The sequence below is a fragment of the Micromonospora reichwaldensis genome (assembly GCF_031845925.1).
GTDB lineage: Bacteria > Actinomycetota > Actinomycetes > Mycobacteriales > Micromonosporaceae > Micromonospora > Micromonospora reichwaldensis.
The window spans coordinates 1-57671 of sequence record NZ_JAVRFL010000024.1; the positions used below are offsets into that span (position 1 = coordinate 1).

Annotated in this window: 49 protein-coding genes (1 of these 49 running past the window's edge); 17 read left to right on the forward strand and 32 right to left on the reverse strand. The window is 74.6% G+C overall.

All coding sequences use genetic code 11. The features are described from left to right. Positions 1 to 18: 18 nt before the first annotated feature. From RM555_RS20005 to RM555_RS20050, 10 genes are all read right to left on the reverse strand, one after another. Positions 19 to 2550, reverse strand: a complete 2532-nt coding sequence (locus tag RM555_RS20005) for an ATP-dependent Clp protease ATP-binding subunit (RefSeq protein WP_311413243.1) — start codon at positions 2548 to 2550, stop codon at positions 19 to 21. 461 nt (positions 2551 to 3011) lie between these two features. Beyond that, complete coding sequence (locus RM555_RS20010; protein WP_165947879.1) at positions 3012 to 3362, reverse strand: histone-like nucleoid-structuring protein Lsr2; 351 nt, start codon at positions 3360 to 3362, stop codon at positions 3012 to 3014. A gap of 109 nt (positions 3363 to 3471) precedes the next feature. Beyond that, positions 3472 to 4980, reverse strand: a complete 1509-nt coding sequence (gene lysS / locus RM555_RS20015) for a lysine--tRNA ligase (RefSeq protein WP_311413179.1) — start codon at positions 4978 to 4980, stop codon at positions 3472 to 3474. 129 nt (positions 4981 to 5109) lie between these two features. Next, entirely contained in the window at positions 5110 to 5868 is a 759-nt protein-coding gene (locus RM555_RS20020; protein WP_132238666.1) for a type III pantothenate kinase, read from the reverse strand. A gap of 32 nt (positions 5869 to 5900) precedes the next feature. Further along, positions 5901 to 6797 carry a carboxylating nicotinate-nucleotide diphosphorylase gene (gene nadC / locus RM555_RS20025; protein ID WP_311413180.1) on the reverse strand — a complete coding sequence of 299 codons (897 nt, stop codon included), beginning with the start codon at positions 6795 to 6797 and terminating at the stop codon, positions 5901 to 5903. Continuing rightward, positions 6794 to 8488: an L-aspartate oxidase gene (locus RM555_RS20030; protein ID WP_311413181.1), complete on the reverse strand. Its 1695-nt coding sequence runs from the start codon at positions 8486 to 8488 to the stop codon at positions 6794 to 6796. The genes nadC and RM555_RS20030 overlap by 4 nt, the downstream gene beginning before the upstream one ends. 129 nt (positions 8489 to 8617) lie before the next feature. Beyond that, positions 8618 to 9499 carry a septum formation family protein gene (locus RM555_RS20035; protein WP_311413244.1) on the reverse strand — a complete coding sequence of 294 codons (882 nt, stop codon included), beginning with the start codon at positions 9497 to 9499 and terminating at the stop codon, positions 8618 to 8620. 192 nt (positions 9500 to 9691) lie between these two features. Next, entirely contained in the window at positions 9692 to 10117 is a 426-nt protein-coding gene (panD, locus tag RM555_RS20040; protein WP_132238660.1) for an aspartate 1-decarboxylase, read from the reverse strand. 34 nt (positions 10118 to 10151) lie between these two features. Next, the gene (gene panC, locus RM555_RS20045) at positions 10152 to 11000 is read right to left on the reverse strand and encodes a pantoate--beta-alanine ligase (RefSeq protein ID WP_311413245.1); all 849 of its coding nucleotides are present in this window, start codon (positions 10998 to 11000) and stop codon (positions 10152 to 10154) included. Positions 11001 to 11029: 29 nt separating this feature from the next. After that, complete coding sequence (locus RM555_RS20050) at positions 11030 to 11983, reverse strand: Rossmann-like and DUF2520 domain-containing protein (protein WP_311413182.1); 954 nt, start codon at positions 11981 to 11983, stop codon at positions 11030 to 11032. Positions 11984 to 12208: 225 nt separating this feature from the next. Between RM555_RS20050 and RM555_RS20055 the strand changes: the two genes are divergently transcribed. Continuing rightward, positions 12209 to 13384: an SAM-dependent methyltransferase gene (locus RM555_RS20055; RefSeq protein WP_311413246.1), complete on the forward strand. Its 1176-nt coding sequence runs from the start codon at positions 12209 to 12211 to the stop codon at positions 13382 to 13384. Positions 13385 to 13388: 4 nt separating this feature from the next. Then, on the forward strand, positions 13389 to 14549 hold the full coding sequence (locus tag RM555_RS20060; protein ID WP_132238654.1) for an NADH-quinone oxidoreductase subunit D: 1161 nt from the start codon (positions 13389 to 13391) through the stop codon (positions 14547 to 14549). Positions 14550 to 14619: 70 nt separating this feature from the next. Here the strand turns inward: RM555_RS20060 and RM555_RS20065 are convergent, their stop codons facing one another. The 4 genes from RM555_RS20065 to RM555_RS20080 form a co-directional block, all read right to left on the reverse strand. Continuing rightward, positions 14620 to 16332, reverse strand: a complete 1713-nt coding sequence (locus RM555_RS20065) for a hypothetical protein (RefSeq protein ID WP_311413183.1) — start codon at positions 16330 to 16332, stop codon at positions 14620 to 14622. Positions 16333 to 16486: 154 nt separating this feature from the next. Beyond that, positions 16487 to 17491, reverse strand: a complete 1005-nt coding sequence (locus tag RM555_RS20070; RefSeq protein ID WP_151456517.1) for a glycine betaine ABC transporter substrate-binding protein — start codon at positions 17489 to 17491, stop codon at positions 16487 to 16489. Positions 17492 to 17834: 343 nt separating this feature from the next. Then, positions 17835 to 18557 (reverse strand): ABC transporter permease, encoded by a 723-nt coding sequence (locus RM555_RS20075; RefSeq protein ID WP_121401579.1) that lies wholly within the window; start codon positions 18555 to 18557, stop codon positions 17835 to 17837. A gap of 115 nt (positions 18558 to 18672) precedes the next feature. Further along, the gene (locus RM555_RS20080; protein ID WP_311413184.1) at positions 18673 to 19356 is read right to left on the reverse strand and encodes an ABC transporter permease; all 684 of its coding nucleotides are present in this window, start codon (positions 19354 to 19356) and stop codon (positions 18673 to 18675) included. A 2-nt stretch (positions 19357 to 19358) separates the two neighbouring features. On the opposite strand from RM555_RS20080, the gene RM555_RS20085 reads away from it, so the two are divergent. Beyond that, the gene (locus RM555_RS20085; protein WP_311413185.1) at positions 19359 to 20360 is read left to right on the forward strand and encodes an ABC transporter ATP-binding protein; all 1002 of its coding nucleotides are present in this window, start codon (positions 19359 to 19361) and stop codon (positions 20358 to 20360) included. A 12-nt stretch (positions 20361 to 20372) separates the two neighbouring features. On the opposite strand, the gene RM555_RS20090 is transcribed toward RM555_RS20085, so the two are convergent. The 7 genes from RM555_RS20090 to folP form a co-directional block, all read right to left on the reverse strand. Further along, complete coding sequence (locus RM555_RS20090) at positions 20373 to 20870, reverse strand: hypothetical protein (protein ID WP_311413186.1); 498 nt, start codon at positions 20868 to 20870, stop codon at positions 20373 to 20375. Between the two features lie 60 nt (positions 20871 to 20930). After that, a complete protein-coding gene (locus RM555_RS20095; RefSeq protein ID WP_132238640.1) occupies positions 20931 to 21245 on the reverse strand; it encodes a hypothetical protein in 315 nt (104 codons plus the stop codon). 54 nt (positions 21246 to 21299) lie between these two features. Next, positions 21300 to 22514, reverse strand: a complete 1215-nt coding sequence (locus RM555_RS20100) for an ABC transporter permease (protein ID WP_311413187.1) — start codon at positions 22512 to 22514, stop codon at positions 21300 to 21302. Positions 22515 to 22635: 121 nt separating this feature from the next. Beyond that, the gene (locus RM555_RS20105; RefSeq protein ID WP_132238636.1) at positions 22636 to 23178 is read right to left on the reverse strand and encodes a DUF3180 domain-containing protein; all 543 of its coding nucleotides are present in this window, start codon (positions 23176 to 23178) and stop codon (positions 22636 to 22638) included. Between the two features lie 19 nt (positions 23179 to 23197). Beyond that, positions 23198 to 23725, reverse strand: coding sequence for a 2-amino-4-hydroxy-6-hydroxymethyldihydropteridine diphosphokinase (gene folK / locus RM555_RS20110; protein ID WP_311413188.1), 528 nt, complete (start codon positions 23723 to 23725; stop codon positions 23198 to 23200). Further along, a complete protein-coding gene (gene folB, locus RM555_RS20115; protein WP_151456509.1) occupies positions 23722 to 24087 on the reverse strand; it encodes a dihydroneopterin aldolase in 366 nt (121 codons plus the stop codon). Before folB ends, folK begins: the two co-directional genes overlap by 4 nt. Then, positions 24084 to 25004: a dihydropteroate synthase gene (gene folP / locus RM555_RS20120; RefSeq protein WP_311413189.1), complete on the reverse strand. Its 921-nt coding sequence runs from the start codon at positions 25002 to 25004 to the stop codon at positions 24084 to 24086. The genes folB and folP overlap by 4 nt, the downstream gene beginning before the upstream one ends. A 343-nt stretch (positions 25005 to 25347) precedes the next feature. Between folP and RM555_RS20125 the strand changes: the two genes are divergently transcribed. The 7 genes from RM555_RS20125 to RM555_RS20155 are packed head-to-tail and all read left to right on the forward strand — an operon-like array spanning position 25348 to position 33707. Next, entirely contained in the window at positions 25348 to 25662 is a 315-nt protein-coding gene (locus RM555_RS20125) for a hypothetical protein (protein WP_311413190.1), read from the forward strand. A 13-nt stretch (positions 25663 to 25675) separates the two neighbouring features. After that, positions 25676 to 26038: a hypothetical protein gene (locus RM555_RS20130; RefSeq protein ID WP_089003089.1), complete on the forward strand. Its 363-nt coding sequence runs from the start codon at positions 25676 to 25678 to the stop codon at positions 26036 to 26038. 49 nt (positions 26039 to 26087) lie between these two features. Beyond that, complete coding sequence (locus tag RM555_RS20135) at positions 26088 to 29405, forward strand: ATP-binding protein (RefSeq protein WP_311413191.1); 3318 nt, start codon at positions 26088 to 26090, stop codon at positions 29403 to 29405. A gap of 1 nt (position 29406) precedes the next feature. Further along, positions 29407 to 31374, forward strand: coding sequence for an MFS transporter (locus RM555_RS20140; RefSeq protein WP_311413192.1), 1968 nt, complete (start codon positions 29407 to 29409; stop codon positions 31372 to 31374). Next, complete coding sequence (locus tag RM555_RS20145; RefSeq protein WP_311413193.1) at positions 31371 to 31928, forward strand: hypothetical protein; 558 nt, start codon at positions 31371 to 31373, stop codon at positions 31926 to 31928. Before RM555_RS20140 ends, RM555_RS20145 begins: the two co-directional genes overlap by 4 nt. Then, on the forward strand, positions 31925 to 33091 hold the full coding sequence (locus RM555_RS20150; protein WP_311413194.1) for a M23 family metallopeptidase: 1167 nt from the start codon (positions 31925 to 31927) through the stop codon (positions 33089 to 33091). Before RM555_RS20145 ends, RM555_RS20150 begins: the two co-directional genes overlap by 4 nt. Positions 33092 to 33104: 13 nt before the next feature. Beyond that, entirely contained in the window at positions 33105 to 33707 is a 603-nt protein-coding gene (locus tag RM555_RS20155) for a hypothetical protein (protein ID WP_311413195.1), read from the forward strand. A gap of 3 nt (positions 33708 to 33710) precedes the next feature. Here RM555_RS20155 and RM555_RS20160 read toward each other — a convergent pair whose 3' ends face one another. Next, positions 33711 to 34274 (reverse strand): hypothetical protein, encoded by a 564-nt coding sequence (locus RM555_RS20160; RefSeq protein ID WP_311413247.1) that lies wholly within the window; start codon positions 34272 to 34274, stop codon positions 33711 to 33713. A gap of 195 nt (positions 34275 to 34469) precedes the next feature. Between RM555_RS20160 and RM555_RS20165 the strand changes: the two genes are divergently transcribed. Together RM555_RS20165 and RM555_RS20170 are read left to right on the forward strand one after the other, a co-directional pair. Next, complete coding sequence (locus RM555_RS20165) at positions 34470 to 37019, forward strand: FtsK/SpoIIIE domain-containing protein (RefSeq protein WP_311413196.1); 2550 nt, start codon at positions 34470 to 34472, stop codon at positions 37017 to 37019. Continuing rightward, a complete protein-coding gene (locus RM555_RS20170; RefSeq protein WP_311413197.1) occupies positions 37016 to 37780 on the forward strand; it encodes a hypothetical protein in 765 nt (254 codons plus the stop codon). The genes RM555_RS20165 and RM555_RS20170 overlap by 4 nt, the downstream gene beginning before the upstream one ends. Positions 37781 to 37984: 204 nt before the next feature. On the opposite strand, the gene folE is transcribed toward RM555_RS20170, so the two are convergent. The 4 genes from folE to RM555_RS20190 form a co-directional block, all read right to left on the reverse strand. Then, on the reverse strand, positions 37985 to 38650 hold the full coding sequence (gene folE, locus RM555_RS20175; protein ID WP_311413248.1) for a GTP cyclohydrolase I FolE: 666 nt from the start codon (positions 38648 to 38650) through the stop codon (positions 37985 to 37987). A 38-nt stretch (positions 38651 to 38688) separates the two neighbouring features. Continuing rightward, positions 38689 to 40713 (reverse strand): ATP-dependent zinc metalloprotease FtsH, encoded by a 2025-nt coding sequence (ftsH, locus tag RM555_RS20180; RefSeq protein ID WP_132238612.1) that lies wholly within the window; start codon positions 40711 to 40713, stop codon positions 38689 to 38691. 494 nt (positions 40714 to 41207) lie between these two features. Next, complete coding sequence (gene hpt, locus RM555_RS20185) at positions 41208 to 41783, reverse strand: hypoxanthine phosphoribosyltransferase (RefSeq protein WP_151455493.1); 576 nt, start codon at positions 41781 to 41783, stop codon at positions 41208 to 41210. A gap of 102 nt (positions 41784 to 41885) precedes the next feature. Further along, a complete protein-coding gene (locus tag RM555_RS20190; RefSeq protein WP_311413198.1) occupies positions 41886 to 42023 on the reverse strand; it encodes a hypothetical protein in 138 nt (45 codons plus the stop codon). A 150-nt stretch (positions 42024 to 42173) separates the two neighbouring features. On the opposite strand from RM555_RS20190, the gene RM555_RS20195 reads away from it, so the two are divergent. After that, positions 42174 to 43130 (forward strand): GlxA family transcriptional regulator, encoded by a 957-nt coding sequence (locus tag RM555_RS20195; protein WP_311413199.1) that lies wholly within the window; start codon positions 42174 to 42176, stop codon positions 43128 to 43130. Positions 43131 to 43184: 54 nt separating this feature from the next. On the opposite strand, the gene RM555_RS20200 is transcribed toward RM555_RS20195, so the two are convergent. The 4 genes from RM555_RS20200 to dacB all read right to left on the reverse strand — a co-directional run bounded on the left by RM555_RS20200 (position 43185) and on the right by dacB (position 48606). Then, positions 43185 to 44825, reverse strand: coding sequence for a gamma-glutamyltransferase family protein (locus RM555_RS20200; protein WP_311413200.1), 1641 nt, complete (start codon positions 44823 to 44825; stop codon positions 43185 to 43187). Between the two features lie 103 nt (positions 44826 to 44928). After that, complete coding sequence (gene tilS, locus RM555_RS20205) at positions 44929 to 45921, reverse strand: tRNA lysidine(34) synthetase TilS (RefSeq protein WP_311413201.1); 993 nt, start codon at positions 45919 to 45921, stop codon at positions 44929 to 44931. Positions 45922 to 45931: 10 nt separating this feature from the next. Next, the gene (locus tag RM555_RS20210) at positions 45932 to 47002 is read right to left on the reverse strand and encodes a zinc-dependent metalloprotease (RefSeq protein ID WP_311413202.1); all 1071 of its coding nucleotides are present in this window, start codon (positions 47000 to 47002) and stop codon (positions 45932 to 45934) included. 155 nt (positions 47003 to 47157) lie between these two features. Then, entirely contained in the window at positions 47158 to 48606 is a 1449-nt protein-coding gene (dacB, locus tag RM555_RS20215; protein ID WP_311413249.1) for a D-alanyl-D-alanine carboxypeptidase/D-alanyl-D-alanine endopeptidase, read from the reverse strand. 609 nt (positions 48607 to 49215) lie between these two features. Here dacB and RM555_RS20220 point away from each other — a divergent pair. Then, entirely contained in the window at positions 49216 to 49722 is a 507-nt protein-coding gene (locus RM555_RS20220; protein ID WP_091634882.1) for an inorganic diphosphatase, read from the forward strand. 35 nt (positions 49723 to 49757) lie between these two features. Here the strand turns inward: RM555_RS20220 and eccD are convergent, their stop codons facing one another. Beyond that, positions 49758 to 51158: a type VII secretion integral membrane protein EccD gene (gene eccD / locus RM555_RS20225; RefSeq protein ID WP_311413203.1), complete on the reverse strand. Its 1401-nt coding sequence runs from the start codon at positions 51156 to 51158 to the stop codon at positions 49758 to 49760. Positions 51159 to 51259: 101 nt separating this feature from the next. Between eccD and eccCa the strand changes: the two genes are divergently transcribed. From eccCa to RM555_RS20240, 3 genes are all read left to right on the forward strand, one after another. Then, complete coding sequence (gene eccCa, locus RM555_RS20230) at positions 51260 to 55228, forward strand: type VII secretion protein EccCa (protein ID WP_311413204.1); 3969 nt, start codon at positions 51260 to 51262, stop codon at positions 55226 to 55228. An 86-nt stretch (positions 55229 to 55314) separates the two neighbouring features. Continuing rightward, complete coding sequence (mycP, locus tag RM555_RS20235) at positions 55315 to 56709, forward strand: type VII secretion-associated serine protease mycosin (protein ID WP_396888814.1); 1395 nt, start codon at positions 55315 to 55317, stop codon at positions 56707 to 56709. Positions 56710 to 56834: 125 nt separating this feature from the next. Next, entirely contained in the window at positions 56835 to 57608 is a 774-nt protein-coding gene (locus RM555_RS20240) for a phosphatase PAP2 family protein (protein ID WP_311413205.1), read from the forward strand. A 4-nt stretch (positions 57609 to 57612) separates the two neighbouring features. Here RM555_RS20240 and RM555_RS20245 read toward each other — a convergent pair whose 3' ends face one another. Next, a protein-coding gene (locus RM555_RS20245) for a MarP family serine protease (RefSeq protein WP_311413206.1) crosses the window boundary here: on the reverse strand, positions 57613 to 57671 show its end. 1120 nt of this gene lie beyond the right edge of the window; only the last 59 of its 1179 coding nucleotides appear in the window; its start codon lies off the right edge, out of view; it ends in the stop codon at positions 57613 to 57615.

Below are 57671 nucleotides of genomic sequence, written 5' to 3' on the forward strand. Positions count from 1 at the left end.
CGTGCTGCTGTTCCGGCCCTACTCGTCCGCGCCTGCGGCGGCGGTGCCACCGAGGTCGGCCGGGACGGCGTCCGGCACGGTGGCCGGCCGGTCCGCGCCCGTGAAGATGAGCTTGGACTTGTCGATGTCCTCCGGATCGCCCTCGCAGTCCACCACCACGATCTGACCCGGGGTCAGCTCGTTGAAGAGGATCCGCTCGGACAGGTTGTCCTCGATGTCGCGCTGGATCGTGCGACGCAGCGGACGCGCACCGAGCACCGGGTCGAAGCCCTTCTTCGCCAGGTACTTCTTGGCGTTGTCGGTCAGCTCCAGACCCATGTCCTTGTTCCGCAGCTGGCCCTCGATCCGCTGGATCATGATGTCGACGATCGACAGGATCTCCAGCTGGCGCAGCTGGTGGAAGACGATGGTGTCGTCGATCCGGTTGAGGAACTCAGGCCGGAAGTGCTGCTTGAGCTCGTCGTTGACCTTCTGCTTCATCCGGTCGTAGTTGGACTCGGAGTCCTCCGACGCCTGGAAACCGAGCGAGACCGCCTTGGCGACGTCGCGGGTGCCCAGGTTGGTGGTCAGGATGATGACCGTGTTCTTGAAGTCCACGATCCGGCCCTGACCGTCGGTGAGCCGACCGTCCTCCAGGATCTGGAGCAGCGTGTTGAACACGTCCGGGTGGGCCTTCTCGATCTCGTCGAAGAGGACCACCGAGAACGGCCGACGCCGCACCTTCTCGGTCAGCTGGCCGCCCTCGTCGTAGCCGACGTAGCCGGGAGGGGCACCCACCAGCCGGGAGACCGTGTAGCGGTCGTGGAACTCGGACATGTCCAGCTGGATGAGGGCGTCCTCGCTGCCGAACAGGAACTCGGCGAGCGCCTTGGAGAGCTCGGTCTTACCGACACCGGACGGGCCGGCGAAGATGAACGAGCCCGACGGACGCTTCGGGTCCTTCAGGCCGGCCCGGGTACGCCGGATCGCCTTCGAGACCGCCTTGACCGCGTCCTCCTGGCCGATGACGCGCTTGTGCAGCTCGTCCTCCATGCGCAGCAGGCGCGAGGTCTCCTCCTCGGTCAGCTTGTAGACCGGGATGCCGGTCCAGTTGCCGAGCACCTCGGCGATCTGCTCGTCGTCGACCTCGCTGACGACGTCCAGGTCACCGGCCTTCCACTCCTTCTCCCGCTGGGCCTTCTGGCCGAGGAGCTGCTTCTCCTTGTCACGCAGCTGGGCGGCGCGCTCGAAGTCCTGCGCGTCGATCGCGGACTCCTTGTCGCGACGCACCTGGGCGATGCGCTCGTCGAAGTCGCGCAGGTCCGGCGGCGCGGTCATCCGGCGGATCCGCATCCGGGCGCCGGCCTCGTCGATCAGGTCGATCGCCTTGTCCGGCAGGAAGCGGTCGGAGATGTACCGGTCGGCCAGCGTCGCGGCGGCCACCAGAGCCGCGTCGGTGATGCTGACGCGGTGGTGCGCCTCGTAGCGGTCGCGCAGGCCCTTGAGGATCTCGATGGTGTGGGCCAGCGACGGCTCACCCACCTGGATCGGCTGGAAGCGGCGCTCGAGGGCGGCGTCCTTCTCCAGGTGCTTGCGGTATTCGTCGAGCGTGGTCGCGCCGATGGTCTGCAGCTCGCCACGGGCCAGCATCGGCTTGAGGATGCTCGCCGCGTCGATCGCGCCCTCGGCGGCACCCGCGCCGACCAGGGTGTGGATCTCGTCGATGAAGAGGATGATGTCGCCGCGGGTGCGGATCTCCTTGAGCACCTTCTTGAGGCGCTCCTCGAAGTCACCGCGGTAGCGGGAACCGGCGACCAGGGCACCGAGGTCGAGCGTGTAGAGCTGCTTGTCCTTCAGCGTCTCGGGCACCTCGCCCTTGATGATCTTCTGGGACAGCCCCTCCACCACGGCGGTCTTGCCGACGCCGGGCTCACCGATCAGGACCGGGTTGTTCTTGGTGCGGCGGGAGAGCACCTGCATGACCCGCTCGATTTCCTTCTCGCGCCCGATGACCGGGTCGAGCTTGCCCTCGCGGGCGGCCTGGGTCAGGTTGCGGCCGAACTGGTCCAGCACGAGGCTGGTGGACGGCGCAGCCTCGCCCGGCGTGGTGCCCGCCGCGGCCGGCTCCTTGCCCTGGTAGCCGGAGAGCAGCTGGATCACCTGCTGGCGGACCCGGTTGAGGTCGGCGCCGAGCTTGACCAGCACCTGGGCGGCGACGCCCTCACCCTCGCGGATCAGACCGAGCAGGATGTGCTCCGTGCCGATGTAGTTGTGGCCGAGCTGCAGCGCCTCGCGCAGCGACAGCTCCAGCACCTTCTTGGCCCGCGGCGTGAACGGGATGTGCCCGCTCGGCGCCTGCTGACCCTGGCCGATGATCTCCTCGACCTGCTGCCGCACACCCTCCAGGGAGATGCCGAGGCTCTCCAGAGCCTTGGCGGCGACGCCCTCACCCTCGTGGATCAGGCCCAGCAGGATGTGTTCCGTACCGATGTAGTTGTGGTTGAGCATCCGGGCCTCTTCCTGGGCCAGGACGACAACCCGTCGCGCTCGGTCGGTGAACCGCTCGAACATGCCCTCGTGCTCCTCACGTGCCGTGCGCACTCGATCTTGATGGTCAAGAAGTCGTGGCGGGGCCGGTGCGCGGACGACCGGGACGGGCGTCCGTGCCTCCTTACTCTATCGCCGCGGACCGACTCCGCTGAGGTCGTGTGTCCCCGTCGGAAGCCGTGTACGCGTCGTTTTGCACAACCGTCCGCGCTCAGGGGGTGTTCCGGTACCCCTGCCTGTACGCGCAGAGCGAAATTCGACCCCGGTCGTGGACCCGTCGTGCGGGTCGCGCCGGTGCCGACGCGGCCCGGATCCGGGCCGTCCGGGAGTCGTCCACAGGCTGTGGACAGACTCTCCACCGGCTGTGGACAACGACCGTCGGGACGGAATTCTTCCCGCTCGGACGCGACCCCGGGCGGATACGGCGACGCCGGCCCGGAGTCGTGCTCCGGCCCGGCGTCGGTGTCGCCCGTCGGCGGTCCCGGTCAGTGACCGGCCTTCGCGTGGTATTCGTCGACGATCTCCTGGGGGATCCGGCCCCGGTCGGAGATGTCCTTGCCGGCCTTCTTGGCCCAGGCGCGGATCGCCTTGTTCTGCTCCCGGTCGGCGGTGGCGCCACCCCGGCCGCGCGCGGCCCGGCCGCCGACGACGACGCCGCCCCTACCCACCTTGGTGCCGTGGGCGATGTACGAGGCGAATACGTCGCGCAATTTCTCGGCGTTCGAGCTAGACAGGTCGATCTCGTACTGAACGCCGTCGAGCGCGAACTTGACCGTCTCGTCAGCGTCCCCGCCGTCCAGGTCATCGACCAGCTTATGAATGATCTGCTTGGCCACGTCCCACATTCCTTTCGAGCAGGGTGCTCCTGCAAACTGTAAGCACGATAACCCGCGCGACGCTTGTCGCGTCAATAGGATGCGGTAACGACCCGGTGGAGATGTGCGGCTACTCCGGGCGAACCAGGGGGAAGAGGATGGTTTCCCGAATTCCCAGGCCGGTGAGCGCCATCAAGAGCCGGTCGATTCCCATTCCCATACCCCCGGCCGGCGGCATTCCGTACTCCATCGCCCGGAGAAAGTCCTCGTCCAGCCGCATGGCCTCGTCGTCGCCGCGGGCGCCGAGCTGGGCCTGGGCCACCAGCCGCTCCCGCTGCACCACCGGGTCCACCAGCTCGGAGTACGCGGTCCCCAGCTCGAAACCGAGCACGTAGAGGTCCCACTTCTCGGCCAGCCCGGGCTCGCTGCGGTGCGCCCGGGTCAGCGGGCTCGTCTCCTCCGGGTAGTCGCGGACGAAGGTGGGCGCCTGGAGGCTCGGCACCACCAGCTCCTCGAACAGTTCCTCGGCCAGCTTGCCCGGTCCCCACTTCGGGTCGACCGCCAAACCCACCTTGTCGGCGTACTCCACCAGGCGGGCGTGCTCGGTGCGCACCGTGACCTCCTCGCCGAGGGCCTCGGAAAGCACCCCGAAGAGGGTCACCGAGCGCCACTCGCCGCCGAGATCGAACTCCCGGCCGTCGGCGTGCGTCACGACGGTCGAGCCGCTGACGGCGATCGCCGCCTGCTGCACGAGATTCCGGGTCAGCTCGGCCATGGTGTCGTAGTCGCCGTACGCCTCGTATGCCTCGAGCATCGCGAACTCGGGCGAGTGCGAAGAGTCGACACCCTCATTACGGAAGTTGCGGTTGATCTCGAAGACCCGGTCGACGCCGCCGACGACGGCCCGCTTGAGAAACAGTTCCGGCGCGATTCGCAGATACAGATCGGTGCTGAGTGCATTGCTGTGGGTCACGAATGGCCGGGCCGCCGCGCCGCCGTGCAGCAGCTGGAGCATCGGGGTCTCCACCTCGATGAAGTCCCGGCCGTGCAGCGTCTCGCGCAGGCTGCGCACGGTCGTGGCCCGGGTACGCACCATCTGGCGGGCCTGCGGCCGGACGATCAGGTCCACGTAGCGCTGCCGGACCCGCGCCTCCTCGCTCAGCGGCTTGTGCGCCACCGGCAGCGGGCGGAGCGCCTTCGCCGTCACCGCCCACTGCTCGACCAGCACGGACAGCTCGCCGCGCCGGCTGGTGATCACCTCGCCGGTCACGCCGACGAGGTCACCGAGGTCGACCAGGCGCTTCCAGTCGTTCAGCCGGTCCGGGCCGACCCGGTCGAGGGAGAGCATGGCCTGCAACTCCGTCCCGTCGCCGTCCCGGAGGGTGGCGAAGCAGAGCTTGCCCGTGTTGCGTACGAAGATCACCCGGCCGGTGACCGAGACCTGGTCCCCCGTGGCGGTGTCGGTGGGCAGCTCGGCGTACTTCTCGCGGATCCCGGCCAGCGTGCTGGTCCGGGGGAATCCGATGGGGTACGGCTCGACGCCCTCGGCGAGCATCCGGTCCCGCTTCTCCCGGCGGACCTTCATCTGCTCGGGAAGGTCGTCGGCGGGATCGACTGGCACGGGGTTCTGCTCGGTCACGGCACGCTTCCTCAGAAGGAGATTTCGGGCGGGGTCAGGCCCCGAGCGTACTCAAGGCGCCCGGAGGGCGTTACGGGATGACCCGCCCGCATGACCGGCCCCACTCGCGCCCTCTCCGGCGGCCGGGGTTCAGACGTTGCGCTCGTAGACCATCCGCAGGCCGATCAGGGTGATCATCGGCTCGTGGTGGGTGATCGTGCGGCACTCGTTGATCACGAGCGAGGCCAGCCCGCCCGTGGCGATCACGGCGCTCACCTCGCCGATCTCCTCGATCATCCGCTCGACGATCCGGTCCACCTGCCCGGCGAAGCCGAAGTAGAGGCCGGACTGGAGGCACTCGACGGTGTTCTTGCCGATCACCGAGCGGGGCTTGGTCGCCTCCACCTTGCGCAGCTGGGCGGCCCGGGCGGCGAGCGCGTCGAAGGAGATCTCGATGCCCGGGGCGAAGGCGCCGCCGAGGAACTCGCCCCGGCCGCTGATCACGTCGAAGTTGGTGGTGGTGCCGAAGTCCACCACGATCGACGGCCCGCCGTAGAGGGTGTACGCGGCCAGGGTGTTCACCACCCGGTCGGCGCCCACCTCCTTCGGGTTGTCGATGGCGAGCTGCACCCCGGTGCGCACCCCGGGCTCGACGATCACGCTCGGCAGGTCCGCGTAGTAGCGGGCGAGCATGTTGCGCAGCGAGCGCAGCGCGGCCGGGACCGTGGAGCAGGCCGCGACCCCGGTGATCTCGACGGCGTCCGCGGCGAGCAGGCCCCGGAACTTCAGGCCCAGCTCGTCGGCCGTCGCCCGCGCATCGGTCTTGATCCGCCAGGAGTGCACCAGCTTGTCGCCGTCGAAGGTCGCCAGCACGGTGTTGGTGTTTCCGATGTCGATGCAGAGCAGCACGCTCGCAGCCTAGACAACGCCCGGCCGCCGGTTCACGCGGTGCGCAGGTCCATGGCGATGTCGAGGATCGGCGAGGAGTGCGTCAGGGCCCCGACCGACAGGAAGTCGACACCGGTCGCCGCGTACCGCGCCGCCACGTCGAGGGTCAGCCCGCCGGTCGCCTCCAGCTCCGCCCGGTCCCCCACCGACGCGACCACCTCGGTGAGCATGTCCGGGGTCATGTTGTCCAGCAGCAGGAAGTCCGCCCCGGCCTCGACCGCCTCCACCGCCTCGGCGACCGTGTCCACCTCGACCTGCACGGGCACGTCCGGGAAGGTCTCCCGGACCCGGCGGAAGGCCGCCGTGATGCCGCCCGCCGCGAACTTGTGGTTGTCCTTGATCATCGCGACGTCGTGCAGGCCCATCCGCTTGTTCGTGCCGCCGCCCGCGCGGACCGCGTACTTCTCCAGGGCGCGCAGGCCCGGGGTGGTCTTGCGGGTGTCCAGCACCATCGCCTTGGTGCCGGCCAGGGCGTCCGCCCAGGCCCGGGTGTGGGTGGCCACCCCGGACATCCGGCAGAGCAGGTTGAGCGCCGTGCGCTCGGCGGTGAGCAGCAGCCGGGTGGGGCCGGTCACCGTGGCCAGCACGTCGCCGCGCGCCACCCGCTCGCCGTCGCGGCCCACCACCGACACCTCGACCGTACGACCGGCGCCGGTCGCCTCGCCGACCACCTCGAACACGGCAGCTGCCACAGCCAGCCCGGCCACCACGCCGTCGGCGCGGGCCACCAGGTCGGCCGTGTCGGTCTGCCCGACCGGGATGGTGGCGACGCTGGTGACGTCCAGGAGGTCCGGGCCCAGGTCCTCGGCGAGCGCGGCCTCGACCGTCCGCCGCACCTGCGCCGGATCCAGGCCGGCGTCCCGCAGTGCCCGTTCCGTCGACTCCGTCATCGGGTTCCCTCCCACGCTTGCGTCAGCCGGCCCTGCGCCCCGACCGCGCCGACCAGGTGGCCGTGCCACCGCTCGTCGGCCGTCGGGAAGTCCTCCCGCCAGTGGCAGCCCCGGGTCTCCCGGCGGGCGTACGCGGCGGCGACCAGCGCCGACGCCACGGTGATCAGGTTCGTCGCCTCCCAGTCGGCCGTCCGGGGCCGGCCCCGGCCCTCGCCGAGCCCGGTCAGCGCGCCGGCGGTCGCCGCGAGGGTCTCCGCCGAGCGGAGCACGCCCGCGCCCCGGGTCATCGCCCGTTGCAGCGTGGGCGTCGCCTCGGCCGGCACCACCCAGCCCTCGCCGCCCACCCAGGCGCCCGTCGCCGCCGGCTGGGCCTGCTCGGGCAGCCCGGCAGCGATGTCCTCGGCGATCCGCCGGGAGAAGACCAGCCCCTCCAGCAGCGAGTTGCTGGCCAGCCGGTTCGCGCCGTGCACGCCGGTGCAGGCGACCTCACCGCACGCGTACAGCCCGGGGATGGAGGTGCGGCCCCGCAGGTCCGTGCGGACGCCGCCGGAGGCGTAGTGCGCGGCCGGGGCGACCGGGATCAGATCGGTCCCCGGGTCGACCCCGATGGCCAGGCAGGACGCGACGATGGTCGGGAAGCGCCGGGCCAGGAAGTCACCGCCCAGGTGCCGGGCGTCGAGGAAGACGTGGTCCGCCCCGGTGGCCAGCAGGACCCGGTGGATGCCCTTGGCCACCACGTCCCGGGGGGCCAGCTCGGCCAGCTCGTGCTGCCCGACCATGAACCGCTTGCCGTCGCCGTCGACCAGGTGGGCGCCCTCGCCGCGCAACGCCTCGGAGACCAGCGGCTGCTGGGCGTGCCCGGCGCCGGGCACGCCGGCACCGGCCGGGGTGATCAGCGCGGTCGGGTGGAACTGGACGAACTCCACGTCGGTCACCGCCGCGCCGGCCCGCATCGCGAGGGCCACCCCGTCCCCGGTCGACACGGCCGGGTTGGTGGTGGCCGCGTAGATCTGGCCCATCCCGCCGGTGGCCAGGACGACCGCCCGGGCCAGGATGGCGCCCACGCCGTCCTCGCTGCCCTCGCCGAGCACGTGCAGGGTGATGCCGCAGGCCGGGCCGAGCCCGTCGGGACCGTCACCGGGGGCGCGCAGCAGGTCCAGCACCAGGGCGTGCTCGACCAGCCGGATCCAGGGGTCGCGGCGCACGGCGGCGTGCAGGGCGCGCTGCACCTCGGCCCCGGTGGCGTCGCCGCCGGCGTGCACGATCCGGTCCGCCCGGTGCCCGCCCTCCCGGGTCAGCATGAGTGAGCCGTCCGGGTTGCGGTCGAACTCCGCCCCGATCCGCATCAGCTCGCGCAGCCGGGTGGGGCCCTCCTCGACCAGCACCCGCACCGCCGCCGGGTCGCAGAGCCCGACGCCGGCGATCTCGGTGTCCGAGGCGTGCGCGGTCGGGGTGTCCTGCGGGTCGAGCACGGCGGCGATGCCGCCCTGCGCCCAGCGGGTCGACCCCTCGTCGATGTCGACCTTGGTCACCACGGTGACGTGCAGCCCCGCCTCGCGCAGGTGCAGCGCGGCGGTCAGGCCCGCCACCCCGGAACCGACCACGATCACGTCGGTGGTCTCCACCCAGCCGGGCGCGGGGGCGGCCAGCAGTCTGGGCAGCGCCGGCAGGTCGACGGTCGGAAGGTCCATGCCCACAGTCAACCCGAAGGGTCCTCGCGGGGGGCGGCGGGGGCGGGACGAGTGGTTTGGGCCATGGGGTCCGAGCCGGGCAGCCGGCCGACGCCACGCGTGGGGCCGCCCGCGTGGGCCGGCGCCGCGCTACCGCGTCCGGACCGGGAGGGCCGCCGGGCCCGCGCCCCGCAGCGAGCCGGTCACCGTACGGTCGTCGAGCCAGAGGTAGCAGCGGACGCCCCGGTCCCCGACGCGCCACCGGCCCTGCCCCGGCGGGCGGACCACCACCCCGCTGCGGAAGCGCAGGTCGGCGTCGTCGGGCACCCTGACGTAGCGGCCGAGCACCGAGCGGCAGCCGGCGTACAGCGGGGCCCAGTCGGCGGCCCGGGTCGGGTACGGGCGGTCGGGCGCCCGCCACACCCCGACGAACTCGGCGTCGTGCCGGGTGGCGCAGTCGACCGGGAGCAGCGTCCGCACCGACCCGCCCCGGGAGCGGGCCTGCTGGCAGCCCAGGCGTAGCGGGGACGGCCCCCGCAGCGCGTCCCGGAGGCTGCCGGTGCGGACCACCACCGTGGCGGCGGCCTCGGCGGTGCTCACCTCGGTCAGGTCGCACCGGTACCAGCGGGCGCCCGCCGTCCAGCCCGCCCCGGACGGCACCGCCACCGCCAGCCGCAGCCGCCCCACCCGCCAGTCGGCGCCCACGTGACCGGTGGCCCGGGCGTCGCAGTCGGCGAAGGCGCCCCGCAGCTCGGCCGAGCCGCCTGGCGGCGGGGCGGGCCGCCCGGCCGGAAAGGCGCCCACGTGCACGGTCTCGACCCGGTGCGGCGCGGCGCAGTCCACCGGCGCGTACGCCGCCAGGGTCACCACGTCGACGAAGTCGGCGACCTGGCAGACCCCGGCGGCCGGGGTGAAGGGCCCGGCGACGGGCGGGGCAGCCCAGTCGTCGACCAGGTCACCGTCCAGCCCGCCGGCGTCGGCGCAGCCGGCCAGGAGCGCGGCCGTGGCGACGGCGGCGAGCAGGGTGGTCATCGCACGGCGCACAGCGGCCTCCCCCAGCCACCCGCGTCTATCGACGGGCAACCAGACTACCCAGGGATGACCTTCCGGTGACAGACCGCACGCACGCCCGCTTCCCACCCCTCCAGGTTCCTGCGGTCACGAATGGCACGAAAGCCGACAGAATGCCGCCGGAGGAGCGGGCGGAAGGCGGGAACGGGCGGGTCAGACGGCGGCGGCGAGGGGGTTGGGGATCGGGGCGCCGGCGGTGCCGGGTGCGGCGGTGGTCGGGTCGGCGTTCAGCTCGACGACCCGGTTGTCGGCGTCGACGTGCACGACCCGCGGCCGGTAGGCACGGGCCTCGACGTCGTCCATCTGCCCGTACGAGATGAGGATGACCAGGTCTCCCGGGTGCACCAGGTGGGCGGCGGCGCCGTTGATGCCGATCACGCCGCTGCCCCGCTCGCCCGGGATCACGTACGTCTCCAGCCGCGCCCCGTTGGTGATGTCCACGATCGCCACCTGCTCGCCGGGGATCAGGTCGGCGGCGTCGAGCAGGTCCTCGTCGACGGTCACCGAGCCGACGTAGTGCAGGTCGGCCTGGGTCACCGTGGCGCGGTGGATCTTCGACTTGAGCATGGTGCGCAGCATCGGGATGCCTTTCGCGGAAGGTGGGGAGCGGGGTTCAGGAACGGGGGGCGAGCCGGATCGCCGCGTTGTCGATCAACCGGGTGGCGCCCACCCAGGCGGCCACGAGCAGCCGCGCCGGCCCGGAGACCGGCCCCGGTTCCAGGTCCGGATCGGTGAGCACCAGGTAGTCGAGACGCGCGCCGGGCGTACCGGCGCCGAAGGCCGCGTGCGCGGCGGCGAGCACCGCCCCCGCGTCACCGCCCTCGTCGGCGGCCTCGGCCCCGGCCCGCAGCGCCGCGGACAGGCTCAGCGCGGCCTCCCGCTCGGCCGGGGACAGGTAGCGGTTGCGGCTGGACAGGGCCAGCCCGTCCGGCTCCCGTACGGTCGGCACGCCGACCACCTCGACCGGCACGTCGAGGTCCCGGGCCATCCGCCGCACCAGGGTCAGCTGCTGGTAGTCCTTCTCGCCGAAGAACGTCAGGTCGGGACGGGTGAGCTGGAGCAGCTTCAGCACCACGGTGAGCACCCCGTGGAAGAACCCGGGGCGGCTCTGCCCCTCCAGGTCCTCCCCCAGCGGGCCCGGGTTCACCCGCACCCGGGGCTGGCCGTCCGGGTACATGTCGGCCACCGAGGGGGCGAAGACCACGTCCGCGCCCGCCCGCCGGCAGATCTCCAGGTCGGCGTCGAGGGTGCGCGGGTAGCGGTCGAAGTCCTCGTTCGGGCCGAACTGCAACGGGTTGACGAAAATCGTGACGAGCACGTGGTCGGCGCGCTCCCGGGCCGCCCGCAGCAGCGTCTCGTGCCCGGAGTGCAGCGCGCCCATGGTCATCACGACGCCCACGGTGCCCTTGAGCCCGTCACGCGCCGCCGCCAGCTCGGCGCGGGTGTGCACCAGTTCCGTCACCTGTCCCCCTCCGTCCACCGTCGGCCCGGTCACGCCGCCACCTCACGCCGGTCGCCGGCGAGCACGCCGAGCAGCGACTCCGCGTCGACCGGCCGCAACCGACCCGCGGCGATGGCCCGGTCGGCCGTACGCCGGGCCAGGGCCAGGTAGGGCGCGACCGACTCGGGGGCGGTCGCGGCGAGCCGGGCCAGGTGCCGCTCGACCGTGCCGGCGTCGCCCCGGGACACCGGCCCGGTCAGCGCGTCGTCGCCCAGGCGCAGCGCGTTCTCCAGGGCGGCCCGCAGCAGCGGGGCGAGCACCTTCTCCGGCTGGGCCACCCCGGCGTCGCGCAGCCGGTCGGCCGCCTCGTTCACCAGGGTCACCAGGTGGTTGGCGCCGTGCGCCAGCGCCGCGTGGTAGAGCGGCCGGTCCGCCTCGCCGACCCACTCCGGCACCCCGCCGAGGTCGGCGACCAGCCGGGCGGCCAGGGGGCGCAGCTCCGCCGGGGCGGTCACCCCGTACGAGATGCCGGCCAGCCGGGCCAGGTCGTCCGGCGTACCGGTGAAGGTCATCGCGGGGTGCAGGGCGAGCGGGCGAGCGCCCGCCGCGGCGGCGGGGGCGAGCACGGCCAGCCCGTGCGCGCCGGAGGTGTGCGCGACCACCTGGCCGGGGCGCAGCGCGCCGCCGTCGGCCAGGGCGGCGACCACCCCGGCGAGCGCGTCGTCGGGCACGGCGACCAGCAGCAGGTCGGTGGCCGCCCGCGCCACGGCGGCGGCGGAGCGGCGGGGCGCGTCGGGAAGCAGCAGCGCGGCCCGGGCCCGGGAGGCGCCGGAGCCGGCCGTGACGGCGACGACCCGGTGGCCCGCGGCGGCGAGTGCGGCGCCCAGCACGGTGCCGACCCGGCCGGAGCCGACGACGCCGACGGTGAGGAGACGGGGGGTGGCGGCCGGCGGTACGGCGGCCCCGCGGGGGGCGGCCGGGCGCGGGCGCAGGGGTGCGCTCATGGGCGACGATCCAGTCCTCGAGAAGGGGTACCGGTCGATGGCAAGTATGCGCCGGGGTCACGGAACCGGGACAAGGATGTGTGAAAACGTTCACCGGCGGCACCGGCGGCACGCCCGGGGATGGCACGTCCGCTCCGACCGGCTGACCGTAGGGTCGGGCCGGTGACGCACGCCGTACGGCCGGCCGGTGACGGGCAGGACAGGCAGCTCGGGAGGAACGAACTGATGCCGGAGCGCTGGCGGCACGCGATGGAACGGTCCCTCTACGGGCCGGGCGGCTTCTTCGTCTCCGGGTCGGGCCCGGCCGGCCACTTCCGCACCAGCGCGCACGCCTCCCCGGCGTTCGCCGACGCGCTGCTGCGACTCGTCGAGCGGGTCGACGCCGCCCTCGGCCACCCGGGCGTCCTCCGCGTGGTCGACGTGGGCGCGGGCCGGGGCGAGCTGCTGCGCGCCCTCTCCGCCGCGCTGGGGACTCCCCCGGCCGCCGCCCGGCCCTCGGCCTCGTCCGGCCCGTCGTCCGCCGGTCCCCCGCCCTCCGCGTCGGTTCCGCTCGCCTCCCGGGTACGCCTCACCGCGGTCGAGAAGGCTCCCCGGCCGGCCGACCTGCCCGACGGGATCGACTGGCTCGGCGAGATCCCCGACGGGATCACCGGGCTGCTGGTGGCCACCGAGTGGCTGGACAACGTGCCGCTCGACGTGACGGTGCACACCGCCGAGGGCTGGCGCTACCTGCTGGTCGACCCGGCCACCGGCGCGGAGACCGTCGGTGACCCGGTCGAACCCGCTGACGCGGACTGGCTGGCCCGGTGGTGGCCGGCACCGGATGCCGGCGCGGACGGAATCGGTCCGGCCGGGTCGGGGTTCCTGGCAGCCCGATCGGCGGAGGGATCAAGCCTGACCGCCCGGAGCGGGTCGGGCCGCCCGGAGCTCCCGACAGCAGTCAGAGCCGAGATCGGCCGGACGCGCGACGACGCCTGGGCCGGGGCGGTGGGAAAACTCGACCGGGGGCTGGCGCTGGCCGTGGACTACGGGCACCTGCGCGACGGCCGGCCCGTGGACGGGACGTTGACCGGGTACCGGGGCGGGCGGCAGGTCCCGCCGGTGCCGGACGGGAGCCGCGACGTCACCGCGCACGTCGCCGTCGACTCGGTCGCCTCCGCCGGCGCCCGGGTCGCGCGGTGCGCGTACGACCTGGGGTCGCAGCGGGAGGCGCTGCGGGCGCTCGGGGCCGACGGCGGGCGCCCCCCGCTCAGCCTGGCCGCCAGCGACCCGGCCGGGTACGTGCGGGCGCTCGCCGCCGCGTCGGCGGTGGCCGAGCTGACCGACCCGGCCGGGCTGGGCGGGCACTGGTGGCTGCGGCAACCGGTCGGCGTCGACCCCGGGTGGCTCATGGCACGATGACGTCATGACCACGGACGCCGGCGACCTCCGCGAGCTGACCGTCGGCACCGGGGCCGGCGGCGATCAGCTCGGCACCGACATGGTGCTCAACATCGGGCCGCAGCACCCCTCCACGCACGGCGTGCTCCGGCTCAGGCTGGTGCTCGACGGCGAGCGGGTGGTGGCCTGCGAGCCGATCGTCGGCTACATGCACCGGGGTGCGGAGAAGCTGTTCGAGGTCCGCGACTACCGGCAGATCATCGTGCTGGCCAACCGGCACGACTGGCTCTCGGCCTTCTCCAACGAGCTGGGCGTGGTGCTCGCCGTCGAACGGCTGATGGGCATGGAGGTGCCGGAGCGGGCCACCTGGCTGCGGATGGCGCTGGCCGAGCTGAACCGGGTGCTCAACCACCTGATGTTCCTCGGCTCCTACCCGCTGGAGATCGGCGCGATCACGCCGATGTTCTACGCGTTCCGCGAGCGGGAGACCATCCAGGCGGTCATGGAGGAGGTCTCCGGCGGCCGGATCCACTACATGTTCAACCGGGTCGGCGGCCTCAAGGAGGAGATCCCCGCCGGCTGGACCGGCCGGGCGCGGGCCGCCATCGCCGAGGTCCGCCGGCGGATGCCGGACCTGGACAACCTCATCCGGCGCAACGACATCTTCCTGGCCCGTACGGTCGGCGTCGGGGTGCTCTCCGCGGCGGACGCCGCCGCGTTCGGCGCGTCCGGGCCCGTCGCCCGCGCCTCCGGCCTCGACCTGGACCTGCGCCGCGACGAGCCCTACCTGGCCTACGACCAGCTGGACGTGCCGGTCGTGACGAAGACCGCCGGGGACTGCCACGCCCGCTTCGAGGTGCTGCTCGACCAGGTGTACGCCTCGCTCGACCTCGCCGAGCAGTGCCTGGACCGGGTGGACCGGCTCACCGGGCCGGTCAACACCCGGCTGCCGAAGGTGCTCAAGGCACCCGAGGGGCACACCTACGCCTGGACCGAGAACCCGCTCGGCATCAACGGCTACTACCTGGTCTCCCGGGGCGAGAAGACGCCGTGGCGGCTGAAGCTGCGCACGGCGTCGTACGCGAACGTGCAGGCGCTGGCGACCCTGCTCCCCGGCTGCCTGGTACCGGACCTGATCGCCATCCTCGGCTCGATGTTCTTCGTGGTCGGCGACATCGACAAGTGACCCGGCCGCGTACGCCCGTCCGGTCGCGGCGGGCGGCGTGGCGGCTGCCGGTCGGGGCGGCCGTCCGGGGTCAGCGCCAGCGGTCCGCGTTGCGGGCTCCGCCCGCGCGGGGCTCGTCGTCCTGCGGCGGGTGGCCGTAGGGCTCCTCCTGCCGCCGGCCGTACCGCTGCGGCTCGCGCTCCGCCCGACGGGTGCGGTGCGCCTCGGGCTGACCGGCGTCGTGCCGCGCCTCGGGCTGCTGTCCCCGCTGACGGGGCGCACGCCACTCGTCGGGCACCGGCACCCCGCCAGCCGGCAGGGCCGGGGCGCCGTCCGGCTCCGACCAGCCGCCGCGCCACCCGTCGTCCGCCCGGTCCGGGCCCCGGCGCGGCTCGTCCCGCCGGACCGACGCCCAGCGGTCCGCGAGCCGGTACTCGGTGCCGGTGGCGTCCGCGTGCACCTCGGCACGCCGCTCCCCGACCCGCAGCTCCCGGCCCCGGTCGTCGTCGCGCACGGCGGCCCACCGGTCCCCGGCGCGCAACTGCGACCAGTACTCCCCGCTCTCCGCCCCCGCCTCGTCCGGCGGGTACGACCGACCGCGCCCGCGCGCTTCGGCCGGCGCATCCCAGCCCGGTGCCCCCGCGACGCCCCGACCCGGGTCGTCCCGCTGCTGTCCGCGCTCGTCGTGCCGCCCCGGCCACTCCCGCTCGTCGCGCCCGCCGGCCCGTTCCCGGCCGCCGGGCTGGGCGGACCACTCCCGCTCGCCGGGCTCGGCGGGCCACTCCCGGCCGCCGGGCGGGGCCGGCCGGGGCCGGTCGTCCCGGGCAGAGCCGGGGCCCGGCCGCGACACGTCGTCGTCGCGGCGTGGCCGGTCGTCGTGGCGGGACCTCGCGTCCGGTTCGCCGTGCCCGTGACCGGCCCAGGAACGGTCGTCCGGCTCACCCGACCACGGCCGCTCCTCCTGCTCCGGCGACCAGCGTCCCGCGTACCCGCCGCCGTAGCGGGCCCCGCGGTCGCCGGGGACGGACGCGGCCCCGTCCACGACGGTGTGCCGGGTGGTGACGTGCACGGTCTCGGTGTGCCGCACCACCCCGAGCGAACGGGCCGAGGGCTGGCTCGTCGGCTCCGCCGGCCGGGCCGCCCCGTACACCCCGGCCGTTGCGCCAGCGGCCGGCCGGTCCGGGTCGTAATCACCGGCCGCGCCCGGTGCCGGCCCGTCCGTGCCGTACCCGGCGGCCGGGCCGGGCACGAACCGCGCGGCACGAGGAGTCGGCTGCGGCCTGCCGGCGGGCTCCGCGTCGTCCCGGTCCGCGCGTCCCCGGCGGGGCGCCGCGTCGTCCTGGTCCGGCATCTGCCTACGGCCGGCGACCGCGTCGTCGACGGACGCCCGGGCCCGGCCGGCGCCGGCAGGGGCGTCGACGCCGGCCAGCGCGGCGCTGCTCGCGTCCAGCCGCCGACGCAGCGCGGCGACCTCGTCCTGTGCCCGCTGGGCGTGGTCGAGCGCCTGGTTGCCGCGTTGGGCGGCGGCCACGATCTCCCCGCGCAACTCGCGGCGGAGTTCCTCGATCTCGTCCAGCAGCTCATCGGTGCGGGCCGGGCCCGCGCCGTCGGCGCGCAACGCGATCGACAGGCCGATCAGGACGACGGCCAGGATGGCCAGCACGGCGGCGAACCGCAGCGGGCCGTTGCCGTCGGCGACGAGCAGGATCAACGCCGCCACCGGTGCCAGGGCGACACCGATCCAGAAGAGCACGGTGAGCAGTGACGGACTGCGCTTGTCGGCGGGGGCGACCGGGGCTGGCATGGGTCCGCAGCCTACCGAGAGCTGCCCCGCCCGGGAAAGGGTGAACGGGGCATCCGGCATCTTCGCCGCCGATCGCCCGCCCGCCGTCGACCGCCGACGCGCCGCCCGCCCGTCGGCCGCCGGTGGCACAGGGCCACCGACGGCCGGTCGGGCATCAGCCGACGGCCAGTGCGCCGTCCGAGGAGAACACCAGGCCCACGCTCGCGGCCCCGGTCTTCAGCGCGTTCTTGGTCTGCGGGCCGCCCTGGTCCAGCGAGCTGAACGAGCCGGCCTTGAAGTCGTAGACCTGGACGAGCCCCGCCTGGCACTTCGGCCGCTGCGGGCACTCCGGCGGCCCGGCCAGCACCGTGGCCTGGCCCGAGCACTTGGCGGCCAGCTCGGAGAGCGTGCTGACGCCGTACTTGTCGGCGAACGCCTTCGTCACGGCGAAGGCGTTCTGGTCCTGCGCGGCGGCGGGCGTGCCGAAGACGAGGCCCGCCTTGTCGCCGGCCGCCTTGAGCGCCGCGACGGTCTTCTCCAGCTCCGGCGACGACACCGGCTGGGCGTCCTTGCCGTTGGCCTTGGTGTTGAGGAACTCGGCCATGGTCGCCGCGTACTCCGGGACGACCTGGATCTCGCCCTTCTCCAGGGCCGGCTCGTAGAGCTCACGGTTGCCGATCTGCTGCACCTTGGCGTCGTAGCCGGCGGCCGTCAGGGCGATCTTGTAGAGCTCGGCCAGGATCTGGTTCTCCGTGAAGTTGGCCGCGCCGATCACGATCTGCCCACCGGGGCCCTTGGCGATGCCGGCGGTGACGCCGTTGGCCGCCGCGAACTCTTCGGCCGCCTTCTGGGCCGTCTTGCGGTCGACGTCGACGGCCTTGTTCAGCTGGATCAGCTTCGGCGTGTCGAGCGCGGCCGAGACCTTGTCCAGCGCCGCGATCAACTGCGGGTTGGCCGCGTCGGCGTTGACCGCCGGAATGACGTTGTCGGTGTTCTGGAGCTTCTTGTCGTCGTCGAGGACGACGAGCTGGTCACCGGCCACCGGCGCGCAGCCGGCGCCCGAGGCCGCCTGTTCCGGGGCGTCCGTGCCGGAGGAGCCGGCGTCGCCGCAGCCGGTCAGCAGCCCCGCCGCGGCGAGGGCTCCCACCGCACCGACGGCCAGGCGTGTACGAGCGCGCATCAGTGCCCGCCTTCCGTGTCCCGGCGCGACCCTGCCGGGCCGGCCGCGTGTCCGACGGGCGATCTCCGTCCGGCCGCCCGCTGTGTCCCACGAGCGGCTCGCGTTGCGGCCGCCCGGTTTCCCACCCCAACATCTTCCACGCGGGACCGACAACCCGAGGCGAGGTTTGTCACCGGATCGTCACCGGAAGTCAGCCACGCCGACCCGTCATCGGGGCGTTCCGGTCCGTGGCGTCGGGGCGTTCCGGTTCCGTGGCGTCGGGGCGTTCCGGTTCCGTGCGTCGATGGCCGGGTACGACCACGCGACCCGACCGGCGCGGGAACCCGGGGTGGGCGGCCGACGCTCAGCCGCCGGCCACCGCCTGCGCCGCCCGGCGGCGCGCCCGACGGCGGCCCGCCCGCAGCGGGCGCGGCGTGACCAGCCGCTCGACCAGGGCCAGCACCAGTTCCAGCAGCATGGCGAGCCCGGCCACCAGCACGCCGCCGGCGATGATCTGGCCGCCGCCGGCGGCGATGTCCAACCCGAAGCCCGCCCGGATGATCTGGCCCAGGCCGCCGCCGTTGACGAAGGACGCCAGCGCGGCGGTCGCCACCACCTGCACCGCCGCCGTGCGGAACCCGGCCGCCAGGTAGGGCACCGCCAGCGGCAGCTCGACGCGGCGCAGCAACTGCCACCCCGAGAAGCCCATCCCGCGCGCCGCGTCCCGGGCCTCCGGATCGGCCTGCCGCACCCCCGTGTACGCGTTGGCCAGCAGTGGCGGCACGGCGAAGACCGCCAGCGCGACCACCACCGACGGCCGGCCGAAACCGAGGAAGGTCAGCGGCAGGATGGTGAGCAGGGCGAGCGTGGGGACGGCGAGCGACACGTTGGACACCAGCACCACCAGGCCGCCGCCCCGGCCGGTGTGCCCGAGCCAGAGCCCGATCGGCCAGGCGACCAGGCAGCCGAGCGCCACCGCCGCCGCCGACATCGACAGGTGCTCGCCGAGCCGGTCCAGGACGCCGCCCGGGTTCGTCCAGTTCAGCGGGTCGTTGAGCCAGACCAGCGCCGCCTCGACCGGATTCACGGAGCCAACCTTTCCTTCGCGACTGCGGGACTCCGCTGCGCTACGGTCCTCGCGCTCACCGAGCCAACCCTTCCGCTCGCGACTGCGGGACTCCGCTGCGCTGCGTTCCTCGCGCTCACCGAGCCCGCTTCAGCCACGGGGTCAGCAGCCGGCCCGCGCCGGCCAGGACCAGGTCGAGCACCAGGGCGAGCAGGACGCAGAGCAGTGTCCCCGTCATGATCTGCGCCTTGTAGAAGTTGTTCTGGAAGCCGGCGAAGATGAGCTGCCCCAGGCCGCCGCGCCCGATCACCACGCCCACGGTCACCAGGGCCACCGTGGAGACGGTCGCCAGCCGCAGCCCGGTGAGGATGCCTGGCAGGGCCAGCGGCAACTCGACCCGGAACAGCCGGCCCCAGCGGCCGTACCCCATCCCCTCCGCCGCCTCGCGGACCTCGGGGGGCACCTGGTTGAGCCCGGCGACGGCGTTACGGACGATCACCAGCAGCGCGTACAGGACCACCACGCTGAGCGCGGTCGCCGCGCCGATGCCCAGGTACGGGGCGACGAACGCGAAGAGCGCCAGCGACGGCACCGTGTAGAGCACCCCGGTGAGGGCCAGGACCGGCCCGGCGAGCGAGCGGTACCAGTAGGCGGCCACCGCCAGCGGCAGCGCGATCAGGGCGGCGATCAGCACCGCGCGAGCGGTCAGCGAGGCGTGCTCACGCACGGCGGCGAGGATCGTGTCAGAGTTGTCCCGCACGTACTGCCAGGAGAACCACGGGTTACCCGGGTCGGCCCGGTAGCTCAGGCGGAAGGACATGTGTGGACGTTACCCCGGAGGGCACCGCCCCCGCCGAACCGCGCGCGGCGTCGATCACGCTCGACGGCATCCGCAAGCGCTACCCGGACGGCACCGAGGCCGTACGCGAGCTGAGCCTGGACATCAGGGCCGGCGAGCTGGCGGTGCTGATCGGACCGTCGGGCTGCGGCAAGTCCACGGTGCTCCGGATGGTCAACCGCCTCATCGAGCCGACCGGCGGCCGGATCCTGCTCGGCGGCGAGGACGTCACCCGGGTCGACCCGGTCCGGCTGCGCCGCCGGATCGGCTACGTGATCCAGAACGTCGGGCTCTTTCCGCACCAGACGGTCAGCGCCAACGTCGCCACCGTGCCCCGGCTGCTCGGCTGGCCCCGCCAGCGCAGCCGCAGCCGGGTCGACGAGCTGCTGGAACTGGTCGGACTCGATCCGGCCACGTTCGGCCGCCGCTACCCGCACGAGCTCTCGGGCGGTCAGCGGCAGCGGGTCGGGGTCGCCCGGGCCCTCGCCGCCGACCCGGTGGTACTGCTGATGGACGAGCCGTTCTCGGCCGTCGACCCGATTGCCCGGACCCGTTTGCAGGAGGAGTTCCTCCGGTTGCAGGCCGAGGTGCGCAAGACCATCGTGCTGGTCACCCACGACCTGGACGAGGCGGTCCGGCTGGGCGACCGGATAGCGGTGCTCTCCGAGGGCAGCCGCCTGGAGCAGTTCGACACCCCGGCCGCCGTGCTCGGCGCGCCTGCCACGCCCTTCGTGCGGCAGTTCGTGGGCGCCGACCGGGGCATCCGCCGGCTGGCGGTCACCCCGGTCACCGGCGAGGCCGTCGAACCGCTGCCGGAGACCGGGGTGGCCGAGCTGCCGACGATCCCGCTCGGCGGCTCGGCGTACGACGCGCTGGGGGTGCTGCTGACCTCGGCCGCGGACCGGGTCGTGGTGACCGACGGGGGGCGGCCCGTCGGCGTGCTCAGCCGGGCGCGGCTGCTCGAACTGGGCGCCCCCGAGCGGTGAGGCACAGCCCGGTCAGGCGCGCCCGCCGAGGCTGGCCGCGCCGATGATCCAGCCGGACAGGAAGCCGTAGGTCGCGCCGGCGCCGCCGGCCTGGATCGCCGTGAGCAGCGACGGTTCCGGGCCGAGGAAGGCGGCGATCAGGGAGGCGAAGCCGCCGGCCAGGACGTACGCGGCCCAGCCGGAGAAGAATTGCGTCCCCGACCCCTGCACCCGGGCCACCTGCGAGGTGGGCAGCAGGTAGAGGAAGAGCGCCGCGAGGATGACCAGCAGGACGGCCCGCAGGTTCGCCACGAGCAGGTTGCCGGTCGCCCCGTCGCCGTTGAAGAGCCACGCCGGCCAGGAGAGCAGTTGCAGGTACCAGCCGCCGGCGGAGTTCGGGTCGGTGCCGGCGGCCCAGCCGACGTACGCCGGGCTGCCGCAGACCGCGACCAGGAGGAGCGCCGCGAGCGCGCCCGTGCCCGCCGCCGTCCCGTAGCGACCGCCGGTGCGTGACGGGTTGGTGAGCGCCATGATCGGCTCAGTTCCCGGCGGACCGCGGGGGGCAAACCTGCCCGGGGCCGGCGGTCGCCGTCACTGTCGCGGGTGCTTCATCAGGTAGTCGATGAACGCGGCCCGCAGCAGCGGCGCCGACTCCTCGTAGCCGTGCCCGGTCAGCTCCCGCCACAGCGCCGCGGCCTCGTCGATCGTCGGCCCGACCGAGTTGGGCGCCCCGTCGAGGACGGCGGCCTCGTCCGCGTTCGGCAGGTGCCGCAGCACGGACCAGAAGAAGCGCACGTCGTGGCGCTCCCGGGCGACCGCGAACGCCCGCTCCCGCAGCTCCTCGGTGGACAGCGCGTCGAGTTCCTCGAACGACGGGCCGGCGGAGGTCGATGGTGTGTCGGTCATGCCGCCGAGCCTAACCGGCGAGATCACTCCCGGCCCGGTGGACGCGGCGCCGGCTCACCGCTCGTCGGCGTCCCACCGGCGCGGGCCGCTCTCCCAGCCGGGATCGCTCCACGGGTCCACCGGGCTCTCCGGGGACCGCCTCGGTACGGCGGGCGGCCAGTCGCCGACCGGGTCCGCCGGGGGCGCCGTCCAGCCCGCGCCGATCCGGCCGTCCCCGGCGGGGACCGGTTCCGCCGCCGCGCCGGTCGCCGGCCGCCCGTACGCCTCGACCAGCCGGGTGGCCAGCAGCCCGACGCCGAGCGCTGCCGCGCCGACCGCCCACCGGCTCACCGTCCAGCCCCGCGCCTGCGCGTACGCGAGGAAGACCGTGACCAGGCAGACCGCCAGCAGGGTGCCGAAGACGCCGCCACGGCGGCCGTAGGCGCTGGTGCCGGCGAGCAGCGCCAGGCCGACCGCGAGCACCGTCCAGTCCAGCCCCGGGTCCGGCGCGACCGGGGCGGTGTCCCGGCTGGCCGTCAGCATGCCGGCCAGCGCGGCCAGCACCGTGGAGCCGACGAGCGCGCCGGAGGTGACCACCGCCGCCACCGCGCCCCGGCGACGGGCGGGATCCACGACCGGGCGGAACCGGCCGACCACCCGGCGGACGGCCCGCACCGAGCCGAACAGACCGCCGAGCACCGCGACGGCCGCGAACCCGACGAAGAGGTGCAGGGCGCCGCGCTCCGGGTCGTAGTCGCCCTGCGGCAGGACCGACGCGGAGCGCTGCTGGATGTACACGACCACCCCGGCGGCGGCGGCGAGGGACGCGGCCCAGCCGGGCACGTGCAGCACCACCACGACCAGCGCCAGGGCGATCCCGCCCAGCGCGGCGACCAGCAGGGCCGGGCCGGCGGCGGCGCTGGCGCCCCGGTCGCCCTGCTCGGCGACGTGCAGCGCGGCGGCCACCGACACGGGGCCGACGGCCAGGTTCACGGCGGCCGTACGCAGGGTCAGCCCGGCGGCCAGCGCCAGCAACCCGAGCACGACCGCGTCGAGGAGCAGGGAACGCAGTCCGTCGCCCCGCAGCGCGGCCGGTTCCTCCCGCCAGAGCAGGTACGCCAGGACGACCGACGCCGCCAGGAGCAGCAGCTCCCAGACGACGTGCACGGCGAACCGGTCGCGGCCGGGCTCACCGTGCGCGGGGTCGTCGAAGACGTTCTCCAGGACGGAGGCGGGGATGCCGGACGAGGGCTGGGGGGACGGCTCACGCCCCGGTTCGTCGTACCGCATGACGCCGCCTCCCACGTGGCCGCCGTCCAGCCTGGTCCGACGCGCGGGCGGACCGGGGCGGCGTTGCTCTCCGGTCGCAGGCACCGTACCCGCGAGGGAGGCCGGGCGTAACCCCCCGGGATCAGCGCGGGCCGGGGCGGCCCTCCCGGCCGCCGGGCTCGCGGTCCTCGTCGTCCTCCTGCTCGGGGACCCGGCAGGAGCGCTCCAGCCAGAGCGCCGCCCCCGTCAGCGCCAGCCCGGCGAGCAGGCCGGCGCCGGCGATCGGCCGGTCGCCCATCGCGGCGTCGGTGCGCTCCACGAAGAGCCAGCCGGTCAGCCCGGCGTAGAACCCGGTGAAGATCGCACCGGCCAGCGCGGAGGCCTTGGCGAGCACCACGAACCGGGCCACCAGCAGCGGATTGACCGGCTCGCGGCCCGGCCGGCGCTCAATGCGCCCCCGGGTGTTCACGGCGGCGTACGCCTCCAGCACGGCCAGCGCGGCGAGCGTGACCACCGGCAGCCAGGGCAGCTCCGGCAGGTAGTCGTAGTAGAGGGTGCTGATCAGCAACCAGGCCACCGCGGCGGCGCCGAGGGCGGCCACCACCAGGGTGGAGATCCGGGTGGGGCCCATCCGGGACCGCTCGGGGCCCGTCCCGCCCGGTCGCGGGGACTGCGCCTGCGTCATGCCGGCCGGCTCCACTGGGTCATGCCGTCGACTCTATCGCCAGATCCGGCCGGGGGCGCAGATCCAGCGCGTCGTCGGCCACCGGAGGGGTGTTGAGCAGGTCGGTCAGCCAGCCGTGCCCGGGCAGCCGCCCGTACGGCTGGAGGTCGATCCACGGCCGCAGCACGAAGGCCCGCAGGTGGGCCCGGGGGTGCGGCAGGGTCAGCTCCGGGTCGTCGCTGAGCACCGGCTCGTCGCCGTCGGCCCACACGGCGATGACGTCCACGTCCAGGGTGCGCGGCCCGAAACGCCGCTGCGGGTCGCGGGTGCGCCCGGCGGCGCGCTCCGCCGCCCGGGCGCGCTCCAGCCAGTCGTACGGGGTGGCGGCCGGGTCCTCGGCGAGCAGCGCGGCGTTCAGGTACGCGGGCTGGTCCGCGTCTCCCCACGGTGGAGTCTCGTAGACGCCGGAGACCAGGAGCACGCTGTCGCCGAACGTCGAGACGGCGGAGCGCAGGTGGGCGAGCCGGTCGCCGAGGTTGCTGCCCAGCGAGAGCAGGGCGCGGGTCACCGGTCCCGCCGCCGCGTCATCGTGACGGCCACGTCGGTGAAGGCGTGCGGGACGGGCGCCTCCGGCTTGTGCACGGTGACCGTGGCGGCCTCGACCCGGGGATCGGCCAGGCAGACGGCCAGCAGCCGGTCGGCGAGCGTCTCGATCAGGTTGACCGGCTCGCCGGTCACCACCGCGACCAGCCGCTCCGCCAGTTCGCCGTAGTGGACGGTGTCGCCCACCTCGTCGGAGCGGGCCGCCGGGGCCAGGTCCATCTCCAGGACGGCGTCCACCACGAAGTCCTGGCCCTGGGCGCGCTCGAAGTCGTACACCCCGTGCCGGCCGTGCGCCCGCAGGCCGGTCAGCTGGATCCGGTCGGTCATCGGTCTCCTCCGTGGTCGGCGGTGCGGTCTGCCCGGCCGGCGCCGGCGTGGGCCGCCCGGGCCCCACCGGTGGCGGCGGGCGCCAGGCGGGGCGCGCCCGTGGCCTGCCAGACGGCGAGGGCGTCCACGGTGGCCCGGACGTCGTGCACGCGTACGCCCCAGGCGCCGGCCGCCACCGCGAGCAGGCTGGTGGCGACGGTGGCCACGTCGCGGCCGTCCGTGGGGCGGGGGGTGCCGTCGGGGCCGGCCAGCAGCCGCCCCAGGTACGACTTGCGGCTGGACGCGAAGAGCAGCGGGAAGCCGAGGTCCAGCAGCTCGGACAGGCGGGTGCTCAGTTCCCAGTTGTGCGCGGCCGTCTTGGCGAAGCCGAGCCCCGGGTCGACGACGATGCGGTCGGCGTCGACCCCGGCCCGCAGCGCCTCGTCGACGCGGCGGCCCAGCTCGGCGCGCACGTCGGCGACCACGTCGGCGTAGCGGGCCAACTCGCCCATCTCCCGGGAGTGGCCCCGCCAGTGCATGAGCACCCATGGGCAGCCGGCGTCGCGGACCACCCGGGCCATGTCGGGGTCGGCGAGGCCGCCGGAGACGTCGTTGACCACGGCCGCGCCGGCGGCGAGGGCCGCCTCGGCGACCCGTGCGCGGGTGGTGTCGATGCTGACCGGCACGCCGGCGGTGGTCAGTTCCCGGATCACGGGCACCACCCGTGCCGTCTCGGTCTCCGCGTCGACCCGGTCGGAGCCCGGCCGGGTGGACTCGCCGCCGACGTCCACCAGGTGGGCGCCGTCGGCCCGCAGCCGCACGCCGTGTCCGACGGCGGCGTCGAGGTCGGCGTACCGTCCGCCGTCGGAGAAGGAGTCGGGCGTGACGTTGAGGACGCCCATCACCACCGGGTCCGAGGCCCGTACCAGATCGGTCACGGCTAGACGGTACCGGTCGGCCGGAGCACCCCGGGTGGACCGGGTCGAGGGCGATGACATGCGCATTCGAACGGGTGTACGATCGGTCGTCCTGGTCGGATCGGGCAGACTCTTCGCGGCTTGTCGCAAACAGTGGGTGCCCGTACGCTTTGGAACTGCCCGGCATCGAGATGGCGAAGCCTGGAGGGAGGGCCGAAGCGGGAGAATCCGCCCAAAGCTCACCACCCTCCGTGGTGGGTAACGAACGCAGGGTCGCCGACGCTGCGCACAGGGAGCACCGTTCCCGCCAGGCATGTCTACTGCACCACCGCGGCGCCGCCGGCCGCGACTTGGGGAGGTTCCAGTGATCGCCATCGAGCTGATGGAGACGGTGACGTCCGCCGCCGCCCACACGCTCTCCGCCCTGGCGTCGACTCCACTCGCCGAGCCTGCGCCCAAGGGCATCGACACCGAGGGTGTCGTCACGTTCTTCGCCAGCAAGATCGCTCCGATCCTGCTGGCCGTGCTGGGCGTCATCTTCATCGGACGCGCCAGCCGGGGTGAGATCTCCAAGGTCCTCACCAGCTCGGCGATCGCGATCGTCGGGCTCGCCTTCATCGCCGGAGCCGCCACACTCTTCTTCATCGGCGACTACCTGATCGACCTGATCTTCGAATAGGCGCGGGCACGAGATGCGGCTGCGCACCGACGACGACATCTACCGGGCTCGCCTGGTCTACCTCGGGCCGCCCGGCTACACCCTTCCCGTCCACCTGCCGTACGCCCAGTACGGGCTGTTCATGCTGCTCGTTCCCCTCTACATGTTCATCCACTGGCTGTTCACGTTGCAGGTCGAGCTCTTCCCCGCCTGGGAGATCGCGCTCGCCATCGTGAGCACCTCGTTCATCTTCCGGTACGTCGACCCGGACCGGCCCGCGCGCATGGTGATCCGCACCGCGCTGACCGACTGGCGACGCACCCGGGAGCCGGCCGCGGAGCAGCGGGACCCCCGCCTGGTCGGCAGTCGGATCAGGATCCGGGAGGAACTGGCATGACCGGTCGCACCCCGACCAGGCAGTCGAACGACGCGGATGAGGCGGTCGCATGAATCGCAGTTCCACGCCGGGTTCCCCGGCAGGGCGTCCGGCCGTCCCGCACGGTAACCGTGCGCGGTCGTTCGACTACCCCGATGATCCCGAGGCGGGCGAGGTCGCCCTCGACCCGGCCCTGGTGACGACACCCGGGCACGGTGGCGTGGGCGTCTTCCAGGCCCCCCGTCCGGCGCCACGTCGGACGCCGCCGCCGGCCGATCCGCAACCCGCCGACAGCGCCGACATCGACTCGCCCTTCCTCGACCTGTTCGGCGGTACGCGCCCCGGCGCGACCCGGCCGACGGCGCCCCCGCAGCGGGCCGGCGGGCGGGAGCAACCCGCCATCGGCCAGCAGCCGGCCGCCGCCGCGCCGGCCCCGGCGGCGCTCCCGCCGGCTCCCGCCCCCCTGCCGCCGCCCCCACGCGCGGGTCACGGGGCCGACGCGTACGAGCCGCCCGCCCGAGCGGCCAGGTCCCGGGTACCGCAGCAGTCCGGGGACCGGCTGCCCACGCTCCGTCCACCGGCGGAGGCGGAGGACCTGCCGCCCGTCGCGGCGGCACCGCCGTCGTCCCAGCCGGCGCCCCGCCAGCACGCCGCACCGCTCGACCCGCCCGCGCCGGACCCGGCGCCCGAGCCGACGCCCCGCCGCACCGGGGAGCGCCCGCCGGAGCGGGCCGGCCGGGAGGTGGCACCGCCGCGCCAACGCTCCGCCGGCCGGCGGAGCGAGCCCACCAAGCCCACCAAGCCCACCCGGGTCAAGCCACCAAAGATCAAGTTCGGGGACCGGGACCCGTCGGTCGAGCTGGCCATCACCGAGATCGCCGGCCACCTGACCTTCACCCCCAACACCGTCACCGCCTGGTACTGGCTGCCCGAGGTGCGCTGGGCGTTCCGGCCGGACGCGGAACGGGAGGCGCTGCTCTCGGCGATCTCCGAGCAGTACGCCGGGCTGGCCGGCTTCCGCCTGCACCTGCGGCGCACCACGCGGCCCTTCCCGGCCGACGAGTGGGCCCGCACCATCGACGCGCACACCGCCGCGCCGCTGCCCGACGTGCCCGGCACCGCCGGCTGGGGCGACCACCTCGTGGCCGCGCAGCGGCACCTGCTCTCGGTCAACCACGCCGAGGGGCAGACCTACCTCGGCGTCACCTTCGCCCGGCGCGCCCTCGGCGACTCGCTCACCGAGCGGCTGCTGCGCACCTTCGGCCGGGGCGTCGCCGAAGGCGAGCGCCGCAAGCTCGGCCGCACCGTCGAGCAGTTCGACGAGGTGCTGGGCGCGTTCGGCATGCGCGGCCGGCGGGTCACGGCACAGGAACTGGAATGGCTGCTCTACCGCTCGGTGGCGCTCTGCATGGCGCCGCCCGGGCAGCTCTCCCCGCTCACCGACGGGCAGTGGGAACGCGGCGACCTGCTCGCCCTCACCGAGCAGGTCGAGCGCTACCGCACCCCGTACGGCTCGACCGTGAAGCTGGTCAACCGGATGACCGGCGAGGAACGGCACGTCGCCGTACTGGCGGTCGGCCGGATGGAGCCCCTGGAGATCCCCGAGCGGCACGAGCCCTGGCTGCACTTCCACGAGCGGCTGCCATGGCCGATGGAGCTCTCCACCCGCGTCGACATCCTCGGCTCCGGCGACTCCTTCCGTAACCTGGAGCACCGGCTGCGGATGATCCGCTCCCAGCAGCTCGACTACGCGGAGCACGGCATCGACGCCCCGCCCGAGCTGGAGCGGCTGGCCAAGCGCGCCCTGGTCATCGGCGACGAGATGACCACCGGGCTGCCGGTCGACTCCGCCCGCGCGCACGGCTGGCACCGGATCGCCGTCGGCGGCCGCAACCGCGAGGAGTGCCTGGAGCGGGCCCGCCGGCTGATCCAGCTCTACTCCCGGGAGCTGCGGATCTCGCTGCAACACCCGAAGAACCAGGACTGGCTGGCACGCGAGTTCATCCCCGGAGAGCCGATCGCCAACACCGGCTACGTCCGGCGGATGCCGGTCAACCTGCTCGCCGCCGCGCTCCCCCAGGCCGCCTCCACCGTCGGCGACCGACGCGGCGACCTCATCGGGCGCACCGCCGGCACCTGCCGCCGGCCGGTATTCCTCGACCTGCACTTCCCGATGGAAGTACGCGAACGCTCCGGGCTCGCCGTCTTCGTCGCCGAACCGGGCGGCGGCAAGTCCACCCTGCTCGGCGCGCTCGGCTACCTCGCGGCCCGACGCGGCGTCCAGGTGACGCTGCTCGACCCGTCCGGCCCGCTCGCCCGGCTCTGCGCCATGCCGGAACTGCGGCCGTACGCGCGGGTGCTGAACCTGACCGGCTCCGAGCACGGCACCCTGGCCCCGTACTCGCTCATCCCGACGCCGCTGCGCAGCGAGTTCGGCACCGGGGCCTCCGGCGACCGGGAGTTCGAGATCGCGGTCTCCAACGCCCGCGCCGAGCGGCGGATGCTGGTGCAGGACATCTGCATGATGCTGGTGCCCCCGCAGGTCGCCCGCGAGGCGTCCACCGCCACTCTCTTCCGGCACGCCGTACGCCAGGTGCCGGCGGAGGAGACCTCCACCCTGGACGACGTGGTCGCCTGCCTCAGCCAGCTCGACGACGACGCCGGCAAGGAACTGGCCAACCTGCTGCTCGACACCGCCGAGATGCCGCTGGCGATGCTCTTCTTCGGCCGGCCCCCGGAGGGGCTGCTCGGCGCGGACGCCGCCCTCACCGTGATCACCATGGCCGGGCTGCGACTGCCCGACCTGAAGATCGAGCGGGAGTACTGGTCCGCCGAGGAGGCGCTGGCCCTGCCGATGCTGCACACCGCACACCGGCTCGCCGTACGCCGCTGCTACGGCGGCTCGATGTCGTCGCGGAAGCTGGTCGGCCTGGACGAGGCGCACTTCATGGAGGGGTGGCGCTCCGGGCGGTCGTTCCTGGTCCGGCTCGCACGCGACTCCCGCAAGTGGAACCTCGCCGCGCTGGTCGCCTCGCAGAACCCGCGGGACATCCTCGGCCTCGACGTGCAGAACCTGGTCTCGACCGTCTTCGTCGGCCGGATCGCCGAGGACGCGGAGATCGCCTCCGAAGCGCTCCGCCTGCTGCGGGTGCCGGTCAACGACGGCTACGAGGCCACCCTGGCCTCGCTCTCCACCGCCGACGCCACCAGTTCGAGCCGGCTCGGCTTCCGGGAATTCGTCATGCGGGACGTCGACGGCCGGGTGCAGAAGGTCCGGGTCGACGTCTCGTACGTCGACGGGCTGCTGGATTACCTCGACACCACCCCCGCCGCGATCGCCGCGGCGGCCGGGGTGCTGCCGGCCATCCTGCCGAACATGGAGGCGTGACATGGCCCGGGCCCGGGCACGGTTGGCGGCGTTCCTGCTCGCGCTCGGCGTACTCGCCGGGGCCACGATCGGCTGGCCGGCCGTCGGCGCCATGGCGGCCGTCCCCGCACCCCTCACGGCCCAGGCGAAGGCCGACCTCTGCACCACGCCCGAGTGGCAGGCCGACTTCCGCGCCTGCGTCGCCAAACTGAAGGAAGTCGCCGACTCCGAGGTCAAGTGCCGGAACGCCCCGACTCCCGGTGCACCCGACTCCGGGCTCGCCGGCTGGTTCGCGTCCCGACCGGAGTCGGCCACGAAGCCGGGCCCGAAGGGCTTCTACAGCGACTACGGCTACGCCGGATACAGCTACTCCACGTACGACATCGACAGCGGTTGCGCGACCGCGGTGCTGCACCCCGACTACAAGTTCACCAACACGGTCGCCAACGGCGAGTTCATGATCGCCACGGCGATCGTGGGCGCCTCGAACGCCCTGCGGGAACGCGCCTGGGATCCGCGCTCGATGTGGGGCTGGGCCGATCCACTCGTGGACCAGGCGACCAAGGCCGTCTACCAGAAGGTGTTCAGCGTCTTCGGCATCGTCACGCTGTGCGTGGTCGGCCTGTATCTGCTCTGGCGTTCCCGCCAGTCCGACATGAGCAACGCGATGACCACGGCGGGCTGGGCCCTGCTGGTGATGGTGGCGGTGACCGCCCTGGCCGCCTGGCCGGTCAAGTCGGCCAACATCGCCGACGGCACCCTCGTCAGCACCCTGGGCGTGGTCCACGACGCGGTCGGCCCGGCCACCAAAGACACTCCTCCAAGTCAGTGCGACGACCCGAATCCGGAGGCGTGCAAGGACAACCGTCCTCCAGCCGTGCGGGCCAGTGACACGGCGACAGAGGCGATGCTCTACCGCAACTGGCTGCGGGGCGTGCTCGGCTCGGCGGACAGCGAGACCGCGAAGAAGTACGGTCCGGCCCTCTACGACGCGAAGTCGCTCTCCTGGGAGGAGGCGGCGAAGCTCCGATCGAATCCGGCGACGCGCGATGCCACCATCAAGGCCAAGCAGCAGCAGTGGGCGCGGGTCGCGCAGCAGATCGAGACCGAGGACCCGGAGGCGTACGAGTATCTCCAGGGCGTCCGGGACATGGACCGGGTTGGCGCCGGGTTCATCGCGGTGCTGGCCGCCGTGCTCTTCGCGATGTTCGACCTGACCGCCTCGCTGCTGGTGCTGCTGGGCTTCCTGATCTTCCGCTGGGCGGTGATCGCCGCGCCGATCCTGGGCACGGTGGGCCTGATGCGCCCGGCCAACGCCGGGTTGCGGCGGTTGGCGAACGCGGTGGTCGCCGCCGTCTTCAACATCGCCATCTTCGGCACCGGTGCCGCCATCTATCTCTTCGCGGTCGACCTCATCATGAGCACGCCGACCCTGCCCGGCTGGCTCCAGGTGGTGCTGGTCTGGCTCTGCGGCGTGGTCGGCTGGCTACTCCTGCGTCCCTACCGACGGATCACCCAGCTCGGCGGCAAGGACAGCAGCGAAGCGGTCAGCTCGGCCGGCTCGTGGCACCGGCGATTCTTCCGGGACATGCGCACCGCCGCCCGGCTCGACGTCGCTGAGCCTGGTGGCACGGCCGAGCCGGCGATGGGCCGGCGTCGTGCTGTCGTGGCGGAGCAGCCCACCCTCCGGCCCGAGGCCCGGCGGGAGGATCCGGCGCAGGCCGCAACCCGCGGTGGGCAGGCCGCCAACCCCGGCGGAGAGGAGCGGCAGCGGCCCGACGGCCGCGAGTCTGCCGCCGAGAGGGGGGCGCCCTCCGAGGAGAGGGACGCCTCCCGTCCGGTCGCCCCTCGACCCCGACGGCGGCAGCCGGCCACCTGGACGGAGCCGGACGTGCCGGACGAGAACCCCTCGTTCGTCATCTACCGTCCCGGGTCCACGGAACGCGAGCCTGACCGGCCCACTCCCCGGATCCGCTCAGAGGCACGGTGAGGGCGGTGCGACGAGCGATTGAATTCCTGGTAACCCGGGTGCTCCGGTCCCGGATCGGCATCGCGATCGGCATCGCCGTCCTCGTGTTCGGGATCATCGGAGCGGCACGGCTGGTCTCCGGGCCCGGTGACCCCACTTCCGGGCTCAGCAACCGCCCCAACCAGCCGATCACCACGGTGGACCCGACCGCCGGCGACGACGGGGCGTTCTCCACGGGCGCTCCCCCCTCCCCCGTCACCCGCCCCGGCCAACTCACGCCGGAGCAGACCGCCGAACGCTTCGTCGCCGCCTGGCTCGGCAAGCCGGGCACCACGGCGGAGCAATGGCAGGAGGGCCTACGTCCCCTCTCCACCCCGGGGCTGACCGACAAGCTGACCGGCGCCGACCCGTCCGGGGTGCCGACCGGTCAGGTCGACGGTGACGTCACTCTCCGGCCCCGGGCCGAGAACTTCGTCGAGGTGCTGGTTCCGCTCGACACGGGTCAGCTCCGCCTCGAACTGGTGGCGCCCGACGGGCGGTGGCTGGTGGATGCCGTGGACTGGGAGCAGAAATGAGCGACGGAACGCGACCGCACGGTCGACAGCTCCGACTCGGCGCACTGGCCGCCGCATTGACGGCAACGCTCGCCCTGCTCTGCTGCACCGGCGGCGCGGGGGCCTTCTTCCTCACGGAATTGGGCGGCGAGTCCACGGACATGGCCCCGGTGAGCATGAACTGCAAGGAGGACTACCGGGTCGATGTTCGCGGCAAGATCCCTCGGATGTCCGGCTACGGCCAGGTCCAGCTTCGTAACGCCGCTCGGATCATCAAGGTCGGGCAGGAGATGAAAGTGCCGCCGCGCGGATGGGTGATCGCCGTGGCGACCGCCATGCAGGAGTCCCGGCTGCGCAACCTGGCGAACCGGACTGTCGGCGAGTCCGAGGACCTCCCCAACGAGGGAGTCGGTGCCGATCACGACTCCGTCGGGCTGTTCCAGCAGAGGGCGGGCTGGGGCACCGTGGCGCAGCGGATGACGCCTGAATACGCCTCCCGGAAGTTCTACGAGAAGCTGGTCAAGGTGCCCGGCTGGGAGACGATGCCGCTGACCCGGGCCGCGCAGGCCGTGCAGATCAGCGCCTTCCCGGACGCGTACGCCAAACACGAGGACGTGGCCGGCCAGATCGTCAACGCGCTGGCCGGCGGAGCTGCCCGGATCGCGCTGATCGACGGCAGGAAGGCCTGCGACCGCGCCGCCGGAGGACAGATCGCCGCCTCCGGCTGGACGGCTCCCATCCCCGGCGGCGTCGGCTCGGGCTTCCGCACCGCAAGCCGGCCCCGGCACAACGGGGTCGACATCGCCGCGCCGAAGGGCACCGATATTCGGGTAGCGGCCACCGGACGCGTCCTGATCTCCCAGTGCGACCCGGACAGGAGCGGCCGGCACACCTGTAACGTCGACGGCTGGCCGAACAAGGGCGGCTGCGGCTGGTTCGTCGACGTCCTGCACGCCGGTGGGTTCATCACCCGCTACTGCCACATGGTCAGCAAGCCCCGGGTCAAGGTCGGCCAGCTCGTCGAAGCCGGTACGGTCATCGGCGAGGTGGGCAGCAGCGGCAACTCCTCTGGCCCCCACCTGCACTTCGAGGTGCACGAGGACGGAGACAGGAGCAGCCGGGGCGCCATCGACCCGGTGCCGTTCATGCGATCGCGCGGTGCACCGCTCAAAGGCGCGGGATGAGACGCTCGCCGTCATGAGCGACCCGCTTCCCGACCCGTTCGCCGACCATCCGGACTGGGCGCCCCGACCGCCCCGACCGATCGAGATCCTGCCGGCCACCGGCCGCGTCGAGCTCCGCGGGCAGCGCGTGCTGGTCGGCCTGCCCGGACTCGGCTGGCGTGGTGACCTCCGCGCCGACGACCGGGTGGTGCAGGGCAGTCGAACCTACGTGCCGGTCATCCCCGAACATGAGTGGTACCGGGCGGAGTCCGACCAGGTGGAGGTCTTCGCCCCACTGGTCCCGGTCGAGCGGGTCTGGGTGGAGACGGTGGGGGCGCGGGTGCCTGACGCGTCGATGGAACGCGACACGGGCGTCCGCCTCGTCTCCCTGGACGCCCCGGCGCACCGCGCCCCGACACCCGTCTTCGAGTCGGACGCCGTCACGGGTCGCCGGGTGGTGCACGTCGTCGACTCCGTCGAGCACCGGGACCTGCGAGCCGTCACCGAGACCTACTCCGGCGCGGACGGCGATATCTGCGTCCGGGTAGCGCCGGAGGTGGAGTGGTACCGCTGGGCCTGGCGCGGCCAGTCACCGACCACATTGGAGGTCCCGGTACATCTGCTCTGGATTGAGTGACGGTCAGCCGGCCTTACGGCCGCTACAGACCCGCCAGCCTTCGTCTCTTTCCGCCACATCGAAGACCCAGTCTTCACGCCTGCTGCTGCGGGGCTGGCCGTTGGCTGAGCCGGAGATGGTGAGCGTTGTGGCAACTGATTCGCCCTCGCTCGTCTCGGTCCGGGTGAGCGGCCCCCAGCTGACTCTGACCACGACGTCGAAGTTGGCCTCACGCTGCTCGATCTCGCTACGCAGTCCGAGGACCGCAGCCCGATCGCCGCTTCCCTCGCAGGTGAAGAGGTTGGCGCGGGTGTCGTTACGGTCCACGAGGAAGGCCCGGAGGTAGTTGTCCACCACCACGTCGGGCGCGCTGCGGTCCGGAGCTGCGGCCCGGTTGTAGAGCACGAATCCGGCGGCCACTCCGCCGAGGCAGAGTGCCGCGACGACGCTCGCGACCACGGTGACCACGGTGCGCAGCCGCCGCCGTGGCCGCTCCGGCACCGGGGCCGGCGAGGGCGGCGCCAGATGGTCGGAGGGGGGCCGTTGCGCCGGTACGCGGGAGACCTGGGAACCGGCGGGGGGCTGCACTGATTCCACCCTCTGAGGCTAGCGGCTGGACGCGGTAGACCCAATGCCCCAGATCCAGCGGATCGTGACGGACCACTCCCCATCGGTGAGATCCACGACATCCCCGGCGCAGTGCCGCCGCGCATCCCGGACGAGTCGGCCCGACTGGGTTACGGTCTCTGCGCGGGGAGGGGTTGTCGACCTCGGGCGGAGGGGGTGGACGCGGTGGCCGGTCCGAAGGCACGCACCAACCGCGCCGCCGCACTGCACCGGCGGGCCGCCGCCACCGCGACCGCCGCCGCGAGCATCCTCGACGACACCCGGCCCGTTCCCGCCGACCAGCGCCGCCAGTACGAACTGGCCGACCGCCTCCGTTCCGCGGCGGCGGTGCTGGCTCCCGGCTGGGCGGGCGCTCCCCTGGAGACGGTGGTACCGACCACACCGGCCGGTGAGGGGCCGCCCCCCTTCGTCCGGGTCGGTACGGCGGCACCGCTGGACGACGCCCGGTTCCCCGCGCTGGTGCCGTTGCTCGGCACAGGTCACCTCTCGGTGGACGTGGACGCCCGGGATCCCCGGGTGGCGGGGCTGCTGCGGGGCGTACTGCTGCGGCTGCTGGCGGCGACCCCTGCCGGGGCGCTGCTGGTCCGCGCGGTGGACGCCACCGGCTCGGCCCTCGCGCCGTTCGCGCCGCTCGCGGACGCGGGCCTGCTGCCGCCTCCGGCGGTGGACGTGGCCGGGCTGCGGGCCGTGCTCACCGAGGCCGAGCAGTGGGTGACCCCGGGGGCGAGCGGGCGACGCCGGCACGACCGGACGCTGCTGCTGGTGATCGCCGCGCTGCCTGAGTCGACCGGCGCCACCGACCTGGCCCGGATCGAGGCCCTGGCCGAGCCGGGCCCGTCCGCAGGGCTGCACCTCGTGGTGGCGGGCTGGCCCCCGGCGGGCGACCGGGAGCCGCTGCCGCGGGCGACGACGCTGGCGGTCCGGACCGCGTACGCGCTGCTGGGTGACCCGCCGGGCGGTTCGTTCGCCGGCCCGGGCGCCGAGCCGCCGGGTGGGCTGAACTCGCCGGTCTTCATCGAGGCGGATCCGCCGGCCGAACTCGTCGATGCGGTCTGCCATCGGCTGGCCGCGCAGGTGGAGGCGGGTTCCCGGCTGGCGCTGACCGACCTGCTGCCGGCGGCCGACGAGGAGCTGTGGACGGCGAGCGGGGTGGGCGGGCTGACCACGACCGTCGGGGATGCCGGTGGCCGTCCCGTGTCGCTCGGCTTCACGGAGCTGACGCCGCACTGGCTGGTCAGCGGCCGCTCGGGCACGGGTCGCTCCACGTTCCTCACCACCGCGCTGCTCGGCCTGACCGCCAGGTACGGCCCCGACGAGCTGGCTCTCTACCTGGCGGATCTCGCCGACGCCGAGTCCTTCGTGGAGTTCCTTCAGACCGAGCGGGACCGGTCGTGGATCCCGCAGGTGCGGGCCGCCGCGATGGCCGCCGACCGGGAGTACGTGCTGAGCCTGCTGGACGAGCTGGTGGCGGAGGTGCGCCGGCGCGAGGAGGCGGGTGGCCGGGCCGGCGGGCAGCGCTTCGCCGAGCTGCGGCAGCACCGGGCCATGCCCCGGATCGTGTGTGTGCTCGACAACCTCCCGTTGCTCTTCGCCGAGCGGGACCGGCTGGCCGCCGACGCCGGCGCCCGGCTGGATGCGCTGGCCCGCACCGGGCGCGCGTACGGGGTGCACCTGGTGCTGGCCGGCGAGGGCGACCTGGGGTTGGGCTCGCGTACGGACCGGGACTCGGTGCTGGGGCAGTTCCCGGTGCGGGTGGCGCTGCCCGGTGGGGGCGCCGTGCTGGAGCCGACGAACGACTCTGCCGCCGGGCTGCCGGTGGGCAGCGCGGTGGTGAACACCGCCGGCGGGCTCGGTGGGCCCCGGGGCGCGATCCGGGGGCACGAGCGGATGGTCCGGTTCCCGGACCCGCAGGACCACCCCGACACGGTGGAGGCGCTGCGGCACCGGCTCTGGTCGGCCCGCCCGGAGGGGGCCACCCCGCCGGTGGTCTTCGCCGGCTACGCCCGCCCGCTCCTGCGCAACGATCCCCGGCACCGGGCCGCGCTCGCCGGGCAGGCGCCCGGTCCCGCCGCCCTGCTGGGCCGGGCGGTGGACGTGCCCCGGAGCACCGTCGCGGTGTCGCTCGGGCCGGCCCCGGGGCGGAACCTGGCCGTACTCGGTCCCGGGCCGGAGGCGGCCCGGCTGCTGGTCACCGCGGCGCGCAGCGTGGCGGTGCACCACGTGCCGGGGGCCGCCCGCTTCGTGCTCGCCGCGCCGGACGAGGAGTGCCGGCCGGTGGCCGAGGCGTTGGCGGCCGAGCTGGCCGGGCGGCACCCGGTGGACAGCGTGGACCTGGCCGGCCTGCTCGCCGCCGTGGACGACGCCGTGCCGGCCTACCTGGTGGTCTTCGGGCTGGACGTACCGACCCCGGAGCAGCTGCCCCCGGAGCGGCTGCGCGCGCTGCTGCGGGAGGGGCCGCCCGCCGGCCGCCACCTGCTGGGCCGCTGGCGGACGGTGCCGTCGTTCGCGGCGCTGCTCGAACCCGAGGGCGAGGTGGACAAGCTCGCCGCCGTGGCCGTCGTGGACCTGCCGGGTGCGCAGCTGACGTCGGTCTTCGGACGCCAGGTGCAGTGGCGGCCCCGCCCCGGCCGGGCGGTGCTCTGGGACGGTCCCGGCGAGCAGGGCACCGTGCTGGTCCCGTTCGGCGAGGAGGGGGAGCCCGGATGACCCGTGGCGGGGCACGGACCACGGCGGGGCACGCCGCGCCGGGGCGGCAGCGTTCCGGCGCCGATCCGACGCCGGAACGCACCGACACCGCCGGGCAGGCGGAGAGCGCCGGGGGCGTCGACCCGGTGCGCACCGCGTGGACCGAGTACCTCGCCGCCGCCCGCCAGCTCGACGGGGTACGCCGCGACGCGGCCACCGCCGCCGGCGAGCAGGCCCGGTCGGTGCAGGCCGCCCGCGAGGAGTTGACCGCCGTACGCACCCGGCTGGCGTCGCAGGAGGCCCGGCTGCACGAGCGGGGCGTACCGCCGATCTCGCTGGTCCCGACGCCGCCGGAGCTGACCGAGGCGGCCCGGGCGATGGCGGGCGGGCCGGCGGCGGTGCTGGCCGCTCTGCGCGCCGCCCGGGGCCGGGCGGACGCCGCGGACGCGACGCTCGCCGCGCGGGGGCTGCCCCGGCTGGCCGCCTGGCCGCCGCGCCTGCGGAACCTGCTGGTGTACGGGCCGCTGGCGCTGCTGGTGCCGGCGATCCAGCTGGTGTTGTTCGTGGCGACCGGCACCGGGGCGGCGAGCGTGGCCGCGTTGGTCTGCGGGCTGCCGATGCCGGCGGTGGCGTTCGTGGCGGGCTGGATCGGCGTCGGGCGGCTCTTTCCGCCGCCGGCGGGCGGCCGGGTGGAGCGCACGGCCCGGCTCGGCGCCCTGGTGTGCCTGATCCCGGCGGTGCTGGTCAGCGCGGGCCTGTTGCTTGCGATGCTGGCCGGCTGAGCGGCGCCCCGCCTCCCGGGCCCGCTCACAGACCCGCGCCTCCCGGGCCGCCTCACAGACCCGCGCCCCCCGAGCCCACGCCTTCCGGGCCCGCGCCTCACACCCGCGCCTCCCAGACCTCCGCCTGCCAGACCCACGTCGGCGGGCTGACGCGCCGACGGCCGGCCGAACCTCTACCCGGGTCGGCCGGCCGGTCTGTCGCGGTCAGCGGTGGATGATCAGCGCCATCGCCTCGGCGCGCGACTTGGCGTCGCGCTGGAGGGTGCCCCGTACGGCCGAGGTGATGGTCTTGGCACCCGACTTCTGGATGCCGCGCATCGCCATGCACATGTGCTCGCATTCGAGCACCACCACCACGCCGCGCGGCGCGAGCCGCTCCATCAGCAGGTCGGCGATCTGCGAGGTGAGCCGCTCCTGGACCTGCGGCCGACGGGCGAAGACCTCGACCAGCCGGGCCAGCTTCGACAGGCCGGTGATCCGGCCGTCCGGCCCCGGGATGTAGCCGATGTGGGCACTGCCCCGGAACGGCAGCAGGTGGTGCTCGCACAGGCTCATCACGTCGATGTCCCGGACGAGCACCAGCTCCTCGTGGTTGGCCTCGAAGGTGGTGCTGAGGACCTGGGCCGGGTCGACCCGGAGGCCGGCGAAGAGTTCGGCGTACGCCCGGGCGACCCGGGCCGGCGTCTGCTGGAGCCCGTCGCGGTCCGGGTCCTCCCCGACGGCGATGAGGATCTCGCGGACCGCCTTCTCGATCCGCCCGAGGTCCATGGTCTCCTCGACGGGCCGACCGGTGAGCTTGCCGCTGATCAGGCGCGCGGCGACGTAGTCGAGGGTGTCGTCGCCGTCCGGCTCGGTCGCGGAGACGGCCAGTTCCCGGTTCTCCCGGGAACTGGCCGTCGGGTCCGTGCTCAGTGCGTACCGTCCGAGTTGTTGGAGTTGTTCGAGGTGCCGCCGCCCACCGTCGCCTGGGCGCCGTCGGCCTGGGCCTGCACCTTGAGCGCGTCCTTCTCCGCCGGCGTGAGCACGGGCGGCTCGGTGGAGGGCTGGCGCTTGCCGAAGCCGTTGTACGGCGCCATCGGCGGCCGCTTGGCCACCCGGGCGCAGATCCGGGCCATGTCGGCGGTGGAGAGGGTCTCCTTCTCCATCAGCTCCAGCACGATGTTGTCCAGGACGTCCCGGTATTCCACCAGGATCTCCCAGGCCTCGTCGTGGGCCAGCTCGATCAGGGCCCGCATCTCGCCGTCGATCTCGGCGGCGACGACGTCGGAGTAGTCCCGCTCGTGGCCCATGTTGCGGCCGAGGAACGGCTCGTCGCCGCTGGTGCCGTACTTGATCGCACCGAGCTTGGAGCTCATGCCGTACTGCGTGATCATCGCGCGGGCCAGCTGGGTGGCCTTCTCGATGTCGTTGCCGGCGCCGGTGGTCGGCTCGTGGAAGACCAGCTCCTCGGCGGCCCGGCCACCCAGCGCGTACGCCAGGGTGTCGACCATCTCGGCGCGGGTCTGGGTGTACTTGTCCTCGGTGGGCAGGACCAGGGTGTGGCCCAGCGACCGACCGCGGGACAGGATCGTCACCTTGTGCACCGGCGCGGCGTGCGGCAGCGCCCAGGCAACCAGCGCGTGCCCACCCTCGTGGTACGCGGTGATCTTCTTCTCCTGGTCGCTCATCACCCGGGTGCGGCGCTGCGGACCGGCGATCACCCGGTCGATCGACTCCTCAAGGGAGTCGTTGCTGATCGCCCGCTGGTCCTTGCGGGCGGTGAGCAGCGCGGACTCGTTGATCACGTTCGCCAGGTCGGCACCGCTGAAGCCCGGGGTGCGCCGGGCCACCGCGTCGAGGTCGACGTCGGGGGTGAACGGCTTGCCCTTGGCGTGCACCCGCAGGATCGCCTTGCGGCCCTCCATGTCGGGGGCGTCCACCGGGATCTGCCGGTCGAAGCGGCCCGGGCGCAGCAGCGCCGGGTCGAGGATGTCCGGGCGGTTGGTGGCGGCGATCAGGATGACCCCGCCCTTGGTGTCGAAGCCGTCCATCTCGACGAGCAGCTGGTTGAGGGTCTGCTCGCGCTCGTCGTGACCGCCGCCCATGCCGGCGCCGCGGTGGCGGCCGACGGCGTCGATCTCGTCGACGAAGACGATGGCCGGGGCGTTCGCCTTGGCCTGCTCGAAGAGGTCGCGGACCCGGCTGGCGCCGACACCGACGAACATCTCCACGAAGTCCGAGCCGGAGATCGAGTAGAAGGGCACCCCGGCCTCGCCGGCGACGGCGCGGGCCAGCAGCGTCTTACCGGTGCCGGGCGGGCCGAAGAGCAGGACGCCCTTCGGGATCTTGGCGCCCAGAGCCTGGTACTTCGCCGGGTTCTGCAGGAAGTCCTTGATCTCGTGCAGCTCCTCGACGGCCTCCTCGGCGCCGGCCACGTCCGCGAACGTGGTCTTCGGCGTGTCCTTGGTGATCATCTTCGCCTTGGACTTGCCGAAGTTGAGCACCCGGGAGCCGCCGCCCTGCATCTGCGACATGAAGAAGAGCAGCAGGAGCACCAGCAGGGCGATCGGGAGCAGGTTGACCAGCAGGCTCACCCAGATGCTGTCGGACGACACCTCGACGTTGGCCGGGCCGGTGACCCGGTTGTTCGCCTTGGCCTCGAGGACCTCGTTCCAGACCTCGTCGCCGACCTCGTAGGGGAACTGCGCCTCGATCCGGTCGGTGTCGGTGTCACCGAACTTGGCCTTGTCCTTCAGGTCGAGCCGGAGCGTCTGCTCCTTGTCCTGGAAGACGACCTTGTCGATGCCGCCCTTGTTGAGCTGGTCGAGCGCAATGGAAGTGTCCACCCGGTGGTAGCTGGGACCAGCGGTGAACAGTTGACTGAGCACAACGGCGCCGAGGATGACCAGGATGATCCAGACCACCGGTCGGCGGAAGAAACGCGTACGTTCCATGCTGTTGTCGAGCGCCGAGGCGCCCGCATCCTCCTGATCGACGTCCTGACCGTCTGATGGTGTCGCCGCCTGTGGCGGCGGCCGGAGCCGCCGTGCGGGCCGGCTCGACCCCGAGGCACGAAAACTGCCGCGCCGCGGTCATTCGACGGTACACCGTGCACGCGAGGAGTGAGCTTGCGAGCCCCGCAGTCACGCACAAAGGGAACAGCTGTGCGCGCACCGAGCGAGCTTGCGAACCCCGCGATCGCGCACGATCCGATCATCGTGCGCGCGTGGAGCGCGCTTGCGAGCCCAACAATTACGCGTAGGGCGAACCGGGTCCAGCCGGCGTGACGGGAGCTCCGCGCCCGGCCTCCCGTCCGCCCGGTCCCGCGGTTCGAGGGGTCGGGCGTGGAGGGAGCCTCCACGCCACCGGCCTCTACCGTAGTCCGAATCGCTGAGAGCCCGCTGAACGTCCGCTCGACCGGCGCCGATGTGACCGGCCCCGGCGAGGCTCAGGTCCGGGCGTACACCTCGGGCTTGAGCACCCCGACGTAGGGCAGCTCGCGGTAGCGCTCGCCGAAGTCGAGGCCGTAGCCGACGACGAACTCGGTCGGAATGTCGAAGCCGACGTACTTCACCGGCACCGGCACCTTGACCGCGTCCGGCTTGCGGAACAGCGCGACCACCTCGACGCTCGCGGCCGAGCGGGACTCCAGGTAGCGCAGCAGCCAGGACAGGGTCAGGCCGGAGTCGACGATGTCCTCGACCACGACCACGTGCCGGCCGGCGATGTCCCGGTCGAGGTCCTTGAGGATGCGGACCACCCCGGAGGAGGTGGTGCCCTGGCCGTAGGAGGAGATGGCCATGAAGTCCAGCTCGGCGGGCGGCCCGCTGCGGCCCAGCGCCCGGGCGAAGTCGGCCATGAACATCACCGCGCCCTTGAGGACGCAGACCAGCAGGAGCCCGTCATCGACGTCGGCGTAGTCCGCCGAGACCTGCTTGGCGAGTTCCGCGGTCTTCTCGCGGATCTGCGCCTCGGAGATGATCACGTGGTCGATGTCGGCGTCGTACCAGGAGCCGTCAGCCATGGCTCCTAGCCTGCCGTACGCCGGATGGCCTCCGTCGGCGGGGCCGCCCCTTTTGGGCGCGGTCCCACCTGGGATGAATCCTGACGAAGGCCGCGAACCACCTCAGCAGGCACGCGACCGCCAGCGGCGACCGTCGTCGGACGGCTTCCAGTCGGCCGAGTCCCGGCTGTCGGCGGTGAGGCCGGCGGCCGAGGCCAGGGCGAGGAGGACGAAGAAGAAGAGGAAGAGGAAGATCTCCATGGCGGCGCTCGCTTTCGCATGGTTGCTGTCGGTTTCGCCGCCGGTGCGCACCGGACTGGAACCAGTCTCCGCCGGCCACCGCCACCCGGACAGTGGCAGGAATGCCACGCACCCTCGATTTCCTGCCACCCGTGCGGTTACCCTCGTCACATGCTCAGATCGGTCGCCGTCCTCGCCCTGGACCAGGTCGCCACGTTCGAGCTCGGGGTCCTCGCCGAGGTCTTCGGGACCGACCGCACCGCCGACGGGTTCCCCGACCACCGCTTCCACGTGTGCAGCCCCGACGGGGCCCCGGTGCGCACCTCGTCGGGCTTCCACCTGACCCCGCACGCCGACCTCGGCCCGATGGAGGAGGCCGATCTGGTCGCCGTCCCGGCCCACCACGGCACCGTCGTGCCCGCCACGGTGCTCGCCGCGCTGCGGCGCGCCGCCGACCGGGGGGCGTACGTCTTCAGTGTCTGCTCCGGCGCTTTCGTGCTGGGCGAGGCCGGCCTGCTCGACGGCCGGGAGTGCACCACCCACTGGCGGTACGTCGACGAGCTGCAACGCCGCCACCCGACCGCCAGGGTCCGTTGCAACTCGCTCTACGTGCAGGACGGCCGGCTGCTCACCAGCGCCGGCACGGCCGCCGGCATCGACGCCTGCCTGCACCTGATCCGCCAGGAGCACGGCTCGGCGACGGCCACCCGGCTGGCCCGCCGGATGGTGGTGCCCCCGCACCGCGACGGCGGGCAGGCGCAGTACATCGAGGCGCCCATCCCCGAGACCCCCGAGGCGCCCACGCTGGAGCCGGTGCTGGAATGGCTGATGGGGCACCTGGACCGCCCGGTCACCGTCGACGAGCTGGCCGCGCGGGCGGAGATGTCGCCGCGCACGTTCGCCCGGCGGTTCCGCGCCGAAACCGGCACCACGCCGCACGACTGGCTGACCAACCAGCGGGTGCTGCTGGCCCGGCGGCTGCTGGAGGAGACCGGGCTCAGCGTCGAGGCCGTCGCCGACCGGGCCGGCTTCGGCGACTCGGCGGCGCTGCGGCACCACTTCGCCCGCCGGGTCGGCGCCACCCCGCACACCTACCGGACGACCTTCCGGGAACGCGTGGAGGCCTGATCCCCGGCCCCGCGACGTCGGACCGCGGCACCGACGGCGCGCCCGGGGCTCCCGTCACCAGCCGAGCATCCCACCGCCCACCCGGGGCTCCGAGCCGACCGCGTAGCCGCCGTCGGGCAGCCGCCAGATCGCCTGCCCGTGCCCGAAGACCCCCGGCTCCTCCGCGACGGCGATCTCGTGCCCCCGGGCCCGCAGCTCGTCGACCGCGGCCCGCCCCTCGGCGGTGGCGACCAGCTCCGACTCGACCAGCACCGACCGGCCGGCGTGCCAGTACCAGCGCGGCGCGTCCAGCGCCGCCTGCGGGTCGAGCCCGCCGTCCAGGGTCGCCGAGAGCAGCTGCACGTGCCCCTGCGGCTGCATGTGCCCGCCCATCACCCCGAACGGGCCCACCGGCCGCCCGTCCCGGGTCAGGAAGCCGGGAATGATCGTGTGGTACGGCCGCTTGGCCGGCCCCACCACGTTGGGGTGGGCGGGGTCGAGCCGGAACCCGAGCCCCCGGTTCTGCAGGGCGAAGCCGTGCCCGGGCAGCACCACGCGGGAGCCGAACGCCAGGTAGGTCGACTGGATCAGGCTGACCATCATGCCGCCGGCGTCGGCGGTGCAGAGATAGACCGTGCCGCCGCGCTCCGGATCGCCGGCCGTCGGCTCCCCGGCCCGCTCGGTGATCAGCGCGCGGCGGGCCGCCGCGTACGCCGGCGAGAGCAGCGCCTCCGTCGGCACCGGCACCCGCTCCGGGTCGGCGACGTGGGCGTGCGCGTCGGCGAAGCCGAGCTTCATCGCCTCGATCTGCCGGTGCAGCCGCTCGGCGAGCGGCAGCCCGGCGAGGTCGGCCCCGTCGAGGATGTGCAGCGCCAGCAGCGCCGCCAGGCCCTGCCCGTTGGGCGGCAGCTCCCAGACCTCGTGGCCCCGGTAGCGGGCGGACACGGGGGTCACCCACGTCGAGGCGTGTCGGGCCAGGTCGTCGCCGGTAAGCAGGCCGCCGGTGCGGGCCGCGTGCGCGGCCAGCGCCTCCGCGATCCCGCCCCGGTAGAAGTCCTCCGCCCCGGTGTCGGCGATCAGCCGCAGGGTCCGCGCCGCGTCCGGGTTGCGCCAGCGCTCCCCGGCCCGGGGCGCCCGGCCGCCGGGCGCGAACACGCGGTCGAACTCGGCGAACTCCGCGCCGGTCGGGCCGGGCGCGGCGAGCGCCCGCGACCAGATCCCCGACACGCCGGGGGAGACCGGGTGACCGTGCTCGGCGTAGCCGATCGCGTCGGCGAAGAGATCCGCGAAGGGCAGCGAGCCGAACCGGTCGTGCAGGTCGCGCCAGCCGGCCGGGGCACCGGGGACGGTCACCGGCAGCCAGCCCCGGGCGGGCATCGCCGGCCCGGCCCGCTGCGCGCCGCCCAGGGCGTCGACCGGGGCCGCGCCGCGCCCCCCGGTCGCGGCGAGCACCAGCTCGCGGGTCAGGGCTGCCGGGGACCGGCCGGAGGCGTTGAGGCCGTGCAGCCGCTCGCCGTCCCAGACGATCGCGAACAGGTCGCCGCCGATGTCGTTGGACGGAGGCTGCACCACGGTCAGGGTGATCGCGGTGGCGAGGGCCGCGTCGACGGCGTTGCCGCCGCGTCGCAGCACGGCCAGGCCGGCCGCCGCGGCCAGCGGCTGGCTCGTCGCCACCGCGCCGTGCGGCGCGAAGAGCGGCTGTCGGGGGTACGCCATGCGCCATGTCTACCGCCTCCCGGCTGATCCCGCGGCCCCGGGACCGGGCCCCGGGCCGACGGACCGGCGCCGGGGCCACGGGGTCACCGTCCGGCGGAGCGGATCAGCGGGGGCCGATGGCGGCGAGCCGGCCGTCGCGGCGCAGCACCCGCAGCCCGCCCGGCAGGTGCGCCGCCCCCTGCCCACGCCAGCCGGTGACCAGCGTGTCCAGCGCGGCCACGTGCCGGTGCGACAGGGCGGCGGGCGGGGCGCCCAGCTCCCGGGCCCAGACGTGCAGGACCCGGCCGCGTACCGCCGGCGGGAGCTCGGCCAGCGCCCGCACCGCGAGCCCCCCGTCGGGATGGCGGACGTCGACCAGCGCGGCGTCGGCCAACTCGTCGAGAACGGCGTTGTCCGCCGCCACCAGCCGGGCGGTCCGGGCCAGGTTGTCCAGCACCCCCGGCCCGAGCGCGCGGACCAGGGCGGGCAGCAGGTCGGCCCGGACCCGGGCCCGGGCGTACGACGGATCGGCGTTGTGCGGGTCCTCCCAGGCGTTCAGCCCGAGCACCGCGCACGCCGTGCGGGTCTGCTCCCGGCCGACCTCCAGCAGCGGGCGCAGCAGCGGCACCCCGCCGAGGTCCCGCCGGGCGGGCATCCCGGCCAGCCCGCGCGGGCCGGCGCCCCGGGCGAGCGCGAGCAGCACGGTCTCCGCCTGGTCGTCGCGGGTGTGCCCGGTGAGCAGGGCCGTCGCCCCGAGCCGGCCGGCCACCTCGACGAGCGCCAGGTAGCGCGCCTCCCGGGCAGCCGCCTCGGGTCCGCCCGGTCGCCCGGCCACCTCCACCCGCACCGACTCGACCGGGGCCAGGCCGACCTCGCGGGCCCAGGTCACCACCGCCGCGGCCCGCCGCGCCGAGCCCTCCTGGAGACCGTGGTCGACCGTCACCAGGCCGGCGGCGCGACCCAGCCGGGGCGCCACGAACGCGGTGGCGGCGGCCAGCGCGAGCGAGTCCGCGCCGCCCGAGCAGGCGACCAGCACCGGACCCCCGGGCGGCAGGTCGGCCAGCGCCCGGCGGACCGCGACCCGGATCGCGGCCACCGGCGGGGCGAGCGCGGCCACGGGCGTACGGTCAGCCGGCGGTCGGGGCCGGGCCTACCGGCCCGTGCACCCGCGCCACCCAGGCGTCCGGGTCGCCGAGTTCCTCCAGCCGGGGCAGGGTGAGCGGCGAGTCGAAGATCTTGTTGAAGCGCGCCATGCCGACCCGGTCGACGACGCCGTGCACGAACTTGCGGCCCTCGGCGTACTGGCGCATCTTGACCTCGATGCCGAGCAGCCGGCGGATGGCCTTCTCCAGCGGGTTGCCGGCCTCCCGGCGCCGGTTGAACGCCGCCCGGATCCGATCCACGCTCGGGACGACCTGCGGGCCGACGCCGTCCATGACGAACTCGGCGTGCCCCTCCAGCAGGGTCATCAGGGCGGTGAGCCGGTCCAGTACGGCCCGCTGCCCCGGGGTCTGGACGATGTCCAGCACGCTCGTGCGGCTCTCCGGGTCCTTCACCGCGTCCGAGAGCGTGGCGACGCCCCGGCGCAGCCGCTCCAGCAGGTGCTCGCCGCCGCTGGACGACGCGTCCACGAAGGCCTGCACCTCGCTGAGGAAGTACGCCCGCATCCACGGCACGGCGGTGAACTGGGTGCGGTGGGTCACCTCGTGCAGGCAGACCCAGAGCCGGAAGTCGCGCGGGTCGGCCCCGAGCTTGCGCTCCACCTCGACGATGTTCGGCGCGACCAGCAGCAACTGCCCCGGGTCGGCGGAGAAGACCTCGTACTGGCCGAGGACCCGGCCGGAGAGGTAGGCCAGCACGGTGCCGGCCTGCACGCCGGTGACCCGGGAGCCGATCGCCTCGGTCAGCGCGCCCGGCTGCTTGTCCTTGGTGAGCCGGCCAACCAGGGGGGTGATCACCTCGCGCAGCCCGGCGATGTTGGTCGCCGCCCAGTCCCGCCGGTCCACCACCCGCACCGGCGGGTGCGACACCTGCGAGCGGAGGCCCGTGTAGTCCGCGACGTGCCCCGCCGCCTCGTCGGTCAACCGCCGCAGGTCACTGACCACGTCGGTGGCCTCCGTGTACGAAACCCGGGGGCCCGACTTGCTCAGCGCCCCCGCGGTCGCGGCGGCCAGATCCCAGTCCACGAACTGCGCCATGCACCCCACCGTACCCGCGCCGCGACACCCCGGCCCGGGCTCGCGCCCGGCGATCGACGCCCGTCCCGCCCGACGCGGTCCCCGTCCGGCCCCGGCACTACGTGACGCCGGTCCCGCTCAGGCCGGCACGCGTCGCCCGTCGCGCCCGACGGCGGTCAGCGGCAGCCGCAGCCGGCCAGGGCGGCGCCGATCCGGTCCAGCGCTCCCCGGGCGGCCGTCAGCCCGTCGGGGGGCACCGCGTCGGTGAGCACGGCGAAGGTGAGCAGCCGCCCGTCAGCCGTGCTGACCAGGCCGGCGACCGCGTGCACCTTGGTCAACGTTCCGGTCTTGGCCCGGACCACCCCGGCACCGGCCTTCGTCGCCGCCGTCTCGTAGCGGTCGGCGAGGGTGCCGGACCAGTCGGCGACGGGCAGGCCGCCGAAGATCGCGGCCAGCTCGGGGCGGCTGCCGTCGCCGGCGAGCGCGATCAGGTCGGTGAGCAGCGAGGGGCTGATCCGGTTGCTGCGCGACAGGCCACTGCCGTCGGCGAGGGTGAGTTCGTCGGCCGGCAGGCCGAGTTCCCCGGCCACGGCGTCCATCGCCGCCCCGGCGCCGGCGAACGAGGCGGGCTGGTTGCGGGCCGACGCGACCTGCCGGGCCAGCGCCTCGGCGACGATGTTGTCGCTGTCGCTGATCATGATGTCGACCAGCCGGACCATCGGCAGCGACTCCACCCTGCCCAGCTCCGCGCCGGGTCCCTGGGCCGCTGCGGGGGTGGTGCCCGCGTCGGCGGCGGGGGTGGAGCCGGCGGGGGCGGTGCCGCGGGCGACCGCGCCGGCCGGCACGCCGAGCAGCCTGGCGAAGGCCCTGCCGGCCGCGAGGTCGGGCTGGGACACCCGCTCGGCCCAGTGGTTGCCGGCCGCCTCGTCCTTCTTCGCGCGGCTCACGTCGCTGCGGGCCCCGTCGGTCATCAGCGCCGTGATGGCCCCGCCGTAGCCGCCGGTGGGGATGTCGTCGTCCCAGCCCGGCTCGAAGAGCGGACCGGAGTAGAGCGACGAGTCGACCGTCACCTTCGTCGGCTTCGTGCCGCCGAGGGCGTCGCGCACCTGGCCGGCGAGGTCGTCCAGCCGGGCCGCGCCCGGGTAGAAGCCGTTCTTGTCGACCGCCAGCGTGGGGTCCCCGCCGCCGACGATCACCACCTCGCCCGGGGTCGCGCCGGCCACCGCCCGGGTCGGGATGCGGTACGCCGGACCACGCGCGGCGAGCACCGTGACGCCGGTGACCAGCTTGGTCACCGAGGCGGGCACCGTGCCGTCGTCCTCGCCCCGGCCGAAGAGCGGCTGCCCGGTGGTCACGTCGGCCACCGAGACGTGGACCCGGTCGCCGAGTGCGGGCACGCCGACGAGCGGGGCGAGCGCGGCGCGTACGCCCTCGGGGGTGGGCATCGGGGCGTTCGCGTCCGCGCCGGCCAGCACCGCCACGGGCGCCGGCTCCGTCGCCGTTTCGGCGGCCCCCCGGTCGGCGGGCTCGGTGCCCAGCCAGTCCGCCACCGGTCCCGGGCGGACCACGGCGATCCCGACGGCGGCCAGCACCAGCACGAGCACCGCGGCCAGCACGACGGGCAGGGTCCGGCGGCGGCGGGAGGCCGGCGCGGGCGACGCGGCGGGGTCGCCCGCGCCGCCAGGGCCGGACGGACCACCGGGGCCGGATGGACCGCCGGCGGGTCGGTTCGCGGCGGCGGCCCAGAGGTCGGTCGAGCCCGACGAGGGATCCGGGCCGGTCGCGCCGGTCGGGCCGCCCGGACCGGCCGGACCGCCGGGACCGACTGGGGCGCCGGGAGCCGTCGGACCTCCGGGACCCGTCGGGCCGTCAGGACCGGTCGCGGCGCCGGGACCGGCCGGGGCGTCGTTGCCCAGGGGCGGGACCGGCGTCAGGGCAGGGTCGCCCGGGGACGCGGGCGGATGGGGAAGGTGGGCGTCGGGCACCGGGAACCGCCCGGTCGCCCCGCCGGAAGCAGATCCCCCGGTACCCCGTCCAGCGTCGGCATCCGGACGGTAGTGTGAATCTTCCCTCCCCACGGCCCCCTCCTCGCCCCGTGAAAATCTGCTTGGGTGACACTACTTCGGTCCGAACACTATGCGGCGGCCGGAGCCCGCGGGTGGGCATTCACCCGTGCGGGAGCGGCGTGCCGCTGGTTTCCGTTGGCCAGCGTGGGCAAACGAGGGAGCGTGCAGATGGATTTCGACGTGACGGTTGAGATCCCCAAGGGTCACCGCAACAAGTACGAGGTCGACCACGCGACCGGCCGGATCCGGCTGGACCGTACCCTCTTCACCTCCACGCAGTACCCGGCCGACTACGGCTTCATCGAGGGGACACTGGGCGAGGACGGCGACCCGCTGGACGCGCTCGTGCTGGTCCCCGAGCCCACCTTCCCGGGCTGCCTGATCCGGTGCCGCACCATCGGCATGTTCCGGATGACGGACGAGAAGGGCGGCGACGACAAGGTCCTCTGCGTGCCCTACGAGGACCCGCGCCAGGAGCACCTGCGCGACATCCACCACCTCGGCGAGTTCGACCGGCTGGAGATCCAGCACTTCTTCGAGGTCTACAAGGACCTGGAGCCCGGCAAGTCGGTCGAGGGCGCCACGTGGGTGGGGCGGATCGAGGCCGAGGCGGAGATCGTGGCGTCGTACCAGCGCGCCCGGGACGCCGAGGCGCGCGGCGAGTCCGCGCACTGACCCGGCACTGACCACCGAACGGGCCCGGGGGCCGCTCAGCCGAGCAGCCCCCGGGCCCGTTCGTACAGGTCGAGCACCGCGCAGGCGACGGGAACCACCGACACCACCAGGGCGGTGTCGGTCAGGTCGGCGATCCGGCCGACGTACGGGGAGACCGGGCGGCGGGCGTACGTGGTGCCGGCGACCACCGCCACGAGGGCCAGCGCCAGCCCGCCGACGACCAGCGCGAGGCGACCGGTCGGGCCGGAGCGGTCGACGAGCACGGCGCCCAGCACGGCGTACCCGGCGAGGCCGGCGGCGACGGTCGGCACCCGGTGGCGCAGGGACACGAACAGCCGGGAGCGGAGCAGCAGCACGGCCGCGGCCACCGCCACCAGCAGCCGGCCGGCCGTCCCGCCGGAGAGGCCCAGCACCACCGCGGCGACGACCGCCAGCACGGCGTGCCCGAGCAGCATCCCCGTGAGCATCTCCTCGGTGCGGGCCACCGCCGCGTAGACCCGGTCCCGGTCCGGCAGGTCGCGGACCCGGTCGGCGTCGCCCGGCTCGCCGGTGGGCAGGGTGATCGGGGGCAGCGGCACCTTGCCGAGCCGGATGGCCAGCAGCGGCACCGCCCCCACGGCGAAGACCAGCACGCAGAGCAGGACCGCCGCCGTGCCGGCCGGGCTGAGCAGCAGTCCGCCGAGGGCCGCCAGCGCGCCCACGAACCCGGCGGTGGCGCCCGCCACGAAGACCCGCAGCCGGGTGGCGACGCCGACCAGCCCGAGCACCGCCACCAGCAGCAGCGCCACCGACCCGGCGAGCAGCTCGGGCGCGCCGACCCAGCGCAGCCCCGGGACCGGCCCGACCGGGTCGCCGGAGCTGACGGCCAGGGCGCCGGCCGCCGCCGCGTAGGGCAGGGCGTAGCCGCCCAGGGTCGCGCCGGTGGCCCCGTCCGCGTGGGCACGGGACGCCACCACCCCGGCGAGGGTGAGCAGGAGCGCCACCACGGCGGCGGCCGGCCAGGCCGACCCGTACGCCGGCCCGCCGGCCGCCACGGCGAGCAGCCCGACGGCCAGCGGCACGGCGGCCCCGGCCAGGGCGGCGGCCCGGGTGGCGGCGGGTGACCACGCCCCGCCGCGCCGCCGGGCGCCGTCGGCGATCGCCTCCACCACGTCGTCGTACTCCAGCTCGGGCCACTGCGCGCGGGCCGGCACGAGGTGCAGCACCTCGCCGTCGCGGACCCCCTGCGGCAGCAGGGCCTGGGCGGTGGTCAGCACCGCGCCGTCGGTGCGCCGCAGCACCCAGCCGCCGTGCCGCTCGCCGTCGTCGGCGAGCCCCTCGCCGGCGTGCCGCAGCACCTCGGGCAGCAGCTCGGCCAGGGGCACCTGCTCGGGCAGTGCGACGTCGACCCGCCGCTGGGGGGCGCTGATGGTGACCCGGGCCAGCCCGATCGTCATCGACTGATCTCCATGTTCGGCGGGGTTGGTGGCTGCGCGGACGACAGGACTTTACCTACCATGAGCCAGGCTCGGGTTACCGAGCGCTGTCAGGAGGTCGAGTGTCCACTGTCGTCATCAAGCGGCCGCCCCGCCGACCGGCGCCGGAGATCCCGGTGGGTGAGCTGCCGGTGGACGCGCCGCCGGAGATCCCCGCCGTCGCCGGCGGGCGCTGGCAGCAGCTGCTCATGGTGCTGCCCATGCTCGGCGGCACCGTGGCGATGGCGATGATGTTCGGCCGCGGCGGGGGCGCCTACTCGTACGTGGTCGGCGGGATGTTCGGGCTCTCCTCGCTGGCCATGCTGGTGACCTCGTGGGGCAGCGCCTCCGGCACGCCGAAGAAGTCGGAGATGATGGCCGCCCGGCGGGACTACCTGCGGCACCTGACCGTGCTGCGGCGCCGGGTCCGGCAGACCGCCGGGCAGCAGCGCGCCGGGCTCTACTACCGGCACCCGGATCCCGGGCGGCTCTGGTCGACCGTCGACAGCCACCGGGTCTGGGAACGCCGTCCCGCCGACCCGGACTTCGCGGTGGTCCGGGTCGCCGTCGGACCGCAGACCCTCGCCACGCCGCTGGTCCCCCCGGTCACCCGCCCGCTGGAGGAGCTGGAACCGATGACCGCCGGCTCGCTGCGCCGGTTCCTGGACGCGTACTCCGTGGTGCCCGACCTGCCGGTGGCGCTCTCGCTGCGCAGCTTCGCCCGCGTCTTCGTACGGGCCGCCGGCCCGGCCCACGACGGCGACGGACCCGCCGCCCAGGCGCTGGCCCGGGCCATGCTCGCCCAGCTCGCGGTCTTCCACGCCCCGGACGAGCTGATCGTCGCCGTCTGCGCCGGGCCGGAGCGGCGGGCCGCCTGGGAGTGGGTCAAGTGGCTGCCGCACGCCCACCACCCCACCCGCACCGACGCGCTCGGCCCGGTCCGGCTGGTCACCAGCGCGGGGGCCGAGCTGGAGGGGCTGCTGGACGAGGTGCTGGCCAGCCGGTCCCGGTTCAGCCCCGCCGGCCCGGCCACCGACGGCCCGCACGTGGTGGTGGTGCTCGACGGGGGCGACCTGACCGGGGCCACCGACCTGACCGGCGACGGCGGCATCGACGCGGTCACGATCATCGACCTGGACACCCCGCCGCCGCGCCTGCTGGACCGGTTCGCGCTGCTGCTGGAGCTGCGCGGAGGCCGGCTGCACTCCCACTCCGCGGACGGGCACGCCGAGGTCGGTACGGCGGACCGGCTGGACCTCGTCGACGCGGAGGCCGTCGCCCGGCGGCTGGCCCCGCTGCGGCTGGCCACGGCGGCACGCGGCCCGGACGCCCCGCCGGGCGCGGAGCTGGGCCTGCCCGAGCTGCTCGGTCTCGGCGACCCGGAGAGCTTCACCGCCGAGCAGGGGTGGGTGCCCCGGTCCGCCCGGGAGCGGCTGCGGGTGCCGATCGGGGTGGGCACCGACGGCGGCGCCATCGAGCTGGACCTGAAGGAGTCGGCGCAGGACGGGATGGGGCCGCACGGCCTGCTGATCGGGGCGACCGGCTCCGGCAAGTCCGAGCTGCTGCGCACCCTGGTGCTCGGGCTGGCCGCCACGCACAGCTCGGAGCAGCTCAACTTCGTACTGATCGACTTCAAGGGCGGCGCGACCTTCGCCTCCTTCGACCGGCTGCCGCACACCGCCGCGGTGATCACCAACCTGGCCGACGCGCTGCCGCTGGTCGACCGGATGGTCGACGCCATCAACGGCGAGCTGGTCCGCCGCCAGGAGCTGCTGCGCCGGGCCGGCAACTTCGCCAGCCTGCGCGACTACGAGCGGGCCCGGGCCGCCGGCACCCCGCTCGCCCCGCTGCCGTCGCTGCTGCTGATCTGCGACGAGTTCTCCGAGCTGCTCTCGGCCAAGCCCGACTTCATCGACCTGTTCGTGCAGATCGGCCGGCTGGGCCGGTCGCTCGGCGTGCACCTGCTGCTGGCGAGCCAGCGGTTGGAAGAGGGCCGGCTGCGCGGACTCGACACCCACCTGTCGTACCGGATCGGGCTGCGGACCTTCTCGGCGCTGGAGTCCCGCACGGTGCTCGGGGTGCCGGACGCGCACGAGCTGCCCCGCTCCCCCGGCCACGGCTACCTGCGCTTCGGCACCGAGCCGCTGGTGCGGTTCAAGGCCGCGTACGTCTCGGGGGCGCTGCGCCGGCGCGGTGCGGCGCCCGGCGCGGGCGGCACCGGGGCACCGCGCCTGCTCGCCTTCTCCACCCACCTCGTGCCCACGCCGGAGCCGGTCGGGCCGCCCGCCCTGCCCGCGACGGCCGACGAAGGCGGCACGGAGAGCCTGCTGGACCTGATGGTCGACCGGCTCGCCGGGCAGGGGCCGCCCGCCCACCAGGTCTGGCTGCCCCCGCTCGGCCGGGCGCCCGCGCTGGACGAGCTGCTCGGGCCGGTCGGCGTGGACCCGGCGCGCGGTCTCACCTTCGGCAACCCGGAGCTGCACGGCGCGCTCCAGGTGCCGGTCGCGGTCGTCGACAGGCCCTTCGAGCAGCGCCGCGACGCGCTCTGGCTGGCGCTGGACGGCGCCGCCGGCCACGTCGCGGTGGTCGGCGGCCCGCAGAGCGGCAAGTCGACCGCGCTGCGCACGCTGATGTGCGCCCTGGCGCTCACCCACACCCCGACCGAGGTGCAGGTCTACTGCCTCGACTTCGGCGGCGGCGGGCTGGCCGCGCTGCGCGACCTGCCGCACGTCGGCGGGGTCACCGGCCGCGCCGACCCGACGGCCGTCCGGCGTACGGTCGGCGAGATCGCGACCCTGCTTGTCGACCGGGAACAGCGCTTCGCCGAGCTGGGCGTGGAGTCGATGGCCGCCTGGCGGCAGCGCCGGGCCGCGCTCGCGGGCACCGGTCAGCCCGGGGCCGACCCGTTCGGCGACGTGTTCCTGGTGGTGGACGGCTGGGCCACGCTGCGCGGCGAGTACGACGACCTGGAGCCCCTCATCACCGACCTGGCCACCCGGGGGCTGTCGTACGGGGTGCACGTGGTGGCGACGGCGGTGCGTTGGCTGGACTTCCGGCCGGCGATCCGGGACCTCTTCGGTTCCCGTCTGGAGCTGTGCCTCGGCGACCCGGCCGACTCGCTGGTGGCCCGCCGGGCGGCGGCGAACGTGCCGGAGAAGACCCCCGGCCGGGGCGTCACGGCGGAGAGCCTGCACTTCCTCACCGCGCTGCCGCAGCTCGCCGCCTCGGGCGGGGACACCACGGATCTGGTCAAGCAGTCCGCCGGGGGCTGGGCCGGCCCGGTCGCGCCCCCGGTGCGGCTGCTCCCGCCGGTGCTCCCGTACGCCGAACTGGACCTGGCCGCGGCCACCGGGCTGGGCATCCCGGTGGGGATCGCCGAGGCGGACCTGCGCCCGGTGGTGCTGGACTTCGGCACCGAGCCGCACTTCGTGGTCTTCGGCGACGCCGAGTGCGGCAAGTCGTCGTTCCTGCGCGCGCTGGCCACCTCGATCATGACCCGGTTCACCCCGGAGCAGGCCCGGGTCATCCTGGTCGACTACCGCCGCAGCCTGGTGGACCTGACCGAGTCGGCGTCGCCGCACCTGATCGGCTACGGCTCCGCCGCGGCGCACACCACCGACCTGGTCGAGTCCGCCGCCGGCTACATGGCGGGGCGGGTGCCCGGGCCCGACGTCACGCCCGCGCAGCTGCGGCAGCGGTCGTGGTGGTCCGGGCCGGAGCTGTTCGTGCTGGTCGACGACTACGACCTGGTCGCCGGCGGGCCGTCCAACCCGCTGCGCGCCCTGGAGGAGCACCTGCCGCACGCCCGGGACGTCGGGCTGCACCTGGTGCTCGCCCGCCGCTCGGGCGGCGCCGGACGGGCCCAGTACGAGCCGCTCGTGCAGCGCCTGCGCGAACTGTCCACCTCGGGGCTGGTGATGGCGGGCAGCCCGGAGGAGGGGGCACTGGTCGGCCCGGTCCGGCCCGGTCCGCTGCCCCCGGGGCGCGGCCGGCTGGTCACCCGGCGCGAGGGCGTACGCCTCGTCCAGTTGGCCCATCTGCCGCCGCCGTGACCGGTGTCCCGGGAACGCCCCGCAAGGCGGCGAGGAACCGGTAATCTCCGATCGTCATGTTTGCGTCGCGATGAATCCCTGAGGATGTGACGACCGTGCGGCACAGCTGTCCGCCAGCGGCTCGGCGGATCGCCGGACGTACGTTGCTCGGTCTGGCGGCCGCCGTCGTGTCGGTCGCGGGTCCGGTCACGGCGGCCGACGCCGCCCCTCCGCAGCCCGCCGCCCGGCCGGTCCTCGACCCGCCGGCCGCCATCGTCCCGGTGGCGCTCGCGGCGCCCGACAGCAAGAACCGCCCCGACCAGGTCCGCGACGAGCAGTGGCAGCTCGACGTGTTGCAGGCGAAGACCGCGTGGCGCAGCTCGACCGGGCGGGGGGTCACCGTCGCGGTGATCGACTCCGGCGTGGACGCCGCCCACCCCGACCTGGCCGGCCAGGTGCTGCCGGGCCTCGACCTGGTCGCGCCCCGGGGCGCCGCCGGCGACCCCGATCCGGTCGGCCACGGCACCACCGTGGCCGGGCTGATCGCCGGCCGCAACGACGACGCGCGGGGGGCCGTCGGCCTGGCGCCGGACGCCCGGATCCTCCCGGTGCGCGTCCTCGACGCCGAGAACCGCTACGACGACGCCCTGATCGTCGCGAAGGGCGTGCGCTGGGCCGTCGACAACGGCGCCCGCGTGATCAACCTGTCCCTCGGCGGCAGCGGCGACAGCCCCGCCCTGGCGGCGGCCCTCGACTACGCCTTCGCCCGGGACGTCGTCGTGGTCGCCTGCACCGGCAACCTGGGCAACTCGTCCAACGCGAAGGTCTGGTACCCGGCCCGCGAGCCGGGCGTCATCGCGGTCGCCGGGTCGGAGCGCGACAGCGACAACCTCTGGTCAGGTTCGATCACCGGGCGGGCCACCGTGCTCACCGCCCCCGCTACCGGCCTGGTCGGGGCCCGGCCGGGCGGCTACTGGCGGGTGCAGGGCACCAGCTTCGCGGCGCCGCTGGTCGCCGCCACCGCCGCGCTGGTGCGGGCCCGCTACCCGGAGATGCCCGCCGGCGACGTCGTCAACCGGCTGCTCGCCACCGCCCGCGACATCGGCCCCACCGGCCGGGACGACCGTTTCGGGTACGGCATGGTCGACCCGGTCGCCGCGCTCGACGCCGAGGTGAGCCCCGTGGGCCGCAACCCGCTGGACGACCAGTCCTCGCCGGGCGTGGTCGGGTTCGGCCCGGCCCCGGGGGCGGCGCAGCCCGACGTCGCGGGGGTCGGCGGCGACCCGCGCGGCTTCACGGTGCCGCGCCAGCAGTCCCGGTGGGCGGCGCAGCCGGCGGGCGCGCAGGAGGAGACCACGCCGGAGCAGCTGTGGACCGGGGCCGCGTTCTTCGTCGCCCTGCTGACCGGGGCGGCGTTGATGGTGCGCCGCTTCCGCCAGTGGACCCCGCTGGCCTCGCCCCGGCGCGCCACCGGGACCTGGCGTCGCCCGCCGGCGCCCTGAACGGCCGGCCCGGTCGTCGTCGCCCTGCCGGGAGGAACCGCCGTCGCCCCGCGCGGGCAAAGCGGCCCCGGGTGGACGCCCCCGAACGGGTCTGACCGGGCCGCGTCCCGGGTAGGACCACTGTCATGAGCCCGTCCGGCCCGCGTACCCTCGCCGCCCCGCCGCGCTCCTCGTGGCGGGGCCGCCGCCTGCACCCGGACCACGCCCGGGGCCTGCGGCTGACCCTCGCCGCGGCGGCCGCGTTCCTGGTGGCGGTGCCGTTCACGCTGCTGGCCGTCCTGGTCCTGGGAGACTGGTCCCCGCTGCGCCGGCTGGACACGACGGTCACCGACGCGCTGGTCGGCTACGCCGCCGACCACCCGGCGTGGGTACGCCTGATGACCCTCTGGACCGATGTGTTCGCCCCGATGCCGCTGCGCGTCGGCGCCCTCGTCCTGGTCCTCTGGCTGGTCCGCCGGGGTGCCCGGCAGCTGGCGGTCTGGGTGGCCGTCACCATGACTGTCGGCGGCCTGCTCAGCCCGCTGCTCAAGCTGCTCGTCGGCCGGCCCCGGCCGGACCTGCCGGACCCGGTGGCCGAGGCGCCCGGCCTGGCCTTCCCGTCCGGGCACGCGCTCAACGCCGCCCTCGCCGCCGGGGTGCTGCTGGTGGTGTTCCTCCCGTACGCCCGGCCGGCCGGGCGCCGGGCGGTGTGGACGGCCGCCCTGCTGCTCGCTCTGGTGACCGGGTTCAGCCGGGTGGCCCTCGGCGTGCACTGGACCAGCGACGTGCTGGCCGGCTGGCTGCTCGGCGTGGCCGTGGTGGCCGCGACCGCCGCCGCCCTCACCGTCTGGCGGGCCGACCCGCCCGGCCGCCCGGCGCCGCCCACGGGTCGCGGGCCGGCGGCGGGTACGGGGAGCTGACCGGTCAGGTGCACTCGCCGGTGCCGACGGCGCGGGTGCGCTCGGCGCCGGCGAGGGCGACGG

Bases quoted from the DNA above. Each gene is read 5' to 3' on its own strand.
- RM555_RS20005 (WP_311413243.1), bottom strand. From the start codon at position 2,550: ATGTTCGAGCGGTTCACCGACCGAGCGCGACGGGTTGTCGTCCTGGCC.
- nadC (WP_311413180.1), bottom strand. From the start codon at position 6,797: ATGACGGAGTCGACGGAACGGGCACTGCGGGACGCCGGCCTGGATCCG.
- RM555_RS20030 (WP_311413181.1), bottom strand. From the start codon at position 8,488: ATGGACCTTCCGACCGTCGACCTGCCGGCGCTGCCCAGACTGCTGGCC.
- RM555_RS20035 (WP_311413244.1), bottom strand. From the start codon at position 9,499: ATGACCACCCTGCTCGCCGCCGTCGCCACGGCCGCGCTCCTGGCCGGC.
- panD (WP_132238660.1), bottom strand. From the start codon at position 10,117: ATGCTGCGCACCATGCTCAAGTCGAAGATCCACCGCGCCACGGTGACC.
- RM555_RS20050 (WP_311413182.1), bottom strand. From the start codon at position 11,983: ATGAGCGCACCCCTGCGCCCGCGCCCGGCCGCCCCCCGCGGGGCCGCC.
- RM555_RS20055 (WP_311413246.1), top strand. From the start codon at position 12,209: ATGCCGGAGCGCTGGCGGCACGCGATGGAACGGTCCCTCTACGGGCCG.
- RM555_RS20060 (WP_132238654.1), top strand. From the start codon at position 13,389: ATGACCACGGACGCCGGCGACCTCCGCGAGCTGACCGTCGGCACCGGG.
- RM555_RS20065 (WP_311413183.1), bottom strand. From the start codon at position 16,332: ATGCCAGCCCCGGTCGCCCCCGCCGACAAGCGCAGTCCGTCACTGCTC.
- RM555_RS20070 (WP_151456517.1), bottom strand. From the start codon at position 17,491: ATGCGCGCTCGTACACGCCTGGCCGTCGGTGCGGTGGGAGCCCTCGCC.
- RM555_RS20080 (WP_311413184.1), bottom strand. From the start codon at position 19,356: ATGTCCTTCCGCCTGAGCTACCGGGCCGACCCGGGTAACCCGTGGTTC.
- RM555_RS20090 (WP_311413186.1), bottom strand. From the start codon at position 20,870: ATGGCGCTCACCAACCCGTCACGCACCGGCGGTCGCTACGGGACGGCG.
- RM555_RS20095 (WP_132238640.1), bottom strand. From the start codon at position 21,245: ATGACCGACACACCATCGACCTCCGCCGGCCCGTCGTTCGAGGAACTC.
- RM555_RS20100 (WP_311413187.1), bottom strand. From the start codon at position 22,514: ATGCGGTACGACGAACCGGGGCGTGAGCCGTCCCCCCAGCCCTCGTCC.
- RM555_RS20105 (WP_132238636.1), bottom strand. From the start codon at position 23,178: ATGACGCAGGCGCAGTCCCCGCGACCGGGCGGGACGGGCCCCGAGCGG.
- folB (WP_151456509.1), bottom strand. From the start codon at position 24,087: ATGACCGACCGGATCCAGCTGACCGGCCTGCGGGCGCACGGCCGGCAC.
- RM555_RS20130 (WP_089003089.1), top strand. From the start codon at position 25,676: ATGCGGCTGCGCACCGACGACGACATCTACCGGGCTCGCCTGGTCTAC.
- RM555_RS20135 (WP_311413191.1), top strand. From the start codon at position 26,088: ATGAATCGCAGTTCCACGCCGGGTTCCCCGGCAGGGCGTCCGGCCGTC.
- RM555_RS20140 (WP_311413192.1), top strand. From the start codon at position 29,407: ATGGCCCGGGCCCGGGCACGGTTGGCGGCGTTCCTGCTCGCGCTCGGC.
- RM555_RS20150 (WP_311413194.1), top strand. From the start codon at position 31,925: ATGAGCGACGGAACGCGACCGCACGGTCGACAGCTCCGACTCGGCGCA.
- RM555_RS20155 (WP_311413195.1), top strand. From the start codon at position 33,105: ATGAGCGACCCGCTTCCCGACCCGTTCGCCGACCATCCGGACTGGGCG.
- RM555_RS20170 (WP_311413197.1), top strand. From the start codon at position 37,016: ATGACCCGTGGCGGGGCACGGACCACGGCGGGGCACGCCGCGCCGGGG.
- ftsH (WP_132238612.1), bottom strand. From the start codon at position 40,713: ATGGAACGTACGCGTTTCTTCCGCCGACCGGTGGTCTGGATCATCCTG.
- hpt (WP_151455493.1), bottom strand. From the start codon at position 41,783: ATGGCTGACGGCTCCTGGTACGACGCCGACATCGACCACGTGATCATC.
- RM555_RS20190 (WP_311413198.1), bottom strand. From the start codon at position 42,023: ATGGAGATCTTCCTCTTCCTCTTCTTCTTCGTCCTCCTCGCCCTGGCC.
- RM555_RS20195 (WP_311413199.1), top strand. From the start codon at position 42,174: ATGCTCAGATCGGTCGCCGTCCTCGCCCTGGACCAGGTCGCCACGTTC.
- RM555_RS20200 (WP_311413200.1), bottom strand. From the start codon at position 44,825: ATGGCGTACCCCCGACAGCCGCTCTTCGCGCCGCACGGCGCGGTGGCG.
- RM555_RS20210 (WP_311413202.1), bottom strand. From the start codon at position 47,002: ATGGCGCAGTTCGTGGACTGGGATCTGGCCGCCGCGACCGCGGGGGCG.
- RM555_RS20220 (WP_091634882.1), top strand. From the start codon at position 49,216: ATGGATTTCGACGTGACGGTTGAGATCCCCAAGGGTCACCGCAACAAG.
- eccD (WP_311413203.1), bottom strand. From the start codon at position 51,158: ATGACGATCGGGCTGGCCCGGGTCACCATCAGCGCCCCCCAGCGGCGG.
- RM555_RS20240 (WP_311413205.1), top strand. From the start codon at position 56,835: ATGAGCCCGTCCGGCCCGCGTACCCTCGCCGCCCCGCCGCGCTCCTCG.